Below are 55,757 nucleotides of genomic sequence, written 5' to 3'. Positions count from 1 at the left end.
TAATGAAAGACCTGCTCCTATTTAACGACAAGACCAAGCTTGCCTTCCTTCCAGCGGTAGTTAAGCGTCGAATCCCGCATTCTTCCGAACTTCTTTCGTCGCGGGCTATGGACAGCCTTCTCGAAGCAGCCCGTTCAAGCTTCGACTATGTCGTGCTCGATTTGCCGCCGATTGCGCCGGTAGTTGACGCTCGCGCTGTCGCACCGCTGGTCGATGATTTCATCCATGTTATTGAATGGGGTAAGACGTCGCGAAAGGTAGTTCGCTCGACCTTGCTCACAGATGCCGAAATTAGTGCTAAATGCGCTGGCGTTATTCTGAATAAGGTCGACAATGACAAGATGAAGCTTTATCGCGCTTATGGTTCGAGCGAATATTACCATTCGCGGTATATAAGCTATTATCGTGAAGATTGATTTCAGTTTCATCGGAAACCGTTTGGCGCCAGCGAATATTCTTTTCGCTGGCGTTTCTCTGCTAATGGCAGGAATAGCTGCCACAGAACTGTCTTCGACTGCGAAGTTCTCCGATCTCACTTATCTGAGCAGTACGCTAAGCGCCGGAGATGCACATAATAAAGAGATGTTGAGGCGGATGATTCCGCTCGCCAAGCAGATCGTGGACGACAAGATCTGTCGCTCGGATCTCGTCGAGGCAGGCCTCTACTTTATACTGCTGAACCTCGACATTCAGAACTCCTTTACTGATTTCGACGGTTGGGCAGCAGCGATGGGTGGCGCAGAAACTTATATTCGCCATGGACTGACGTGCAATCCGACGAACGGCTACCTGTGGGGCCGTCTGGCAATGGTGCGTCAGGCTTCAGGCGAAAACAGCGAAGAGCTTTCGCAACTTCTGACGCAATCGGCACTCTTCAATCCAACCGAGATCAACGCCCTTCGCGTCCGGTTTTTTGTCTGGCGGCGAGCCAATGCTCGCACCCTGGCGTTAGCGTCGGATGCCGTGAGCCGTGATGTGCGCGTGGTGCTAAGCTATGCCGATATTCCGGTAGTAAAGGAAGTGTTTGCCGGCGGAAGTGCAGATCTCAAGCCCTACGTCTCTTCGGCCATGACCCTCGTGTCAAGGGACCGGCTCGATCTATTTGCGAAGAGGAAGTTCGATCCGACTGCATTTTGATGCAGATCTCAGAACCCCTTCGATTGCGTCATTTCCGAAACGATCGTTCCGATGATGATGCGAATATCGAAAGCCACTGAGAAGTTGTTGACGTAGTGAAGATCGGCCGCGATGCGGGCCCTGGCTCTCGCCGGCCGGTCAGTAGGACCGCGAAGGCCGCGCATTTGTGCGAGGCCAGTCAATCCGGGCCGCATAATGTGCCGCTGGTGATAGTCCGGGACAAGCTCTTCATAGAGCATGCCGCCAGCCTGCATGCCGATCGCATGGCATCGCGGACCAACCAGAGACATGTCGCCTTTCAAAACGTTCCAAAGCTGCGGCAGCTCATCGAGATTCGTTCTGCGAATAAACGCTCCGACGCGCGTGATGCGGCTATCGTTCTTCACAGTCTGCAGGACGCCAGTCGGGTCGCAATTCTCGGCGCGCATCGAACGAAATTTATAAATCCGGATCTTCTTCTCGTCTTTTCCCCAACGAATCTGACTGAAAAGCGGTGAACCGGGACTCTCGCAGCGGATAATGACTGCGATCAAGACGAGAACTGGTAACAACACCAATAAAGCGACTGCCGAAACCAATATATCCATTAGACGCTTTATTCGGATCTGTAACGGCTTGTTGCTCGATGAACTGCCGAGCGCATCCGAATAATACATGCCTCTGACGTTTGGAAGATCTGCCAGCGGTGAAATATTACGCAATTCCCAAACTTCTTCCGTTCTCGACATATGACACATGACCTAAATACTTATGGGGTTCATTATGGCGAAGCATTACCGCCATTCGTTCTTCCTGTCATTCGTAATTTTAACAATTGGTTAACTGTGACGCTGTTCTTTTTTGGGTGTGTCGTCTTCACATCATTTTGTCCAATCAGCGTGCATTCAATGCAACTATTTCTTATATTGCCTCAGAGGTCGCAGCCCCTTGGAGGCAGGTAGCCATGAGACATTATTTGTTTGCCGCCGCACTGCTCTTGCTATTCTCAGAGCCATCAAATGCTCAATACCGAAACCTCGAAGTTGGGCCGAACGGTACCGGCGGCTTGATGGGCACCTACGGCGAGCAGAATTTCGATATCGATACGCAAAATGGGCAGGTACAGGGCCACATCGGAGGCACGCGTCCAAATTTGCGTCAGGAACGCCCTTCCAGAACGCGAGGCAATGTTGGAGCCACACAAAGGCGGTGCTACGTGGATGGAAATGGAGTTAGTTTTTGTCGCTAGACATGGCCTATCGCTTGGCACCGGCTAATCTTCGATCCGCCTCGCGTCCGATCCCTTTCATCCCGCCGGGCAAGGGCGAACCGTCATGGCGCGTGTGTTGATAGCCAATGGATGGAACCTCGCCAACCGCCTGACTCAAGAGCGGGTGACGGCTATTTGGATACCGCAGAACTCGCCAGAATCGAACTCGATTGGAAAAGCGGCTTCATCCGATCAGATGGTGATCGAAACAAGGGCCGGCGTGGTCGTTCGGCACGGCATGCAAAGGTGCCGTCCTCAGCGTCCAAATCTTATGGTTTTTGGAAACGGCAGCCCGTGGTGATCGCAAATTGTCTCTGGCCGCCAGTCGATTAAAATGAGGAACGTGCTCCGTCCTTGGTCACCATGTAGAATTTTTTTCCATCGGTCAGGACCTTGACACAGTCGGTTCCACCTGACGGGAAACGGACACATACCGAACCATCCGAGAACTTATAGCCGTTCCTACTTCCGGATTTATAGGAATAACCGTTGCTCAGTTCGGTCAGATCCGCATTCCGGCTGACATATTTTTCGATCTCCGCCTGACGTGCACGCCTGAGTTCCGACGCCCCTGCTTCTGCAGTCGCGGCGAATGTGGCGAGGGCGATCGCAAAAATTGCGGCGTGACATCCCAAAGCTTGCATCGACCAGTCTTTTCCTCGCACGGTTCCAACCGTTTCATTTCTAATGAAAGAGCGGCGAAACTCAAGTGGCGGCGCGCTTGTGGGTCATTCTTTGCGTGCCATGTAGGCGGGAAGCCGAAGGTTGGCGAGAAAGTCTATGCGATTTCGAGGTAGGGCGATAAACGCAGTCAGATGCACTCTCGGTGTTTCGGCGATACTTGCAGGTTTTAGCAAAAGCGTTCTCGCGCCTGTACCGCTGTCTACCTCACGCCGTCGGCAATCTGGCAATCGCGATCGGCTCACCATTCTCAGTCGTGCCGTCAAACGCCATCTCGTCCGCAAGCTGCCTGATCCGGTTGAAATCCTCAGATCCCTCGAAGAGGGCGCCGCCGAGCTTCAGCTTGAGGTCGAGGGGCGCCTCCTCGGTTTCGAAGGCCGCCTGCGAGACGCGCCTTTGGATGCGAGCGCCGATGTCTTGAGCATTTTCCGGGCTGGCGCCGGGGAGGAAAATGCCGAGTTCGTTTGAGGCGAGCCGGGCGACGAGGTCACCGCTCCTGACCGAGCTTTTGATGATATCGGCGAGTGACAGCATCACCGTATCGGCCCATTGCGGGCCATAGCGGCGACTGATCGCGTCAAGCGTCTCGACGACGACGGCGATCCTGATGCCGCCGGCATCGGTTGCGATCTTCCGGCGGCGGTCGGCGTAGTTTTGCATCGCAGCCGCAAAGGCGGTTGCGGTGAGCGCTTTCGTCACCGGGTCGTGCCGGGCCGTCTGGTCAATGTTGGCGCGAAGCGCCGCAAGTTCTGCATTTCGGAGTTGCAGAGCAAGGAACAGCGGCAATGCAACAACAAGCGAAACGACGATGATGCTGATAAATCCGGCTAAAAATGGTTTATCCGGGAGGAGAATGTTTAAGACAAGTAAAAGGCCAACGGATCCTGCCAGGCAGCAGGACGCGCCGATCGCAGCAAGCAGCAAGGCAGGTTTTATTGTGGCGGGGGCGTAACGATTGACAAAATTCATGGCGGTCAAATACTCGCTAGGGAAGAGCCCAAAGCTAGCCCACAGCACAACAAGTCCCGGTAAAAAAATCCCGTAAAATTGTTGCTTTAGACACGGAACCTCATCGGCTCTCTCCGCCGTGAGCTGCCGCGTGCAGTTGGTACGAAGGTAGCTTAATGCGACTTGTCTAGGCAACATATTGCGCATAACGCAAACCGCTTAGCCATTCTGATCGTGGACGAGAGCAAAATTCGGAGATCTTGACACCAATCGCGCTTATGCACGAGTCTCTTGACCCTTATTCGGACCGTAGGGAAGCGAGCATGGCCGAGGCATGGGCCAGCGTTGACTGCCGCGCGTTCACCTCCAACGATACCTCAAACAGATCGCGTTTCGTCATCGAAAGAAAAGCGTGCAGCACGGCATCGGAGTTGCTGGGCGAGCAAGACCAGCTGCCATACGCAACGGAACTGGGCGACACCGTTTGCCGAGTTTCGCGCAGGGCTGCGATTCACTGGCTGGACACGCAGTCGCAGCAGCGGGCGGAATAGGGCAAATGGCGCCAGCGGCCCTTGTCGCGACTGGCAGGTTCCATGGTGGAAAGGCGTCCGGAAAATAGCTGCGCTGGCCATAAAGTCCGTTTACCAACATGCAGTTCGCCCCACGGAAAGCTTTCTTAATTGTATTCAGCGGATTGCTGCAGCTCCCCCGTGCGTTCGCTTTGCAATGCTGCTAACGTGAAGGGATGATGACATCCCGTTTTATGCGACCGCTCGCCTGGCTGCTGCTTGCCGCCATCATTTTCGTCACCATTTCGCCGATCGGCCTCAGGCCGCATACGATGACCAGCGTCAACGCCGACCGCGCGCTTGCCTATGCCGTCACCGGCTTCGTTTTCGCGCTCGGCTATCCGAAACAGTGGAAGCTCGTCGCACTGCTGCTGATCTTCGGCGCACTCGCCATCGAGTTCCTGCAATACCTGTCGCCGACGCGTCATGCACGCCTGCACGACGCCGTCATCAAGGCAGCCTGCGCCATGATCGGCATCCTTGCGGGGCACGCCGTCTACCGGCGCACGCGCCAGAGAATAAAGACCGGCCTCGCTCCCGAGCCTCAATTTCATATGGATTGAACTTGAACTCATCCACGTCGTAAGCTGAATCAAAGGAAAGGGTTTCATGGCGGTATCTGGCAGCCCCACGAGATGAAAACCGACACTCTCCAGATATCCCCGAGCTGATAGCGGAGAGCTAAAAGGTCGCCGGCCTTGAGCGCTTCGGCTCCTTGGCGTCTCAGTTCTCTCCTTCTCCCTTTACGGCAACCGCTCCCGCGCCGATCAACCGTTCGACAAGGTGGGGGGCAGCTTCTACGAATTAGGTTCGAGCCGATCCCAGCACACGGCGAATGACTCTCCATATGATCATTCGGCTCGGCCTGAGAATAGTCCTCGTCGACGCTGATCCCGTGGCGAATCACGGATCACCTGCGATGCCGCATCGGACAAAGCCGCCAGGTTTCGATGCTTGCTCAGAAAAACAGAGAACGTGCCGGGGCGTTGCGATCCACTTGCCTCGGCTTGCGTCATGGTCCCTGGTCAGGCGAATCTGTGCCAGGCCAGACCTTCGCATGACAATTGTCGGATCGCCGGCGTACTTCGCGATGAATCCTAAACCGACGATGCCACAGACCTCGCCAGCCATCGCTGCATAGAGCTAGCCAAGCTTAGCGACGGCGGGCTCAGCCAAAGCCGCAAGACCGGCTAGACGCTTCGCCGATTTCTTGCCCGCTGTTATTGCAACTCGATTGCCATCATGGCTCTTCGACTCTGTAGCGGGTCCGGACGGCACCCCTGGTTTTACGCGTCGCGCTCTTTCCGTTCTCCGGCTGTTGCAAATACCGCGCTGGCATCGCTAACAATTTCCACATGGGAATATGCGGCCTGCCCCGCAGCCGCGGCATCCGCTCGCATGATCGCGGTCACGATCCGGCCGTGCTCCTCATAGGATTTCGCCAGACGTCCGGGCAGACGGAACTGCGCCCGCCGAAAAGGTGCGAGCCGGGCCCGCGTCTGGGTCACCATTTCGAAGACATGATCGTTATGCGCGCCGCGATAAAGCCGGGTGTGGAATTCGGTGTTGTGAGCCGAATATTCTTCTTGTGCGCCGGCATGCACCAGCCTCATCGATCCTCGATGCATCAACTCAAGCGCGCGCCGCTCATCGACCGTCATACGCTCGGCCGAAAGCCTGGCGCAGATCGCTTCGAGTTCCGCCATCGCCTCGAACATCGAATGTAGATAAGTCTCGGTGACCTTGGTAACGACGGCACTGCGGTTTGGCTCGCGCACGACCAATCCCATGGCACCCAGCTCGCGCAAAGCCTCTCGCACCGGCGTGCGCGAAACGTCGAAACGAAGGGCGAGCGAGACCTCGTCCAACTTCGCGCCCGGCAGGATTTCACCTGTGACGATCATGTCGGAAATCGCCCGGACCATCTGCTCGACAGTCGTTCCGGTGCGGATCACCTCTTTGCGTATAGCCTGCTTCACCATGCGAATCTACTTACTTGAACACTCTGCATACAGATGCCGTGCGGGACATCATAAGTCAAATTGCGCAGCGAACATATTGTTAAATATTCACTTTCTGGGCAGAAAGCCCGCATGTACCACGGCACGTGGCGCCAACGCGGAGTCACAATGAACAATAAATACGTCGTGATTATTTCTTATGCAAACATGCGATCAATCTGTATGCACTTTACATAGTGCAGTTCTTTGCATCAATAAGAACGTATAAAATTCAGTGACTTAGTTTCTGGCATGCACATTGCATGCACTTTTCTGTACTCGTTCGCAACCGGCCCAGCGCCGCAAGGAGCATCGCGATGACCAAACTCCTTTCCATGAACCGCCGCAATTTCCTCCAGGCTTCCGGTGCCGGTGTGCTCGCCGGTACCATGCCGGGCCTGATGAACTCCTCCGCCGCAGCCCAAACCGCTCTTACCGTCGGTTTCATCTATGTCGGCCCCAAGGACGACTACGGCTACAACCAAGCCCATGCGGAAGGCGCCGCCGTCATCAAGGCAGTGCCGGGCGTGACGCTGGTCGAAGAAGAGAATGTTCCGGAGACCGTCGACGTCCAGAAGACGATGGAATCCATGACTAACCTGGACGGCGCGACCCTGCTCTTCCCGACCTCCTTCGGCTACTTCGATCCCCACATGCTGGCCATGGCGGCTAAATATCCCGACATCCAGTTCCGCCACTGTGGCGGGCTGTGGCAGGAAGGCAAACACCCGGCCAACACCGGCTCCTATTTCGGCTATATCTTCCAGGGCCAGTATCTGAACGGCATCGCCGCCGGCCATGCGACAAAAAGCAAAAAGATCGGCTTCATCGCCGCAAAGCCGATCCCGCAGGTTCTGCAGAATATTAACGCCTTCCTGCTTGGGGCGCGCACAGTCGATCCGACCATCACCTGCCAGGTGATCTTCACCGGTGAATGGTCGCTCGCCGTCAAGGAAGCCGAAGCCACCAACGCGCTGGTCGACCAGGGCGCCGATGTCATCACCTGCCACGTCGACAGCCCGAAGGTCGTCGTGGAGACCGGCTCCGGCCGAGGCGCCTTCATCTGCGGTTATCACGCCAATCAAAGCCCGCTCGCCCCCGAAAAATATCTCACCGGCGCTGAATGGGCCTGGGGCAATGTCTACAGCGACTTCGTCAAAAAGGCGCAGGCCGGCGAAAAGCTCGGCAACTTCGTGCGCGGCGGCCTGAAGGACGGCTTCGTGAAGATGAGCGCGCTCGGCCCCGGCGTGTCCGAGGCAGGCCGCAAGGCCTTCGAAGCCACGCAGGCTGACATGATGAAGGGTGGCTTCTCGGTCTTCAAGGGACCGTTGAAGGACAACAAGGGCGATACCGTCGTGGCTGCCGACAAGAGCTACGCCGAAGACGCGATCGAGCTCGAAAGCATGAATTACCTGGTCGAGGGCGTCGTCGGGTCCACAGCGTAAACCGCGAAGGGAGAAGCGCCATGACCATCGAGGCCAATGATCCCGCAATATCCATCGCCTCCGAAAAACCGGCTTCGCTGCGCCCCGTCCTCGAATGGATCGCGCGGCGAGCCGAGCCGATCGTCATCGGCCTTGCGGCCATCCTGATCGGTCTTGCGCTCTTCTCCCTCTTCATCCTGGTGGTCGGCAAGTCGCCGGCCACCCTCTTCCAACTGATGTATACCGGCGGCTTCGGCAGCTGGTTTTCGGTGCAGAACAGCCTCAGCCGCGCCGCACCCCTTCTCCTGACGGCGCTCTGCGTCGCCCTGCCCGCCCGCCTCGGCCTCGTCATCATCGGCGGGGAAGGAGCGGTCGTGCTGGGCGGCGTTGCTGCCGCGGCCATGGCTCTGCCGCTCGCCGGCGCCGCGCCTGTTTTCCTCAGCCTCATTCTGATGGCGATCGCTGCCATGGTGGTTGGCGGTATCTGGATCGGCCTTGCCGGTTTCCTGCGCCACTACCGCGGCGTCAACGAGACTATCTCGTCGCTCTTGCTCTCCTATATCGCTATCGCCCTGATGAACCAGTTCGTCGAAGGGCTGCTGCGCGATCCTGCAAGCCTCAACAAGCCGTCGACCAAGCCGCTGCCGGCGGAATACATGCTCGGCAATATTCCCGGCATGGATGTGCACTGGGGTCTGGTCGTCGGCATCCTCGCCTGCATCGTCTCCTGGATCGTGATCGAGGCGACCAGCTACGGATTTGCGGCCCGCATCGCCGGCGGCAACGTGCGCGCCGCGCAGATCCAGGGCTTGGCGGTCGGCAAGCTGATCGTCGGATTTACCGCGCTTGCCGGCGGTTTCGCCGGTCTGGCGGGCATGATCGAAGTGGCGGCGGTACAGGGAAGTGCCAACGCCTCGCTGGCGGCCGGCTACGGCTATACCGGCATCCTCGTCGCCTTCCTCGCCCGCCACAACCCCCTGGCGATCATCCCCGTCGCCATCCTGCTCGGCGGCATTGATGCTTCGGGTGGCCTCATCCAGCGGCGCCTGGGTCTGCCGGATGCGACGGTTCTGGTGCTGCAGGGGACGCTCTTCATCGTCATTCTCTTCTGCGAGACCTTCTACGGACGGTTCAAGGCCTTCAATCCCGATCTTTGGAAGAGGAGCCGGTGATGGAGGAAACAGCGATCGGCATCTGGGGCGTTCCACTGGCGATCTTCGCCGGCGCCATCCGTGTCTCGACCCCGTTCATCTTCGTCAGCCTCGGCGAGACGATTACCGAACGCTCCGGGCGTATCAACCTGGGACTCGAAGGGACCCTCGTCTTCGGCGCCATGACGGCCTATGCGGTGGCGGTGATCACCGGTTCGCCGACCCTCGGCGTACTCGCCGCCATGGTCGCAGGCGCGATCTTCGGTCTGATCCATGGCTGGATCTGCAAGTTCCCCAAGGTCAACGACATCGCCATCGGCATCGCCATGATGCAGTTCGGGCTCGGGCTCGCCTTCTTCCTCGGCAAGTCCTTCATACAGCCGGTGGCGCCGAAACTGCCCTCGATTCCGCTCGGCGGCTGGGCAACCTCTCCGCAGATCCAGGCTGCACTCAACATCAATGTGCTGTTCTTCCTCGGCGCAGCGCTGGCACTCTTCCTCTTCTGGGGGTTCAAGAACACCCGCATCGGCCTGATCCTGCGCGTCGTCGGCGATAGCACAGACGCGGCCCGGGCCATGGGCATCCACCCGGACCGGGTTCGCTTGCTGGCGACGGCAGCGGGCGGCTCACTGGCGGCGATCGGCGGCGCCTATCTCTCGCTCTACTATCCCGGCTCGTGGAACGAAGGCATCTCGTCGGGCCAGGGCCTGATGGCGGTCGCACTGGTCATTTTTGCGCGCTGGAACCCGATTGGCTGCTTCCTGGCCGCGCTTCTTTTCGGCGGTGCCGGCGCGCTCGGCCCGGCGCTGCAATCGGTCGGCGTCACACAAGGCTACTACCTCTTCTACGCCGCGCCTTACGTGCTCACCCTCATCATCCTGATCGCCACGTCCTCGCCCACCCGCTCGCTCGCCGGTGCGCCGGGTGCGCTGTCGCTCACGAAATAACGGAGCGTTCCGATGAACGGACTTGGCGGTCTCAACAAATCCGAACACGGCGTCGGCATCGGCCTCGTGCAACTTCAGTTGCCGGTGACGGTCACCAAGGCCGATCTTGCGCGCCAGACACAAGTGATCGTCGATCTGGTCGCCAAGGCGCGGCGCAACCAGCCTGGCATGGATCTGGTCGTCTTTCCCGAATACGCCCTGCACGGCCTCTCCATGGACATCAATCCGGAGATTATGTGCACGCTCGACGGGCCGGAGGTCGCGGCTTTCAAGCAGGCCTGCAGGGACAACGCAATCTGGGGGTGCTTCTCGATCATGGAGCTCAATCCGGGTGGCATGCCCTACAATTCCGGCATCGTCATCGACGACGAGGGCGAGCTGAAGCTCTATTACCGCAAGATGCATCCCTGGGTACCGGTTGAGCCTTGGGAGCCCGGTAATTTCGGCATTCCCGTCATCGATGGCCCGAAAGGTGCCAAGCTCGCGCTCATCATCTGCCATGACGGCATGTTCCCGGAGATGGCGCGCGAATGCGCCTACAAGGGCGCCGAAATCATGATCCGCACGGCCGGCTATACGGCGCCCATCCGCGAAGCCTGGCGTTTTACCAACCAGGCCAACGCCTTCTGCAACCTGATGGTCACCGCGAATGTCTGCATGTGCGGCTCGGACGGCACGTTCGATTCCATGGGCGAAGGCATGATCTGCAATTTCGACGGCACGATCATCGCCCATGGAACCTCCAGCCGGCCCAACGAGATCATCACCGCCGAGGTGCGTCCTGACCTGGTGCGGGAGGCCCGGCTCGGCTGGGGCGTGGAGAACAACATCTACCAGTTCGGCCATCGCGGCTATGTCGCCGTCGCCGGCGGCGCGCAGGATGCGCCCTACACCTATATGCACGACCTCGTCGCCGGGAAATACCGCCTGCCGTGGGAAGACGAAATTAAGGTCAAGGACGGCACGTCCTGCGGATTTGACAAGCCGATGCGCCGGTACGGCGAACCCTTCAAACCTGCCGCCGAATAGGAGAGAGATTGATGGACGCGATGGCCGAAACCAAAGGGCATTTTATCGACGCCGATCCGTATCCGTGGCCCTATAACGGCGCTCTGAGGCCGGACAATACCGCCCTCATCATCATCGACATGCAGACGGACTTCTGCGGCAAGGGCGGCTATGTCGACCACATGGGCTACGACCTGTCGCTGGTGCAGGCGCCGATCGAACCCATCAAACACGTGCTTGCCGCCATGCGGGCCAAGGGCTACCACATCATCCACACCCGCGAGGGCCATCGTCCCGACCTCGCCGATCTGCCGGCCAACAAACGTTGGCGCTCACAGCGGATCGGCGCCGGCATCGGTGATCCCGGCCCCTGCGGCCGCATTCTGACGCGTGGCGAACCCGGCTGGGACATCATCCCCGAACTCTATCCGATCGAAGGCGAGACGATCATCGACAAGCCCGGCAAGGGCTCGTTCTGCGCCACCGACCTCGAACTCATCCTCAATCAGAAGCGCATCGAGAACATTATCCTCACCGGAATCACCACCGATGTCTGCGTCTCGACGACGATGCGCGAGGCGAACGATCGCGGCTACGAATGCCTGCTTCTGGAGGACTGCTGCGGTGCGACCGACTACGGAAACCACCTCGCCGCCATCAAGATGGTGAAGATGCAAGGTGGCGTCTTCGGCTCCGTCTCCAATTCCGAAACGTTTGTGAGCCAGCTGCCATGAGCACCGTTCGCGACACGCCCCTCCCCAAGGCCGGCAAAGCGGTCGGCATCGATACGCTCGGCATGACCATGCGCTTCGGCTCGTTCACCGCGCTCGACAACGTCTCGATCGCCGTTCCGGCCGGCTCATTTCACGCGCTTCTCGGCGAAAACGGCGCCGGCAAGTCGACGCTCGTCAAATGCATCATGGGCTTCTATCACGCGACATCCGGCTCGCTGTCGGTCGACGGCCACGAGGTGGTAATCGCCTCACCCAGGGATGCCGCGACCTATGGGCTTGGCATGGTCTACCAGCATTTCACACTGGTTCCCTCTCTGACCGGCGCTGAAAACCTGGTCATCAGCCGTACCGAAGTACCCACGGTGATCAACTGGGCCAGGGAACGCAAGGATCTGGCGGCCTTCATGGAGCGCATGCCGTTCAAAATTCCGCTCGACAGGCCGGTGAGCGAGCTTGCCGCCGGCGAAAAACAGAAGCTCGAAATCGTCAAGCAACTCTATCTCGGCCGCTCCTTCCTCGTGCTCGACGAGCCGACCTCCGTGCTGACCCCCGCCGAAGCCGATGAGATGCTCGGCATCGTGCGCGGCATGACCGAACGCGGCGAGCTCACGGTGCTGATGATTTCCCACAAATTCCACGAGGTGACGAAATTCGCCGACGCTTGCTCGATCCTGCGTCGCGGCAAGCTGGTCGGCACCGGCAAGGTAGGCGAGCTCTCCACCGCCGAGATGGCGGCGATGATGATCGGCGACGTCAAGCTCGCCGAGCTCGACAGCCGTCTGCCGGTGGCGGAAGCGGCAAGACCCGTGCTGACTGTAAGCCAGGTGAAAGCCCCGGACCGGTCCGGCCTGAAGACGATCGAGATTGACGAGCTTATGGTCCGCTCCGGCGAGATTGTCGGCATTGCAGGCATTTCCGGCAACGGCCAGAAGGAGCTGACAGAAATTCTCGCTGGCCAGCGCCCGACCGATACCGGCCAGGTCATGGTCAATGGCGAGGCTTACGGCGCCACCCGCGAGGAGACCCGCAAGAACAAGGTGCGTTTCATCCCCGAAGAGCCGTTGCAGAACGCGTGCGCGCCCAAAATGACCGTCAGCGAGAACCTTGCCTTCCGCACCTTCGACTTGAAGCCGGACGGCAAGGACGCGATCTGGCTGAACAGGAGCAGCATGAAGAAGCGTGCGTCGGCGCTGATCTCAGATTTCAAGGTCAAGACGGCCTCTTCCTCCTCGCCGATCGCAGCGCTTTCGGGCGGCAACGTGCAGCGTGCCGTGCTGGCCCGCGAACTGACTGGCGATGTCGATCTGCTGATCGTCTCGAATCCCTGTTTCGGCCTTGATTTCTCGGCCGTCGCCGAAATCCGCGCCCGCATCATGAAGGCTCGCAATGCCGGAGCCGCGATCCTTCTTCTTTCGGAGGATCTCGACGAGCTCCTCGAGATGTCGGACCGCATCATGGTGATCTCGGAGGGCAAGCTCGTCTACGAGACGCCGGCGCGTACGGCCGATATCGGCGTCATCGGCGCGCATATGGCAGGGCATCACTGATGGTCGCAATCAAGGCAGAACCCTTTCCCTTTGCCGTGAAGCCCGGCGCGCTGGCGCTGATCGTCATCGACATGCAGCGCGATTTCGCCGAGCCCGGCGGCTTCGGTGCAAGCCTCGGCAACGACGTTAGCCGCATCACCAGGATCGTGCCTGATGTCAAGCGCCTCATCCAGGGCTTCCGCGCTGCCGGCCTGCCGGTCATCCATACGATGGAGTGCCACCGGCCGGACCTCTCCGACCTGCCGCCGGCCAAACGCGACCGAGGCAGTCCTTCGCTTAAGATCGGTGACGAAGGCCCGATGGGCCGCATTCTGATCTCGGGCGAACCCGGCACGGCAATTCTTCCGGAAGTGGCACCCATCGACGGGGAAGTGGTGATTGAAAAGCCCGGCAAGGGCGCCTTCTATGCCACCGAGCTCGGCGACCTGCTGAAGGAAGGCGGCATCAAGCAGCTCGTGTTTGCTGGCGTCACGACGGAAGTCTGCGTCCAGACGACCATGCGCGAGGCAAACGACCGTGGCTATGAATGTCTGCTCGCCGAGGAGGCGACGGAGAGCTATTTTCCCGAATTCAAGGCCGCGGCAATGGCGATGATCCGCGCGCAGGGCGCGATCGTCGGTTGGACTGCCCATGTCGACGACATTCTGGAAAGCATCACCCATGCCTGAAACGACCCGCGAACTGCTCACATCGGGTGGGTGGAAGGATCTGGAATTCGTCCGCTTCCGCGATGAAGTCACCATTCACTGGATTAGACCTTTCCAAGGCGACCAGCCGGGCGTGGCTCTCCTGAAATACGAGGCAGGCGCCTCTGTACCGCGCCACCGGCATGAGGGGCTTGAAACCATCCTGGTGCTCGACGGGGTACAATCCGACGAGACCGGCGATTACGGCCGCGGCAGCTATATCGTCAACGCGCCGGACACCGAACACTCCGTCTGGAGCGAGACTGGCTGCGTCGTGCTGATCCAATGGGATCGGCCCGTAAGAATACTGGAAGAGGAAAGGGTATGAACGCGACGACACCGGCCTTCGATATCACCTCGCTGCACGCGTTCTACGGGGATGGCGGCAGTGTCGCCGACGTTGTCGAAGCGGTCTTTGCCCGCATCATCGAAGTTAGCGATCCCGGCATCTTCATTCACCTGGCCGAAAAGGATACCGTTTTGGCCGAGGCGGCGAAACTCGGAGCGTTCGATCCGGCAAAACCGCTTTTCGGCATTCCTTTCGCCGTGAAGGATAATATCGACGTTGCCGGCATGCCGACCACCGCCGCCTGCCCGGACTACGCCTACCTGCCGGAAAAGGACGCGACCGTCGTCCGCCTGCTGAAAGAGGCCGGCGCTCTGGTGATCGGCAAGACCAATCTCGACCAGTTCGCGACCGGCCTCGTCGGCGTCCGCTCGCCCTACCCGATCCCGCGGAACGCTATCGATCCCAAACTGGTGCCTGGCGGTTCATCCTCCGGTTCGGCAGTGGCGACCGCCCAAGGCATCGTCAGCTTTGCGCTCGGCACGGATACGGCCGGTTCGGGTCGTATCCCCGCCGGGCTCAACAATATCGTCGGCCTAAAACCAAGTGTCGGCGCGTTTTCCACGACCGGCGTCATTCCCGCCTGCCGGACGCTGGACTGCGTTTCGGTCTTCGCGCTCACGGTCGATGATGCCTGGAAGGTGTTTTCCGTCGCCGCAAAATATGACGAGAGGGATCCCTATTCGAAATCCGTTCCCGCACCCGGATTGGGCTCGGCCCCGCCGGTGGTCACGATAGGAGTGCCGTCTAGAGCCGATCTCGAGTTCTTCGGCGACACCGTGATGGAGGCTGCCTATTTCGATGCGCTATCCATGCTCGAAGAACTCGGCCACAATCTGGTCGAAGTGCCGTTCGGCAATTTCTATAAGGTCGCCAATCTGCTCTACGAAGGCGCTTGGGTGGCCGAACGCTACGCAGCGATCAAGCCCTTTTTCGACGATATGGAGCAGAGCCTTTATCCGGTGACGCGCCAGATTTACACTGCCGCCAAGTCGCTGTCGGCCGCCGACGCCTTTAACGGCTTTTATGCGCTGCAAGGCTTGAAGAAAGAGGTCGCGCCGCTCATCGCTTCCGTCGATCTGTTCTGCGTGCCGACCGCCCCAACCCATTATACTGTGGGCGATCTGGAGGCGGAGCCGCTCCGGGAGAACGCGCGCCTCGGCACCTATACGAACTTCGTCAACCTGCTCGACATGTGCGGCATCGCCGTGCCGACAGGCACACGCTCTGATGGCCTGCCGGCGAGCGTGACGCTGCTTGCCGCGTCAGGCCGGGACGGGCTGACAGCAACGCTTGCCCGCGATCTCCATCAGGCAAGCGGCCTGACGCTCGGTGCGACGGGCTGGTCGCAGCCCCTCACTCCTTCCATTTCGGCGCCCGCGGATGAGGACCTGATCGATATCGTCGTCGTCGGCGCACATCTTTCCGGCATGCCCTTGAACCATCAGCTGATTGATCTCGGCGGAAAATTCTCTCGCGCCGCACACACCTCTGGCGCCTACAGGCTATACGCGCTTCCCGGAACCGTGCCGCCCAAACCGGGCATGGTCGGCGTCGGCGAAGGAGAAGGCAGCGAAATCGAAGTGGAAGTCTGGAAGCTTTCACCTGCGGCTTTCGGGCGGTTCGTGGCGGCTATCCCTGCTCCCTTGAGCATCGGTACGGTCATGCTTTCGGACGGCACTTCGGCAAAGGGTTTTCTCGCCGAACCGCTCGCGCTTAAGGGAGCCTCGGACATAACGAACCATGGCGGCTGGCGAGCCTATCTCAGAAAGCTTTCGCCACCTCAGGGCATCAGCAACGCCGGTTAAGTAGCCGACCAAGCAAGAACATGCTGCTCCGCGTTGTTCCTGCCATACTCTCTGAGCAGATGTCCAAGGCGACCCAGCGAGCTGACGGGTCGACAGTCAGATAGCCTTGAAAAAAGTATTCCGGGAAGCAGGTCAAAGGCGTGTTGTTCTCTTCCACCTGAGCGACGACATTAATCGCATACTCGGTCGTGGCTTCGATCTGGTCTCGGAACTCAGGCATTTGGGCCGCAGCAATCCGTACGGTCGTCATGATGATTGGCTTCGACCAATGTACGGTTCAAAGGTGATGCGTGCACAGTCCGATTGTGGCGACGCACTCCGGAAAAGGAAGATACATGCCGCTCTTGGTTCTGACCGGCGCGTCCGGTGTAGGAAATGGGTTCGCTCGGAGGTAATCGCGAAAGCAAGGTGCCACTCCAGTTCCGAACTATCGGCATCGCAGGCGTCCAGATGATGAGACGTTGGCCGGCTGCGGCGCCGTTGCGCGATCTGAACGCGCACTCATGCGCGCCGCGCGGCGTGGACGGTTCTTGCCCACTGGATTGTGATCCTTCTTCGCTGTACAGCGAGGAAGGTATTTTTGTTGCCGAGCCCATCCCTTTTAGGTGCAATTTTATGACAAGAAAAGTTTATCTGGCCGGTCCGGAGGTCTTCCTCCCAAACGCCCGTGAAATCCTCGACCGGAAGGCAGCACTTGCCCGTGAGGCGGGACTTCTCCCCCTCTCGCCCGGCGACCTGGAAATCCCGCACACGAACTCGAGGCGCGAGCGGGCCGCGGCGATCAACGCGGTGGACGAGAAGATGATGCTCCAGGCCGACGCGATCATCGCCAATCTGACGCCCTTTCGTGGCATTGCCGCCGATACCGGGACAGCCTTCGAACTCGGTTTTATGTGCGCAAGCGGTAAGCCTGTATTCGCCTACACGAATGTGGCCCGCGATCACAGCGGACGAGTGAGCGATCTTTATGGCGGGGCGGTCGCGTATGATGCTGAAGGTCGACTGCGTGACCCGAACGGGATTGCGATCGAGGATTTCGGCCTGGCCGACAATCTCATGCTGCACGCCGGAATTGAGCGGCGCGGTGGCGTCCTCATCATCGGAGACGCGGCGCGGGATGCGCTCTATACGGACCTTGCCGCGTTCAAGATGTGTCTTGCCGTCGCCGTTGAGAAGCTGGGCTAAAATGTTCAGATGGCTCTGGCTTTCACTGCTGCGATAGACATTCCAGCCCGCTTCCTAATTTCCAAAGCCGTCGGCCCCTCTCTCGGATTAACTCCACGCCTGCATCAATCCGGTGAGGACGGTCGTGCGGGACGCGTCTCTCTGTGTGGCGATTCATGATGCGAACGTTGCTTATGAAGCGGCGCAAGTTTCACTGGCAGTAGTGAAGAAGCCGTCGCACCAACTCCTGATCCTTGGCGTAGGGCGCTGCATGATGCCCCACTCCCCTTATGGTAGAGACTTATGCCGGCAGGAATTCCCGGGATCAGCAAACCAGAACCTATTAATGGCGCGATAGGGTAATCACCCTGCCGCGCTCTGGTGCTGGCAACAATATCTTGACCTCTATGCGGAGCGTCATTGCTCATAGAGATCGGCGCTACGATGCCCTCTTGGCAAATCTGACCGCGCCTCTCTCAGCGATGCCCTGCTTAACGCCGCTCAACGTGGCGACGAGAAGTGCAAGCGCGTCAGGCGGACTTCTGACGACCTCCTTCTATGTAGAGTTGATTGAATGTTCAGGGAAGACTATGCTGCACTGCAGCGTCAATCCTTTTGGGGGATGTGCAGATGTTGTCGGTCCTGACGAATGTGCAGCTCGAACGCGCGGCAGCCTTGCCGGCTAAATTCACCGACAATCCATTCCGCGCTGTAACGCTCGACGCCATACAGCGACGCAATGCTGTCCTGGATGCCGTTTTCTACGACGTCAACGCCGTCACGCACGAAGAGACGCCAGATCTTGCCTTCTGGCTTGCGCGGGAGGGAGCCATCATTCTCGTGCCGCCGACCGGCGAGGGCCGGCTGCGCGTGTTTCTAACGCCTCAGGACTATCTGCAGAAGGCGGCGCCGGTCGCCGCGCTGGCCGTTGCCGGTGTTGGCAGTTCCGCGCTTGGCGCGGCCGCATTCGCGCGTAATATAGCTGACGGGCTCGGCCAACCCGTGGCGGCCGTGGTTTCCGGCTATGGCATCGCTGACATCCTGACGGAAGCGCTCGGCGGTTTCTTCTGGTTCGGTGCGCTCAACAGCATACGGCATGTGTTCGAGCCGCTCGATGCCTTCACCAAGATGTTCTCCCGTACCGAACTGCTCGAGAACGGAAACTTGTGGACGCGGACGAGCAAGGATACGGAAACCGTGGTCGCGCTGCTTGAGGACGAGCGCTTCTTGCCTCGCGTTTTGGCCGGGCATTCCAAGGGCAACCTGGTCCTGTCAGAGGCGCTCTACGCGATCACCGAGGAGCGGCCCGACCTTGCGGAGAAGGTTTCGGCGCGGTCCCGGATCATCACAATCAGCGCGAAAGTCGGCGTGCCCTCCACCTTTAGGGATGTCATCGACGTCATGGGGGAATGGGATTGGTTCGGGGCGCTGAATTCCCGTCCCGACATTCCGGCCGATCTCGTGGTGCCGCGCGCTTGGCACAGCACCAATCCGGCGTTCCCGATGGGAATGGGGATCGACGTTTCGCAAGCCATCCGGCAGGCAATGTCGACTCGCGAAACGTCGCCGAAATTTGCGCGCGGGGCACGTCTTTCCGCGATCCTCGACGCGCCGCAACGCACGATCGCGGCGATGCGCTCAGCATAGCCGCGATCGGAAAAGGCTGATCGCGCCCGTTCGCAGCCCGAAAGTCGAAGAGGTTAGACCCAAGACCTGCATGCCGCATGGAGGAACAGCTGTTTTCATAGGAGGCCCTGAGCATGCCTTTAGAAGCGCGGATAGCGGATATCGATCTGGCGGCGTAGACGGCCGGGCGAACATATTATCCGTCCCCGACCGCATGGGAGGATGAAGTTCTCTACTTTCTCATGCTCGATTCCTGATCGCCTTATGATCTCGCAGATCGACCATTTGCAGGTCTGAGGTTACTTCGATTTCGGCATATCGCCTTGCGCGGTAGGTTTATCCGCAAGCGCAGCAAAGTCATCAGCCGCTTGCACGCCGATTTCAAAACCTTGCTGATAATCCAGATTACCGCCCGAGCGGACAACGGCAGATTCTGGCAATCCTGCTTCCTGCAACGCCTCAATGACGCCACGTTGTCGGCAACGGCTCGGAAGAAATGATCGCTACGATTTGCCGCGCTGTTCTGCGCCCATTCTCCGCCGTGGTCACCGTGGTCCGGTCAGCACGAGATCCAGCCGCTGGCCAATGGCGAAAAGACCGTCAAGGTAGCAATGACAAGGGGTCGAACAGCCTGATTTTTAAGCCAATTTGGCGCTTGACACTTTTTTAGGCGCTCCCTATGTTTTTTGAACCAAATGGTAAAAAAAGGGGAGCAAATCAATGACCAAAGACATCTTGATTTCACGCCGTGCAGTGATCGCATCGGGCATTGCCCTCGGGGTCAGCGGGTTCGCGCCGCTGGCAAGAGCGGCCCCGATGAAGGTTGCCGGCATTCATGCCTCGCCGGTCGAGAACGCTTGGAATTCCTGTCTGCATAAAGCCTTGCAGGATGCAGCCAAGGAAGGCGTCATCGAGTATGTTTTCTCCGAAGGAGTTTCCGGCACCGACTATCCGCGCGCCATGCGCGAATATGCCGAACAGGGCAACAAGTTGATCATCGGCGAGGCCTATGCCGTCGAAAAAGAAGCGCGGCAGGTGGCCGCCGACTATCCGGACACGGCTTTTGTGCTGGGGTCGAGCGGCGCTGAGGCCGGCGGCAATTTCGGCGTCTTCGGAACCTGGAACCATGACGGCGCCTATCTTGCCGGCATGCTGGCCGGCAAGATGACCAAATCCAATATCGTCGGTTCGGTCGGCGCGATTCCGATCCCCGAAGTCAACATGCTGATCAATGCCTTCGCGGAAGGCGTCAAGGCCGTCAATCCCGATGCAAAGCATCTGGTTTCTTTCATCGGCACCTTCTTCGATCCGCCGAAGGCCCGCGAAGCCGGCCTTGCCCAGATCGACGCCGGCGCCGACATTCTGTTCGGCGAGCGCATCGGCACAGCGGACGCCGCGAAGGAACGCGGCATCAAATCGGTGGGCTCGCTGATCGACTACACGCCGCGCTATCCGGACACCGTGTTCGCCAATGCCATGTGGTACTTCCGCCCGATCCTCAATGCGGCAATCGCCGATGTCGCAGCCGGCAAGCCGGTCGGCAAGAACTACACCCTTTATGGCCTGATGAAGGAAGGCGGCAGCGATATCGTCTTCGTCAAGGGGGTGGCACCGGCCGACGCCGAAGCTGCGATGGAAGCCAAGCGGGCGGAAATAAAGGCTGGCACCTTCGAAGTACCGAAGATGATGGACGAGCCGAAGTAATTCGACCGATGCGCCGTGACGCGACCGACCTGGCACAGGCGATCAGGAATGGCAGCCTGACCTCTGTCGAAGCGATGCAGGCCTCGCTTGCCTCGGCGGGGGACCATAAAACCCTCGGCACTATTGCTCATCTCGACGAAACGGTGGGCATGGCGTCGGCCGAAGCCGTGGATCAAGAACGGCGCTCGGAGCCGGGCCGCTTTGCTGCCCGGCCGTTTGCCGGCGTGCCGACGCTGGCGAAGGATCTGGGCGGGCCTTTCGAAGGCTTGCCGGTAACGGCCGGGTCCCGTCTCTTCGAAAGAGCGGGCAGCGAGCCGGATTCGGATCTCGCCAGCCGCTTCCGCGAAGCGGGTTTCTGCCTGTTCGGGGTGACGACAAGCCCGGAATTCGGCCTTTCGCTGGCGAGCGAACCGGCGGCTGGGCCGATCTGCCGCAACCCGCTCGATCCGGCGCGCACGCCCGGCGGTTCCTCCGGCGGCGCAGCGGCGGCGGTCGCAGCCGGCATTGTAGCGATTGCCCACGCAACGGATGCCGGCGGTTCCATCCGCGTGCCTGCGGCGTGCTGCGGTCTTGTCGGCCTGAAGCCAAGCCGCGGCGCCATGCCCGCCGGCCCATCGTTCGGCAATCATCTCGGCGGCATCGCCAGCGAACTTGCCGTCTGTCGCTCGGTGCGGGATACAGCGCTGATTTTCGACACGCTGCATGGTAAGGCAAAGGGGCCGTTCCCTGATCCGGAGACCGTGGCGGATAGAGGTGGCCGGTTGCGGGTCGGCCTGCTGGCAGAGACCGGCTCAAAATATCCGACGGATGGTAAGCGGCTCGAAGCAATCAAGGATGCTGCGCGCACGCTGGAGGCGGATGGACATCAGATCGTCCCGCTCGGCTGGGCCGAATTCGAGCAAAGCGTCGATGCCAGCGGTCGCGCGCTCGGCGACATCATCGCAGTCAATCTCGCATCCTTCATCGATACGCTCGAGCTCGATATTTCACGCGCTGAACCTTTGACCCAGGCATTCATTGAACGCGGGCATGCGCTCACGGGACCGACACTCTGGGCTTCGCTGAATGGCGCCGTGCACACCAGCCGCGCGCTTTGGATTATCTTCGACAGGGTCGATTGCCTGTTGATGCCGATGCTTGCGAAGGCGCCCCTTGCGATCGGGTCATTTCCGTTCGATCATGGCGATACCGAGCTGCAGCTTCAGCGGATGGCTGCTTTTGCTCCACTTGCCTCTCTCGCTAATATTTCAGGATTTCCGGCCTTGACCCTGCCCTTTGGAACCGATGCGGACGGCTTGCCCCTGCCGGTCCAGATCATGGCTCCGATGGGCCACGAGCCGCTTTTGCTGTCGCTCGCCGCACGATTGGAGGCCGAGGAACGCTGGCAGCATCGCTTTCCGGTGGCAGGGCTTGCAGCATGACAATTCCGGTTCTCGAAATCGAAGGCGTCAGCAAGCGCTTCGGCACCAATCTGGCCAATGACGACATCTCGCTGACGCTTGCCAAGGGCGAAATCGTAGCCCTGCTTGGCGAAAACGGCGCGGGCAAGACCACGCTGATGAGCATCCTCTTCGGTCATTATATGCCGGATGCCGGCCGGATTCTGATCGACGGTGCCGAACTCCCGCAGGGCAAGCCCCGCGCCGCGATCCGCGCCGGCGTCGGCATGGTGCACCAGCATTTCTCGCTGGCGCCCAATCTGACCGTTCTCGAAAACGTCATGACCGGTACGGAAAAGCTCTGGTCATGGCGTTCGGGCACATCCGCCGCGCGGAAAAAGCTTCTCGCCATTTCTGACCGCTTTGGCCTCAAGGTCGATCCGGACGCGCGTCTTGGAGACCTGTCGGTCGGCGAGCAGCAGCGCGTCGAGATCCTCAAGGCGCTCTATAGCGACGCCCGCATCCTGATCCTAGACGAGCCAACAGCGGTACTGACCAATATCGAGGCCGAAAAGCTATTCACAACGCTGAAGGAAATGGCCCGCCAGGGCCTGTCGCTGATCTTCATCTCCCACAAGCTCGATGAGGTGATGGCTGCGGCCGACCGTATCGTCGTCTTGCGCAGCGGCAAGATGGTTGCCGAACGCAGGGCATCCGAAACCAGCAAGGCCGAACTCGCCGAGCTGATGGTCGGCCGCCGCGTAACGCGGCCGGTACGCGAGCCATCGACGCCCGGCATGGTTGCGCTGGAGGCCACCGATGTCACGGTGAAGATCGACGGCGTCGAGCGGCTGAAGTCCGTCAGCTTCCATCTGCGCGAAGGCGAAATCCTCGGCATCATCGGTGTCTCGGGCAATGGCCAGGCGGCGCTGGCGCATCTTCTCTCCGGCACGCTCTCGCGCTCATCCGGCGACCTTCTGCTTTTCGGGGAACCGATCGGCAATCTCGGCGTCGGCGATGTCGTCAATGCCGGCATTGGCCGCATTCCGGAAGACCGCAACGAGGAAGGCCTGATCGGCGAAATGGCGATCTGGGAAAATACCGTGCTGGAGCGCATTTCCTCGCCGGCGTTTTCGCAACGTGGACTTGTGAACCGCAGGGCAGGCATGGCCTTTGCCAGGGAGATCATCGACCAATTCGATGTCCGCGGCGGTAGCCCTTTAAGCCGCGCACGGCTGCTTTCGGGCGGCAATATGCAAAAGCTTATCCTCGGCCGCAATCTGCACCGGCGGCCGCGCATCCTGATCGCCGCCCAGCCGGCGCGCGGCCTCGATGAAGGTGCCGTGGCAGCCGTACATGCGCGCCTTCTAGAGGCTCGCCGGCAAGGGACCGCTGTGCTTTTGATCTCGGAGGATCTGGACGAAGTGATCGCGCTTGCCGATCGCATCCAGGCGATCGTGGGCGGCAGGCTTTCGCCACCCGTCGAAGCGGAAGTCGCGAACGCACGCGAACTCGGACTGATGATGGCCGGCGAATGGCAGCAATCCCCAGGGGCCGATCATGCGGTTTGAGCGTCGCGAGCATCGTCCACTTTATCTCCTCGTCCTGACGCCGCTGCTCGCCGTGGTCGCAGCGCTGGCACTCTCCGGCATTTTGATCGCGATTGCCGGTGCACCGGTATTCGAGGCCTATTGGCGCATCCTAACGGGCGCCTTCGGCTCGCGGCTTTCGGCAACCGAGACATTGACGCGGGCCACGCCGCTGATGCTAACCGGGCTTGCCGCCGCCGTCGCCTTCCGGGCAAGGCTGTGGAACATCGGCGCCGAGGGTCAGTTCTATCTCGGTGCCATCGCGGTTGCCGCAGCGAGTGCCAAGCTGTTTGGCAATCTCCCCGCTCCGGCTCTTATTCCCTTGCTGCTGCTTGTCGGTGCCGTCGCGGGCATGGTCCTGATCCTCATTCCGCTGTGGCTGCGCCTGCGCTTTTCGGTCGATGAGGTCGTGACCAGTCTGCTCATGAACTTCGTCGCCCTGCTCTTCGTCTCGATGCTGATCGACGGGGTGCTCAAGGATCCGCTCGCTTTCGGCTGGCCGCAGTCGCAATCGGTCAGCGATCACGCCATGCTGCCGAAGCTGGTTGCCCGCTCCCGCCTGCATATCGGCCTTGCGATCGCGATTGCGCTGGCGATCATCGTCCATTTCATCCAGTCGCGCACCGTGTTCGGCATGCAATCGCGCGCCACCGGGCTCAATCCGTCCGGCGCTGTTTTCGCCGGCGTTCAGCTTGGCACAACGCTGGTGAAGGTCGCCTGCCTGTCGGGTGGGCTTGCGGGCCTCGCGGGGGCAATCGAGGTCATGGGCGTCAAGGGTTATGTGACGACCGACCTGTCGCCCGGTTTCGGCTATTCCGGCATCGTTGTCGCGATGCTTGCCAACCTCAATCCACTCGGCGTCGCCTTCGCCGCCATTTTCACGGCTATGATGTTCGTGGGCGCGGATGGCATGAGCCGTGGTCTCGGCATCCCGACCTATATCGCCGATGTCACGGTGGCGCTGTCGCTGCTGACGATGCTGATCGCATTGTTCTTCACCCAATACAGGATCCGGCGATGATGCAACTGTTCGACATCATCGCTTCCGCCGGGCTCTGGGCGGCAATCCTGCGGATCGCCACGCCGCTGATTTTTGGCACGCTCGGCGCACTCCTCTGTGAACGGGCTGGCGTGCTCAATCTCGGCATCGAAGGCATCATGACCATCGGCGCGATGATCGGCTGGCTTTCCGTCTATCACGGCGCCGATCTCTGGACCGGCCTGCTGATCGCTGCGGTGGTCGGCGGGGTCTTCGGCCTGCTGCATGCGGGCCTGACGGTATCGCTGGGCCTCTCCCAGCATGTCTCCGGTCTTGGCGTCACGCTATTTGCCTCCAGCTTCAGCTATTATGTCTTCCGGCTGATCGTGCCGCTTGCCAATACCCCACCCACCGTCGTGCCGTTCCAGCCGATCGCCATTCCTGGCCTCTCGACGCTGCCCTTCATCGGGCCGGCCTTCTTCACGCAGACGGCGCCGACCTATCTCGCGATCGCCATTGCCCTGCTGATGGCCTACATCATCTTCCGCACACCCGTCGGGCTTGCGATCCGCATGACCGGCGAAAATCCGCATGCGGCGGAAGCACAGGGTGTCAATCCGATGAAGGTACGCTACGGCGCAGTGGTTGCTGGAAGCGCGCTGATGGGAATGGGCGGCGCCTTCCTGACATTGTCGGCGTTCAACAGCTTCTTCCCCACCATGGTGCAGGGACGCGGCTGGATCTGCATCGCGCTCGTTGTCTTCGCCTCCTGGCGGCCGGGCCGCGCGCTGTTCGGTGCCCTGCTCTTCGCCTTTTTCGATGCCTTCCAGCTTCGGCTGCAAACCGCGCTGAGCGGGCTCGTGCCCTATCAGCTTTTTCTGATGACCCCCTATATTCTTTCCATCGCCGCGCTTGCGGTCATGGCCCGCCGTGCCCGCGTCCCGCAGGCGCTGATGCAACCCTATCGCCGCGGCGAACGTTGAAACCGCTCGCATCCAATGAGGCTCCGATGTTCGATCTGATCGTCAGAAATGCAAATCTCGCCGATGGCCGAACCAGCATCGACATCGGCATCCAGGGCGGCAGGATCATCGCTGTCGAGCGCAATCTCCAGGCGCAAGCGGGGGAAGAAATCGACGCAACCGGCCGGCTCGTCAGTCCTCCTTTCGTCGATCCGCATTTCCACATGGACGCCACCCTGTCGCTCGGACTGCCGCGCATGAACGTATCCGGCACCCTGCTCGAGGGCATCGCGCTCTGGGGAGAGTTGCGCCCGATCGTGACGAAGGAGGAACTGGTCGATCGTGCGCTGCGCTATTGCGATCTGGCGGTGACGCAGGGGCTGCTCTTCATCCGCAGTCATGTCGATACTAGCGATCCCAGACTGGTGACCGTGGAGGCGATGATCGAGGTTCGCGAAAAGGTCGCGCCCTATATCGATCTGCAGCTGGTCGCCTTCCCCCAGGACGGTTATTACCGCTCGCCGGGCGCGATCGACGCGCTCAACCGTGCCCTCGATATGGGGGTCGATATCGTCGGCGGCATTCCCCACTTCGAACGGACGATGGGCGAAGGTACGGCGTCGGTCGAAGCGCTCTGCCGTATCGCCGCCGATCGCGGCCTGCCGGTCGACATGCATTGCGACGAAACCGACGATCCGCTCTCGCGCCATATCGAGACGCTGGCCGCGGAAACCATCCGCTTCGGCCTGCAGGGACGCGTCGCCGGCTCGCATTTGACCTCGATGCACTCGATGGACAACTACTACGTCTCCAAGCTGATCCCGCTGATGGCGGAGGCGCGGATCAACGTGATCCCCAACCCCTTGATTAACATCATGCTGCAAGGCCGGCACGACACCTATCCGAAGCGCCGCGGCATGACCCGCGTGCGCGAATTGATGGATGCCGGCCTCAATGTCTCCTTCGGGCACGATTGCGTCATGGATCCCTGGTACTCGATGGGATCGGGCGACATGCTGGAGGTCGGCCACATGGCGATCCACGTCGCGCAGATGGCCGGCATCGAGGACAAGAAGAAGATCTTCCATGCACTGACGGACAACTCGGCAAAGACGATGGGCCTTGAAGGCTATGGCCTGGAAATCGGCTGCAACGCAGACCTCGTCATCCTCCAGGCGCAGGATACGCTGGAAGCGCTGCGGCTGAAGCCGAACCGGCTCGCGGTCATCCGGCGCGGCAAGGTCATCGGCCGTTCGGCACCACGCATCGGCGAGCTTTTCCTCGATGGGCGCCCTGCAAAGGTCGATGGCGGCCTGGATTACGCACCTCGCCATTGAAATGCGGGCCGGCACAATCAGACGCCGCGCTTGTTGCTCCAGAGCAAGACGTGCAGTTGCGGCCGAACACGGTCCTCGAGCCACCGTCCCCCCGTTACCTTGTCGCCCAGCCAGAGCATTCGGTCCATGATGGCGTCGATATCGAGCCTTGCATCGTCGTCATCGGGTGGCGGCGGGTGTGATTACCAGACTGGAGATCCGGAAGAGCCGCAGCGCGAGAATAGGCGTAGTCGCGGTGGTCCAAAACAACGCCTACCTCTTTCCGAACAGCGCAGGTGGCAGGATCTCCCGTTCGAACGTTACCCAGCGCCTCAACCTTGCGGTCGAGGTTGCAGCTCGGACAGTCCCGGGTCTGAAGAACAAGGCGATATCACCGCACACTTTCCGACACACGACTGCGATGCATCTCTTGCAGTCCGGTGTCGTCCTGACCGTGATTGCCCTATGGCTCGGCCATGAGGATCCGCGCACAACGCACATATACGTGTAAGCCGATCTTGCAATGAAGGAGGCGGCGCTCAACCGACTTCATCCGGTCGCTACCGCAAGCGCGCGGCACCGGCCACCAGATAAATTCTTGGCATTTCTGCAGTCGTTATAGGTCAAGACGATAGAAGGGTCGTTCCCGGGCCGTTGGGAACGACCGATCGTCTTTATCTTCAGCGGTGTACCATGCTTCACGCCGTAAGGTGCTGATCGAAGAAGCTGCCAAGCTTCTCGAATGGGATCAGATCGACCCTGTCGTATAGATCGACATGGCCCGCGCCGGCGATCCAGACGAGTTCCTTCGGTTCCGATGCTCTTTCATATGCGTTCTGGCTGAACTCCTTCGAATGCGCTTGGTCGCCCGAGACGAACAGCATTGGCCGAGGCGAGATCGTCTCGATGTCGTTGAACGGGTAGAAGTTCATAAACTTGACACTGCTCGCGAGCGTCGGCTTCGTCGTGGTCTGCCCGGTCGCGCCCTCAGGCGTAAACTCGCCGCGCGACGTGCGGTAGAAGTCGTAGAACTCGCGCTGGACGGGATCGGTGTCAGCAGTCAGCTCGAGAACAGTGCCGCCGACATACTGGATGTCGCCGCCGTCGAATTCCAACCAGCGTTGCTCGGCTGCCGCCGCGATGAACTGCTTGCGCTGCTCGACGGTCTCCGATTTGTTGAGAGCATCGCGGAAGGCCGCGCCCATATCGTACATGCTGACGGTGGCGATCGCCTTGATCCGGGGATCGATCTTGGCGGCGCTGATGATGAAGCTTCCGCTGCCGCAGACGCCGATGCCTCCGATCCCCTGGCGATCAACGTAGTCCTGGCTACCCAGGAAATCGACGCCCGCGCTGAAGGCTTCCGCGTAGATGTCCGGAGAAACGAGATTGCGGGACTGGCCTTCGCTTGAACCCCAGAACGGCAAGTCGATCGACATGGCGACGAAGCCCTGTTCTGCCATTTTGGTGGCGTAGAGGTTGGCGCTCTGCTCCTTCACCGCGCCCATGGGGTGGCCTGCGATGATCGCCGGGTGCTTGACGGCGCGGTCGAGATCGTTCGGGAGGTAGAGGTTGCCCGCGACGTTCATTTGATACTGGGTTTTGTAGCTGACCTTCTGAAGGGTCACCTTGTCGCTGGTGTAGAAGTTGTTTGCGCCCGACATGTCCAGTGCCTTTGCGAATTGGGTGTCGAAGAATGATGCTGCGCCGAGGGCCGCGACGCCGACGCCCGTCAGCTTCAGCATCTGACGGCGGTCGATGGCCCGATCGAACGCGGGGATGTTGGGTTTACGCTGTTCAGTCATCCGTGGTCTCCGTTAATGGACGCGTAGGGTACGGGGGATCGCTCCTCGCGGGCGTCCAGTCTCCGCGCGGTCGAAACTTCGGTGGTTGTCAGGTCTTCAGATGCGTTCGATGCGCACGGGGTATTCGGCGGACGCGGAGGGGTTCGAATCCGCCTTCGAAACGGCCGAGCCGGATCAGGCCGTCCCATTTGTAGTCGTCGTAGAAGAGCGCCAGATTGCCCCAGGGCTTGAAATAGCAGAGGTCGCCCGGCCGCTCGTTGCCGAATGGCCCGCTTCCGTCCTCGGTCAGCTTGCGGGGCAGGCGTACGATCTTCTCGTTGCTGCCGTAATCCTCGATCTCGAGGCTCAGTGGGAGCATGGAGGCAAGATCCCGCGCCGACGGATTGTCGTAGAGCGTTGCGGTCAGGACACGGTCGTTGAAGGTCAGCCTGATCCTGACATCGGTTGGCTTCTGGCTGTTGGGATCGCGTCCCTGCTGGGCTCGACCCATTCCTGGCAAAATCATGGAGGCACTCATCCCTGTGAGGAGCGTTCGGCGGTGGATTGTCATAGACGTCATCGCGGTTTCCTCCATGTTGACCGCCAGGCGAGGGCGGCGAGCAGCGACGATCCAGCCAGAGCGGCGGCCGCAAATAGGAAGGTAGTCTGCCAGCCCGCCTCGTCGAACAGGACACCGCCGAACGACGCACCGAAGGTAATGGCGAGCTGGATCGTCGCCACCTGAAGTCCGCCCCCCGCCTCGGCGTCGTCAGGCATCGTCCTGCTCAGCCATGTCCCCCAGCCGACGGGAGCCGCCGTGCCGAACAGCCCCCATCCGACGAGGAGGATCGCGGTCGCAGCGGTCGAAGTGCCAAACGCGATCAGTCCGAGCGCGATCACCGCCATCACGACGGGGATAATGCCAAGGATGCTGAACAGGCGCGTCCGCAACAGGCCGGTGATCAGGTAGGTTCCCGCGACGCCCGCTAGGCCCATCAGCAGGAGCAGAAGTGAGAGGGTCGAAACCGAGACCGACGTGACCGTTTCCAGGAACGGGCGGAGATAGGTGAACAGCGCGAATTGCCCGGCAAACAGCAGCATGATGGACGTCATGCCGAGCGCGACCTGTCTGCGGACGAGCAATTTGAGGACGTGTGGCGACTGTTCGCTCTTTAGTGGCGGTAGGGAGGGCAGACTGACCCACTGCCAGACAAGCGACAGTAATGCGAGCGGGACGACCGCGAAGAACGCGCCGCGCCAGCCGATATAGCTGCCGAGCATGCTTCCGAGCGGCGCGGAGATTGTGGCAGCGATGGCGTTCCCGGCGTTCAACATCGCCAGCCCTTTGGGGACGGATTCGTCCGGAACAACGCGCATGACGATGGCTGTGGACATCGACCAGAAGCCGCCGACTGCAACGCCCAACAGGGCGCGTCCGACCATCAGCGCAAGATAGTTTGGCGCGAAGGTGACGATGGCGCCGGACACCACGAGCATCAGGGAGAAGGACGTCAGGACGAGACGTCGATCGATACCGCGAGTGAGGTTCGACACGAAGAGGCTGGTCAGCACGGCGAAAATCCCGGAGATCGAAATCGCCTGACCCGTACGCCCCTCGGTCACGCCGAGGTCGGTTGCGATCGGCGACAGGAGGCTGACAGGCATGAACTCCGATGCGATCAGCGCCGCCACGCAGAGTGCCATCGCGATGACCGCGCCCCATGCGGCCGGAACGGCTTGTGAACGGGGGAGGATATCGGACTGGGTGAGAGCTTGCTGTGTCATGCTCCAAAGATAAGCCGAACCGACTTCGATGATTAGCTATTGCAATTCGTTTGAACTTATCGATTCATGACATCAATCTATGAGGACGCGGATGATGAAACGGGAAGACCTGAACGACATGCTGTGGTTTCTGGCCGTCGCCGAGGAACGCAGCTTCACGAAGGCGGCGGCGAAGCTCGGCACGTCGCAATCGACGATCAGCCATACGATCAAGAAGCTAGAGGCGCGCATGGGCCTGCGGCTCTTGACCCGCACCACCCGCAGTGTCTCGCCTACGGAAGCGGGAGAGCGGCTGATCCGTTCGCTTGCACCTCGGATCGAAGAACTCGAGTCCGAGATCGACGAACTGATGGAGATCAGGGACAAGCCCGCGGGGACGGTCAGGATCACCCTGTCGGACCATGCGCTGGAGAGCGTGGTCTGGCCGAAAGTGCGAGCGGTCCTGAAGGACTATCCGGACATCAGTCTAGAGCTGAACACCGACAACGCTTTCCGTAACATCGTTGAGGACCGGTTCGACGCAGGCGTTCGACTTGGCGAGAACGTCGACAAGGACATGATCGCCGTTCGGATCGGCCCCGACTGGCGTCTCGTTGCAGTGGCGTCTCCGGACTATCTTGCCAGCCGGCCAGCGCCGCAGACGCCACAGGACCTCGTCGGCCATGACTGCATCAATCATCGCCAGTCGCGATCAGGCGGTCTTTATGTCTGGGAATTCGCCAAGGGAACGAGGGAGCTCCGGGTGCGTGTCGACGGACAGCTCACCTTCAGCACCAGCTACGCGATGATCGACGCCGCGGTGAACGGATATGGGATCGCCTATGTACCGGAAGACATCGTCGCGAGGGAGATCGCATCCGGCCATTTAGTGCAGGTCCTCGATGACTGGTCCCCGGCCTTCCCAGGATATTACCTGTATTATCCGAGCCGAAAGCAGAACTCGCCTGCCTTCAAGGTCGTGGTCGAAGGCTTGCGGCAGACGTAGACTTCGATTTATCAACGGCTCCCGTCCCCAGCACACTGCCTGTGGGTGCCGGCTGTCACGTGAAGCAATTCTTGCGAGGGCCTCGCCGTTTCGATCTATCCGATCCATCCTCAGTGCTATCCAATTGCACTGCGACCGGGGTGATTAGGCACACCCGAAATACCTCTCTGATGCCTGCAGACCAAAGGGTTCAGCGCGAGATGATCATGATCTACCACGGGTCATATTCATGGACGATCTCAAGATCGTCGTCGGCGTCGATCTCGTCGGCGGGCAGGACGCCGTACTCACCGTCGACCTCGAAGACGGTGACCGGGACCATCAGGTCGCGGGAAAGCTGGAAGGCGTGGGACTGTGCGAGGGAGAGATCGTGCGACATGTGAGAGGCTCCATTCGGGAGCGGGCCAATTCCCTCGATGGCTCCTCAAAAGGCACGGATACGGGCGCGATCACCGCGAACGCGATGGCCGAGAGCGGCCGCAGCTTGCTAGCGGACCCTTTATGGGTTGATCGTGGGCGATCCGGAACCGGGCCAGGACGCCATCACAGACAAGCGGGATTGGCTTGCTTCCGCTGGGACAAAGAATTTGTCCACGGCTTGGGCGTTGCGCCAGTTGTTTGCTTTCCACTCCAGCAGCACCGATCGCTTCCGTTTTCAGCGGAAAGAGGGCCTGTACCAGGCTGTCCGATCAATCGGGCTCAAAGAGGTTTGCTCTCTGAAGCGCGTAACTCTCGTAAGGCCCGGAATAGCCGATCTCGTGAAAACGATGTGGGGAATCAGTTCGCGGACGAAGACGACCTTCGGCCATATCTCCCGCCTCGAGGCGGATCTGTTCGCTCGCCATGTCTTGCCTCGATTGGATCACGACCCGCTTTGATGGGAACGCTATTCACGCGGTTTTCCCTTGAGTGAGGAAGCGGATGATCGCCAGACCAGCAATCAGCCCGGCTAGCGAGCCCGCGACATAGGCTGGTTTTGGCAGTACCTTGGCGACGGGCTATCCTGTTGGCGGGTGGTCACGGCGCCCTCATAACCTTTCTTGGAGTTGCTGGGCGGCAAAAGTTCAGACCGGCGACAAACCGCTGGACACCAAATGGGGAACTCTCGGCCTTGCTGAAAGCCTATGCACGGATATTGGAAGGTTTCTCGTCGTCGCCCGATACGGAACCAATCTCAAGTCGACAGAAAATACGATTGTCGGCCTAGATAACTGAGCGAAATCAGACAGAGATGCATTCCCTGCGTCGGTGTCCCCTTCGTACCTCCTATTCTGGTGATCGAATCGGAAAGCTTCACCAGCGCGCAACGCGTCCGCCAAGGACCGTGCCGAGCGCTGCAAGGCCGGCGATAGCGATAGAATACCAGGTAGCGACGAACAGCGGTGAATCGTCGGTGCAATGGGCTGCGTAGAAGGTTGCGGCGATGCCGCCGGCAAGCAGGCCAGCGACGGCGCCGGCAAGGCGGGGGCGCGTCGGCGCGCCGTGACGGAGCGCCGCCAGAAAAACGGCCAGCGGGCCGAGACCGATCAGCGGGATGAAGGTCAGGCAGACATAGACGTTACTGCCCCACCAGACCGTAACCAACTGATCAGAAGGCACGACGAACAATTCGGCCACCACCGCAGTGCCGAGAAGGATCGGCACAAGAAAGAGCCAACAAGCGGCGCGTCTGACATCGGAACCGGGACGCGACAACACCCGCAGGAGCACAAAAGCGACGACGGCGAGCGCAAGTGTGACGATGAATTTGAACAGGAACCGCAGCGTGTGGGCGGCCACCGCGAAGTCGGAGCGCGGACCGATAAGGACGAAGAAGACGCCCGCTGCGATGATCGTCGCGGCGACGATCGCCACCCACCATGCATAGCCAAGCGGCATCGCCTGCTTTGGCGCATCTGCCTTCAGGGCGTTGATGAGGTCGTTGGTCTGCATTTCAGCTCCGTCCAAACTTCTTTGCGATCGATCGCAAACCTCGGTGCAGGGCAACTCGCACCGCCGTCTCCGTCATGCCGAACTTGTCGGCGGTCTCGCCGATCGAACGCCCCTCGATCGAAATCGCGGCTACGACAGAACGCTGGCCCGGCGCCAGCCCATCCAGCACGCGACCGATCTCACGGTCGCTCACCGCCTCGGCCTCCGGCTGAGCGACCGTCTCGGCGATGTCGCCGATCTCGATCTCCACATGGCGGCCACGCTTTCGAAAAGCGTCGATCAGCTTAAAGCGCGCGATCGCATAAACCCAAGGCAAGACAGGCGCGTCGCTGATCCATGTATGACGCTTCATATGAATAGCCAGAAGCGTTTCCTGCACGATGTCCTCGGGATCGACGCCGCCCAGCACGATCTTCCGACGCGCGAAGCCACGCACGATGGCGGCGGTGCGTCCCAGAAACGCAGCATAGGCCCTTTCATCCCCTGCGATCGCGGCGCGCAGCAGCATGGCAAGTTCATTTTCCGCGTCCCCGTTCAACCCTTGTCTCTCCAATACGCGCGCACAGGCTGCTTTGTTACGCGCCGCCCGAAATAATGTCCAACGAAGCCACACCTTCGATCACGAATTCGTGTTTGTTGCCATGCGTAACAGAAGGCCTCGCCGGACCGAAGGGAGGATTACGCGGCCGATGACCGGCACGCGGAAGGTCCAAGAGGAGATCAACCATGAACCGTTCCACGCTCACCCTTACCCTCGCCGGCTCGCTCGCCACCGCTATTGCATCGGTTGCCTTCGCCGCACCGTTGCCGGCTGAGAAAATGGTCGGCAACGAGAAATGCTATGGCATCGCGCTCAAGGGTCAGAACGACTGCGCAGCCGGCGCCGGCACGACCTGCGCGGGTACCTCAACGATGGACTACCAGGGCAACGCCTGGAAGGCCGTGCCGGCCGGTACCTGCACCAGCATGAATGTCGATGGCCACATGGGCAAGCTGGAGCCGATCAAGGGCTGACCGCCAAGCGGGGGCCCGGAATCTGGGCCTCCGTGTTGTCTGACAAAACCGGGGAGAACCGCGATGTCCGCTTCAAAAATTCCAACTTCCGTCTTGCCCGCGCGCGCCGGTCTCGGCCTCAAGCCCAAGCACTATGAGACTATTCTGGCCAATCGGCCGGATGTCGGCTTCTTTGAGGTGCATGCCGAGAACTACATGGGCGCCGGTGGGCCGCCGCATCATTATCTGGAAGCCATCACGGAACTCTATCCACTTTCGCTGCATGGCGTTGGCTTGTCGATCGGCGCGGCGCGCGGGCTCGACAAGACGCATCTAAAGCGGTTGCGCGGCTTGATCGAACGCTATCGACCGCAGAGTTTCTCCGAACATCTGGCCTGGTCGACCCACGACACGGGCTTTCTCAACGACTTGCTGCCGCTTCCTTATACACAAGAAACCCTGGCGCGCGTCATCGACCATGTCGACGAAACGCAGCAGGCACTCGGGCGACAACTGCTACTCGAAAACCCGTCGACCTATGTGCTGTTCGCGGACAGTACGATCGACGAAATCGATTTCCTCGCGACGATTGCGGAGCGCACCGGCTGCGGTCTGCTGCTCGACGTCAACAACGTGATGGTGTCGGCGGTGAACCATCGGCTCGACGCCACTAGCTATATCGACCGCTTCCCGGTCGAGCGTGTTGGCGAGATTCATCTCGCCGGATACGACGAGACCATCGACGACGCCGGCGACAGACTGTTGATCGATGCGCATGGTACGGCGGTCAGGAGCGATGTGGTGGCGCTCTACGAACACACGCTTGCGCGCAGCGGACCGCTGCCGACGCTGATTGAATGGGACAACGACGTTCCGGATTTCGACACCCTGCAGGCGGAGGCGGCACGCGCGGATGCGATGCTCGCCGCCGAAGCGCTACGCCCTAAAAAGCGTCGGATGAAGGCGGCATGACCATGGATTTTGTCACCAGCCAGACCGCCTTTGCCGACGCTTTGCTGCATGCCGATCGGCCGGTGCCGGACGGCATCGCCACCGCGCGCGGCGGGGTCGACGCTGCGCGGTTCGCCGTCTACCGCAACAATGTCTTCGTCGGGCTGACAAAGGCACTCGCCCAGCACTTTCCGGTAACCGAGCGGCTCGTTGGCACGGAATTCTTCATGGCCATGGCGCGGGCCTATGCCCAGGATCACAAACCCGCCTCACCGCTGATCATCGAATATGGCGGCGACTTCCCGGATTTCATTGCGAGCTTCCAGCCAGCGAGAGAGCTTGCCTATCTGCCCGATGTCGCCCGGGTCGAGGCGGCCTGGATGCGCGCCTATCACGCGGCGGATTCCGCGCCGCTCGACCTCGCGGTACTCGCAGCCGCGGCGCCCGAGATGCTTGCGGACTTGCGGCTCGTCCCGCACCCTTCAGCGGGCTTGATCCGTTCGGACTATCCAGTTGGCTCCATCTGGAGCGCGCATCAGCAGGACATGGTTGCGCCGCTCGTCGACTGGCGACCGCAGGCCGTCCTGGTCGTACGGCCACAGATGACCGTCAATGTCCATGTCGTTCCGCCGCAGGACGCGGTCTTTGCGGCCTGCTTGTTCAACGCCGCCACTCTTGGCGCGGCGGCAGAGGCTGCATTTACCGCTGGCCCCGCATTCGATTTCGGAACGGCGCTGATTGGTCTTGCCAGCCTCGGCGCATTCAGCGCCCTCCAACAGCACGAAGGAAATGTCGCATGAAGACCGAAGCTGCCTCATCCAACGGCTCTGGCGCTGCCTTGGCCGCCCTCATCAGACGTACCGAAGGCCTGCTCGCCTCCGTTCCTCAATCGCTGCCGCTGCTGGCACTGCGCTTCGCGCTGGCGATTCCCTTCTTCAAGTCGGGACTGACAAAATGGGACGGATTCCTGACGCTTTCGCAAGGTGCGAGGTATCTCTTCGAACAGGAGTTTAAACTCCATATTTTCGGCAACGAGATTGCCTATCCGTTTCCACTGGCGATGGCGACCGCAGCGGGGATCGGAGAACTGATCCTGCCGGTTTTGTTGGTCCTTGGCTTGGCGACACGCTTCGCCGCCCTCGGCTTGCTGCTGATGACGGCGATCATCCAGCTCACCATTCCAGATGGCTGGGCGAATTTCCACCTGCCCTGGGCGGCGATGGCGCTGGCATTGATCGTGTTTGGCGGGGGCAGGCTCGCGATTGATCCGCTTGTCATGCCCCGCCGCAAATGACCTGCGCTTGCAACGTGTATGCTGATATACAAAAACGTATCACGCAGCTGAATTATTATTATGTATCGCTGCGGACCTGTAACGACCATGGTCGCGTGGCGGTGTGGGAACTGACGGCGGCCAGCTGAAGACTCATCTTCTCCTTCCTCCTCCGGTTCTTCTTCCTCTTCCCCATCCGGTGGAAATTCGCGATTCTCCATGGCGTCGCGCATATCACCATAGGCGTTATCGTCGAAGTGGCCCCTCAGGCTGGCGGCGCATACATCGCGCGACGCTTGAACTCGCGTGATTGAGAACCAGGTCCAATCGCGAACGAAACCTATCCTGGAGAATAGGTTTCGTCCTCGAAAATTCTTGATATCCTCGCTACATCTAGCAACGCGCGAATGACCAGAAGCACAGCGGAATTGCTCACGACATGGGGATGTCATGCGTAAGAAGACTGACAGGGTTGGCCACTATAGGCGGGCGCTCAACGAGCTGGCAATTGTTGCAAGGATCGCACGCAAGCAGCGCCAATCGACGAGCGCGCAACCATGAGCTTGCCTTGTTCCACCGATCCTCTCGAGAGCTCGCCGGCTGAGACCGAAACGAAGGCTGCCGCCGATCAGAACCCTGCTAACGAGATGTCACGTGTTCTCAGAACTGCGCCAATTCATCTTGCGGCGGACCCCTCCGGCGGTGCAATCGCCCACTGGAATCACGGCCCCTTACATGATGTCGTCGAGCCCATGACCGACCACGTCATCATGGCTTACAACGGCGCGATACAGCGCATGGAACGGCGGTCAGGAAGATCGATCGTGAGCGGAACGTTTCGTCGCGGGGTTGTGATCATCATCCCGGCTGGATCAAGCTCCCGATGGGATATTCCAAAACCGGTTGATGTCGTTCAGCTCTATCTTCCCCACACGACACTGACGCGCATTGCCGACGAAACCGATACTTTCACGCCGACCGATCTCTTGGAGCGAACGGCGCATCCGGACCTCATTACATCCCGATTGCTCCTGAGCGCAGCCGATGTCCTGGAAGGCAATACGGCACTGGATACACTGTTCAGGCAGCAGTTGACCGATCTTCTGGCCACGCGCCTGCTGGCTGCACATACCGGCAAGGCACCGAGCTATCAGCCGGCGCTCGGCGGCCTCGCGCCGAGCGTGCTGCGCCGGGCCATCGAACGATTGCGGTCGGACGCAGACGCGGACGTCTCCCTCGCGGCCCTCGCTGCCGATTCCGGGCTATCACGTTTTCATTTCTGTCGCGCTTTCAAGGAAAGCACGGGGCTTTCGCCTCACAACTGGCTCCGTCAATATCGGCTCGAGCAGGCCATAAACATGCTACGTGATCCTCAAAATTCGATCGCGTTGGTCGCAGCCTCGCTCGGTTATGCCTCGCAAACAGCATTTGCAGCTGCATTCCGAAAATTGACCGGTGAAACACCGACCGATTGGCGGCGGCGCCACGGCTGACCGCAATCTCCTTTCGCCTCGCCTCAGATTCCGGACTGTCGCGTTCTTTCGCTGCGACGTCATCGGCGCGAACAAACGACGACCATGCCGCGCGATCCCACTGGCATGGCGTTGGTCGCAGCCTCACTTGACTGCGCCTCGCAAACAGCCTTGGCCGCCACATTTCGAAAGCTGACCGGTAAAAACGCCGGGCGATGCGCGGCGGCGCATCCGCTAACCGCAATTGCTCTGCAATGGCGCCAATCCCTCTGGCGCAGCCGCAGACCTGTTTCGCTAAACCACCATTGCGCCCATACCAATGGATCCTGCGGAGACAAAGGATGGTCTGGGCACCGATTACGGGTCAATCAACGAAGCGACCCGTAGCGGCTTGCATACGCGATTTTAGCAACTGTCCGTCCGATTCGATGACGGGCGCCGAAACAGATATTCTACAAAGGATCAGCACAATGACCTCCATTACAACCAGCGACGGTGTTCAACTTTTTTACAAGGACTGGGGACCGAAGTCCGCTCAGCCGATCGTCTTTCACCACGGCTGGCCGCTCAGCTCCGACGATTGGGATAATCAAATGCTCTTCTTCCTTGGCAAGGGCTTTCGCGTGATCGCTCATGATCGCCGCGGTCATGGCCGATCGAGCCAGGTGAGCGACGGTCATGACATGGATCACTACGCCTCCGACGTTGCCGCAATGATCGACTACCTCGATCTTCACAACGCGATCCATGTCGGCCACTCTACCGGCGGCGGCGAAGCCGCGCGGTATGTCGCGCGCCACGGCAAGGGCCGCGTTGCCAAACTGATCCTAATTGCGGCCGTGCCGCCATTGATGTTGAAGACCGCCGCCAATCCCGGCGGTTTGCCAATCGAGGCATTCGACGGATTGCGCAGCCAGCTGGCCGCCAACCGTTCGCAGTTCTATCGCGATTTTCCAAGCGGCCCCTTCTACGGCTACAACCGCCCGGGTTCCGAGCCTTCGCAGGCGGTCATCTCGAACTGGTGGCGTCAGGGCATGATGGGCGGCGCGAAAGCGCATTACGACGGCATCAAGGCATTCTCGGAGACGGATTTCACCGAGGACCTGAAGAGCATCACCGTGCCGACGCTGGTGTTGCATGGCGATGACGACCAGATCGTTCCCATCGGTGCCGCCGCTCCGTTGTCGGCGAAGCTCCTGCAGGCCGGCACGCTTAAAGTCTACGAGAACCTGCCGCATGGGCTGTGCACGACCCATCCAGATGTGGTCAATGCCGACATGCTGGCCTTCATCACCGCCTAAGCGACGTCGCTTCACCAATCCGTGCGCCATCGTTACCGACCATCTAGCCGCCCATCAGGAGCGGCAACGGTGACGCGCGGCCTTTTGAAACTACAAACCACGGAGTGAATAACATGAGACTTGTAATTGTAGGCGCCGGTTTCGCCGGCATGTACGCCGCACTGTCCGCAGCCCGCCTGCGCGATATCGAAGGCGTTTCGCCCGAAGAGCTCGAAATCGCGCTGGTGTCCCCGGAACCGACGCTCGTCATCCGCCCCCGGCTTTACGAGCCGAAACCCGAGACCCTGACGGCGCCTCTGCAGGATGTATTTCACGCCGTCGATGTCGCCTACGTGCAGGGCAGCGTGGAAGCGATCGACACGAAGGCCTGCACCGTAGAAGTCGTCAATGCCAGGGGCGAACGAAAGTCCCTTCAATATCATCGCCTTGTGCTCGCCACCGGCAGCCGGCTGTTCCGCCCGAATATTCCCGGCCTCGCCGAATACGCCTTCAGCGTCGATAACGTCGATGACGCCATTGCCCTTGATCGCCACCTGCACGAGCTTGCGAAGATGCCGGCCTCGGCCGCGCGCGACACCATCGTTGTTGCCGGCGCCGGCTTCACGGGTATCGAGGCGGCGACCGAGATGCCTTCGCGGCTGCGGACCCTGTTCGACAAAACCGCCAATCCGCGTGTCATTATCGTCGACCGCAGCAGCGCGGTAGCCCCCGACATGGGCGAAGGTCCGCGCCCGATCATCGAGGAAGCACTGCGCAAGCTCGGCGTGGAAACGCGGCTCAATGCCGGCGTTTCATCGCTGGATAAATCCGGAGTTGCGCTGAGTACCGGCGAACATATCGAAACCATGACCGTGATCTGGGCGGCAGGCATGCGGGCCAATCCGCTGACCACCAAAATTCCCGGCGAGCGTGACAAGTTCGACCGGCTGCTGGTCGATGGCTGCCTGCGTGTGCCGTCCGTACCCGGCGTCTTCGCCACCGGGGATGCCGCGCGCGCCGCGTGCGACGGCTGCGGCAACTACGCACTGATGTCGTGCCAGCACGCCACACGCATGGGCGCCTTCGCGGGCAACAACGCCGCCGCTGAACTGTTGGGCGTGCCGGTGCGGCAATATCATCAGGAAGCTTATGTCACCTGCCTCGACCTCGGCGATGCCGGAGCCCTCTTTACCCGAGGCTGGGACCGTAAGGTGGAGATGGTCGGCGAGAAAGCGAAGGCGACCAAACAGGAGATCAACACCGTCTGGATCTATCCGCCGCAGCCCGAGCGCGCCGCTGCGCTGGCTTCCGCCGATCCGGAGCGTGTGACGGACCTCTGATCGCATCATGACACGAGCTGCGCTCTGTGCAAGAGCGCAGCTCGTTATATTCCGGGCTGCTCCTAAGGCGCCCCATCAATTCATCGATCGTTTTCTCCTGTCGGTCACGACATGGAGCTTGGCGCCTAGGCCTACCTTGGAACGGTCTCAGACCTTCGGCATCAAGGCCCCTTTTTGCCTGCGTGCACCACTGGCATGCTAATGAGCGCGAATGACTGTGGCATGCACGCACGACCATTCGAAATCGCCATCGTGGCTGAGGCTGTCGAAGAGATCCTGCAGCACTCCCAGCTCCACCCAGTCAACAGTGGCGCCGCTTGACAGTGCGGTAATCGCCAAACCGCTCCGGCAGGTCGCGCCAGCGCCCACCGGAACGGACCATCCAGAAGATCGCATCAATAAGGCGTCTGTTATCGGCTCGCGGGCCGCGCTTGCCGCGGCAGCCACCGGGCATCAAGGGCGCAAGCCAGTTCCATTGGGCTTCATCAATGGGATCGCGCTCTTCATACATGGCTGATCTCTCCTCAAAATCTATCTTGAATCCGATTTGCACCCATTCGGGGTCAATCTCCCATCATCAGCTCGCGGCTTTACGAATAACACAACGCTGTTGAACGATTTTCAAAAAACTCTAAGACTGAATTGCCACCCAACCCGATATGGCACATGCGACGACAACGTCCTCGTATCCACCCAGCTTGCCTCAATTCGTATCTGGCTACGATCGGACGGTGACTAGACCGGCCGGGACTCGGCAGGATACTGGTTGCCGAACGGTGCCGGCACAAAAGCGAGGCTTTCGGCCGGCATGGCCAGCAAAAGCCCGCTTGCTCTGCATTGGTCATGAAGCAGGTCGACGATCTCGTTCTTGGCGGGCGTTCGAATGGCGACGCTGTCGACGCGGAACTGCAGCTCGACTTCGATTGCGATCGCGTCGATGGCCGTCAGAGCAACGACCGGCGGCGGATTCTTGACGATTCGGACGCTGGCTTTAAGCACAGACCGCATGACTTCCTCGACAATGCGTGGTCTTTGCGTTGCAGCGATGCGCACACGCAACGCGATCAGGTGGGTTTCGTCAGGGCGGCTGAGGTTTGTCACGCCCTGCTTTGCCAGGATGCTGTTCGGTAGCACGACGACATTGTGCGTAACGGTCAGCAGGTTGGTGGAGCGCCAGGTGGTTTCGATGACGCGACCCTCGGTTCCGTCGTTCAACTGGACCCAGTCGCCTATTGCATAGGCCCTGCCGAGCGTCAGCGCGATGCCGGAAAAGACATCGCCAAGCGTATTCTGTAACGCGAGGCCGAAGATCACGGCGATGACGCCTGATGTTGCAACCAAGGTTCCGACCGGCATGCCGAAGACGAAACCGATGACGGAAAGCGCCACGCCGAGATAGATAACGGCAATGGCCATATCCTGGATGAGATGTGCTTCCCGTGGCTTGCGGTTCAGTCTGACGTAGATCTGGATGAAGCCGATGATCGTCCAGGCGAGATGGGTCCACCACAAAATTCTGGCCGATTTGGAAAGCAGCGCGGCAAAACCTTGCGTGTAGATACCGTCGGGCCTATGCGGAGCGATGCCCCCCAGATAGAGCACGAGGCTCATGTTGGTGAAGAACAGGATCTGGACGATCAGGCGGCCCCTCGGACGGTTGCCGCCCTGGATGTGCCACACGACGATGCCGGCAATTCCCAGAAGGTTGATCAGAACAAGCGGCACGAAATTGTCATTACCAAACATGGCAGCAATCACCGATTTTGGTTGCGTCAAAGAGCGGCCGGGCACCACCACTGCGGGCCCGGCCCGATCGGCTATTTCTTGATCGGGAATGTCAGTTCTTGCTCGGCGCTATCGACGACGAAGACTGCAAGCAGCCTTGCCGGTTTGGTCTTGCTCGCGTTTTCGCTGACACCGTGGCGATCGCCCGGCAATTCCGAAAAGCTGTCACCGGCCTTATAGACGGTGACGGGGCCATCGTTGACCTGACTGCGGATCGCGCCTTCGAGGACGGTCGCGTAAATGAAGGCGGACGCTGGATGGGTATGGCCCTCCGAGAAACCGCCCGGAGCATATTCGACGAGAACGCCCTTCATGCTCTTGCCGGGAACGTTCGGCAGTTCATGGTCATAGACCAGCGTAACCTTCGCGCCCTCGCCGCCACCCGGCGTATCATGTGCAAGAGCCGAACCTGATAGGAGAGCCGTCAACGCAACGGCAACATGCAATGACTTGATCATGTCTATCTTCCTTTCGTGAGTAAGGCACCGGGCCGCCCATACGACGGCCCATATGCAAGTCGTTATTTTCTGGGCGTTGTCGCAAACCAATCGTCGAAACCGATGCGGCCGATGCGAGGATGATTGTCGGAGACGAGTGAACCGTCTTCCAGTTTGGTCCCGAAATAGCGGGCATCCGGATCTGCGATAACGGTGCGGGAATCTCCGATCGCCTTGAGGTAGCGCGCGGCGAAATCGCAAAGACGTGCGCGCTCGGGGCCGCAGATTTCGATGATGCCGTTAGCCGGCGCCGCAAGCGCCGCGTCCGTTACGAAATCGGCGACGTCGTCGGACGCGATCGGCTGCAGGAAACCCGTCGACAAGCGGGCGGTGTCGCCGACCGTGCCCTCTTGGGCGATGCCGCCGAGAAATTCCATGAACTGTGTGGAACGCACGATCGTATAGGGAATGCCGGCTGCCCGGATGATCTTTTCCTGGGCGACCTTGGCTCGAAGATAGCCGCTATCCGGCAACCGATCCGTGCCGACGATCGAAAGCGCGACGTGGTGTTTCACGCCGGCCTCGATTTCCGCTGCCATCAGGTTCTTGCCCGCCGTCTGAAAGAATTCGAGCACGGCCTTATCCTCGAAGGATGGCGAGTTCGCGAGGTCGATCACCACCTCGGTATTCTTCAGTGCTTCCGCCAAGCCCTCTCCGGTGAGGGAATTGACGCCGGTTTTCGGGGCAGCGGCAATGACCTCATGCCCCTTCTTGCGCAGGCGCTCTGCAGTCTTGGAACCGATCAGGCCGGTTCCGCCGATAATCACGATTTTCATAAGATGCTCCATTTGCTGCGCGCCCATGCGGTGCGCGTGGTTCAATAGGTGGTAGGTGAAGGCCTGGTTGAAGCTCGGGCTTGAAGGCCGAGCTGGACACAGCCTTCAAGGATGCTGCTCTGGTTCGGAGCCTTAATTCAACATGCGGTCAGTAGTCCCAGAAGACCGGTACCCAACGAAAAGCGTTGCCGTCGACCGCGACATGACCAACAGAAGGAAACGGCATATGAGTTGCCACCAGCAGTTCGCCGGTCGCTGCCAGCTCCTGCAAAAGCCGGACCCGAACGCGGGCAGCTTCCTCGGGGTCATGTTCGAAACCGTTGTGCCAGTCGGGGTGGTCGAACCCGACTGCGAACACGGCGTCGCCGGCAAACATCAGCCGGTCGTTGCCCGAGGCCACGCGGACCACGCTGTGCCCGGGGGTGTGGCCGCCGGTACGAGAGACGACCACGCCGGGCGCCACCTCATGCTCATCCTCGAACAACCGCAGCTGGCTCTGGTACTCTTTGCTGAACCGCTTGGCGGCTGCCCGAAGCGCGTCCGGGAAGCCCGCCGGCATCGAGACGTGAGAGAAATCGGGCGACTCCCAAAATTTGACCTCGGCAGCGGCCACATGGATCCGCAGGTCCGGATTCAGCCGTTCCTTCACCCCGTCGACGAGCAGCCCGCCAACGTGGTCCATGTGCATGTGGGTCAGCACCACGTCGGTCACGGATCCAAGATCAATGCCGGCGGCCGCCAGTCGCTTCATCAACTGCCCGGCCCGCGGCAGGTTCAAGTCCGGGTCCAACCCCAGCCCAGCGTCGATGAGTATGGTCTGCCCGCCGCTACGCACCACGACGACGTTCAGCGCCCAGTCGAAGGCGTCCGGCGGCAGGAACATGTCGCCTAGCCAGGCGGCCCGGGCGGCCGGATCGGCGTTGTGGCCCAACATCGCGGTCGGCAGCGGTAGCACCCCATCGCTGACCACCAGCACGTCAATCTCGCCGATCCGCACCGCGTAGCGCGACGGAACCAGCTCTTCGGACCCCGGTCTACCGGTATGTGCGGTGTTGTCCAGTTTCATGCTTGCCTCCTGAGTGTTGTTGATCATCTGGTTCATCTTGAAAACTCCTTTGTTCTATCTTGGTGCTAGATCCTGGGTGGCTTACGCTTCCTGGACGGAAAGCACCGTCAATGCTGGTGAAGTCTCTAGAGATCGGCGACACACTCATTGCTGGCGTGTCCTCTGATGATCTATCGAAAGTGATTTGCCGCTGCGCCAGAACGATTGCTGCCGCTGTAGAGCAATTGCTGCTGATGCATCGCATGCCGCGATCGCTCGGAGTTTCGCTGGTCGGTTGAATGCGGGAAAATCGGCCGGCAATGATCCTCAAGGACATCCCGGCCCTCGGGATCGTCCTTTACGCGGTTCTAGACCGCTTCGACCTTAGGGTCGCCAGGGTTCGCTCCATCAACTGCCGGGCCAGCGCCCAGCCGGTGGTGCTCCTTCAGCCCAATTTCCGCAGCCGCGGTCAGACTTGAGCGATCGCGAGTAGCCGGGATTCGCCATCACGATGCCGGCGGCGGTAGATTTTCCGCCTGCCGCCGCACTATTCCTCGAGCGACCAGGAGGCATTCGTTGTCGAGCGGTGGTTTGCAGCGGAATACACAGGATGGGTTGTGCAAAAGTGTGAGTTGACCGTTTTCGATGGCGAGGCGACACTTGCAGCCTGCAGCAAGGCAGGAGGAAAAACGATGGATGAGCCAGACCGCTGGCGCCACATGGCCAGCGCGCCGAAAGACGGCAGTCGGATCCTTGTCACGATCCACCCGTCCGAACAGGGGCCGGCAGAAGTTGACCTCGCGTATTGGTCGAATGGCGATCAGTTCGGTGTAGAAGGCTGGCGCGCTTCCGATTCCTCGCCCGGCCGCATCATCGAATACGCTGAGCCGGAATTGAAGTGCTGGATGCCGATGCCCTCGGCCAATCTCAATCGCACCTCGATGCCCTCGCCCTGGGAGGGCGACGATGCCCTGCAGCTCGACGGGTCAGGGATTTAAGAACTCGATACCGGGAGCGACACTATCGACTAGGCCTCGAGCGTACTTGGCCCCGGAGTATTGGCACGCGCAATATAGAAGAGGAAAGTCATCGATCGAGCGGCGGGTGGCATCGGAAACGACGCAGATAATCGTAATTCCCGCGCGCTTACCATAGCCTCTCAACTCCAGAAGAAGATTGGGGTTTGTGGCAACATCGATACAATCCAAAACATCGAAGTCGCTCTCTCGGACACGATCTACTTCAGACGCAGGAAGCCCAACCATACAGCAAAAGTGCCCTAACGCTCTTGAGCCAAACCGAACCAGCGACCCCTTCGCTTTGGGGACTAAAGCATTATAGCTGCTCCTTTCTCGCGCTTACGGCAAGCAGCAACGGAAGCCCTGCAGACGATTGCAAAAGATCTAAGCTTCGCGCGAGAAAAATCGCGCGTCTTTGTGTCGTGGTCGAGGAAGAAGCCAACGAAAACCCGGAGGTAGCGGCCGATTCCGCTTGAATTCCAGATTCGGTTTTTGGACCGTCGCCATGTCCGTGCCCTGCTCCGCGTCCAGGCGGCGAGTTTATGTCACAGTCTGATATCTTGAGTGAGGCTACCAAGCTTGATGAAGCAGATTGATCTATGGATGCCGCCGTCATAGATTTCAGCTAGAGCTATAAGGCGCCGCGTCTGATCTGCCTCCACGGGCGCTCAGGCAACCTTCGCGTAGATCCTCACCAACTATGTCTGTTCCAAGCGATGTCGCTGAACTCATCGCAAATCTCCAGTTTCCAACACAGATCCAGATTCGTTGAGCTTTGTGGATACCAAGTAGTCATGCGCGATGCCGGTTAGGCAGCCGGACCAGGTCCGGCTGCCATCAACGACTATTTCGCAGCGCGGATTTTCGACAGTTCCGCTTGAACGTCATTCCATAAAGGCTGTCCGACGTTTTCGACTACTTTCGCAGTGATTGGAGCAGCAATCTCGCGCAGCTTGGCGATTTCTTCGTTCGGCATGGTCGAAACCTCCATACCCGCCGCTTTGAGCTCTTCAAGCGCCTTCACCGATCCGGCTCTCGTGTCTTCGCGTTCAAAGGTACGGGACGCGACTGCCGCTTCCTGAAGGATTTTCTTTTCGTCGTCCGACAGCTTGTCCCACCAGGATTTGCTCATGAGCACGACCCAAGGACTGTAGACGTGATTGGAGATCGTCAGATGTTTCTGCACTTCGTAGAATTTTGAAGACAAGATTGTCGTGACCGGGTTTTCCTGGCCGTCGACGGCTCCGGTTTCAAGCGCTGTGAAAAGCTCGGAAAATGGCATTGGCACGGCATTCGCGCCGGCGGCGTTGAAGGTATCGAGGAACACGGGATTCTGCATGACGCGGAGCTTTATCCCCTTCAGATCCTCTGCCTTCTCAATCTTATGGCGGCTGTTGGTCAGATTCCGGAAGCCGTTTTCCCAATAGACGAGGCCGACCAGACCCTGGGCCTGCAGACTGTCGAGGAGTTTCTGTCCAACCGGACCATCCAGGACAGGATCCGCTTCTTTCTCGTTGGCGAAGAGAAACGGTATATCCCAGACAGCGAATTCCTTGACGGTGCCGACGAGCGTCGCCGTTGAACCGACCATCATCTCCTGTGCCCCGCCGATAAGGGCGCCCTGCATCTGAACGTCCGAACCGAGTGCGGCGGCGCCAAAGCCCCGCACCTTGAGCTTGCCGTTGCTCAACGTGGCGACCTGCTCGGCAAAGTGCCGGACGGCACGTCCCTGATTGCTGTCTTCATTGAGCCCGTAGCCGAAGCGGATGATGCGACTTTGAACGTCCTGAGCTGCAGCGCTCGCGGCGCCGAGAGCAAGTGCCAATGTTGTGATTAGAATATGCTTCATGTTCATTCCTCCTCTTATGCGGCCGTGAACCGGATGAACGCGGCGCCGCAGGTTGCGTTTTGAGAATTATGGCTGCTCTTTACGGCCGGTGGATCCGGCCGCTTCCATGGCCGTCAGTTTATCCAGCCGGCAGGAATGGTTATGAGTTCGGGGAATATGACGAATAGTCCCAGAAGCGCCGTGTAAGCGATGATGTAAGGCCAGACGCCGCGGATGATGCCTTCCATGCGGATCCGCGCGACACCGCAGACGACATTGAGCACCGTGCCGACGGGCGGGGTCAGCAAGCCCACGGCGCCGACAAGAACGAACATCACGCCGAAATAGACCGGATCGATCCCTGCCCGAACCACGAGCGGCGCCATGACGGGGCCCAAGATGAGGATCGTCGGCGTCAGATCCATCGCGGTGCCGACCAGCGTGAGAAGAACGATGATGGCGGCCATCAGCAACCGGGGATGATCGAGCATCGGCTCCAGGAGACCGATCACGAGGTTGGGCAAATCCGCCAGCGTGATCATGTAGGAGGTAAAGAGGGCAGCTGCGACCAGGAACATCACCACGGCTGTCGTCTTGGCGGCCGAGATGAAGAGTTTGGGCAAATCGGTGATCTTGAGCTCGCGATAGACAAAGAGGCCGACCAGAAGCCCGTAGACTGCCGCAACGACTGCCGCTTCCGTCGGCGTGAACAGGCCGGCGCGCATGCCGCCGATAATGATGACGGGCATAAGCAACGCCCAGAATGCTTCGACGGTTGCCTTTCCACGAACAGACCAGGGCTGGCGCGGTTGCGGCGCGACATTCTCGCGCCGCGAGACCCACATCCATGTGACGACCAGCACTACCGCCATCATCAGACCGGGTGCTATGCCGGCCATGAACAGCTTGGTGATGGAGATGTTGGTTGCGACGCCATAGATGATGAAGGCCATGCTCGGCGGAATAATGGGAGCAATGATCCCGGCCGAAGCGATCAGCCCGGAGGACCGCTCGACGTTGTAGCCGTTCGAACGCATCATCGGGATCAATAATGCGGCGACTGCGGCGGTGTCGGCAATCGCCGATCCGGAAACGCTTGCGAGCAAAACAGCCGCGCCGATGGCAACATAGCCGAGACCGCCCCTGATATGGCCGAGCAGGGTCACCGCGAGACCAACGATCCGCCGCGAGATACCGCCGGCGTTCATCAATTCGCCTGCAAGCAGAAAGAACGGCACAGCCATCAATGGAAAGTTGTCGGCACCGGCCAGCATGTTCTGGGCCACAAGCTGTGCATCAAAAAAGTCAAGCTGCACCATCAGCGCAACGCCGGTCAGGATCAGCGCAAAGGCGATCGGCATGCCAAGAGCCATAAGACCGAGCAACACGCCGAGGAATACTACGATTGTCATTGGATGCCCTCCCCCTCGTCCCGCTCAGCGACGTTCGCTGCGAGAAATTTCGCGCACTGCTTCTGCGGCTTCTTCCTGACCCGTGCTCTCGCGAACCTGGACCATTTCTCCCTCGGTGAGACGTCCTGTCAGAACCCTAACCAGATCGATTGCAAAGAGCGCTGCCATCGCGATCGAAGAGATCAAGCCCGCCGCCGCGAAAGCTGCCAATGGAAGGCCGGTTACGGGCGCGTGACTGTTCATGCCGATTACGGTCTGTTGCCAGCTGCCTGCCGCAAAAAGCCACAGCGCGTATAGGGTCAGTACATTCGTGATGATAAGGCAGAGACGCTTCCCGGCTTTCGGCAGGAGCAACACCAGCATGTCGACGCCCACATGAGCGCGCTCACGAACCGCGACAGCCGCTCCGAGAAAGATCAGCCAGACAAACGCAAGCCTTGATATCTCTTCCGATGCTGCAAAGCCGCTATTCAACACATAGCGCCCGACGGCATTGCCAAATACGAGCACAACCATCACCGCGAGGGTTCCGGCCATAACCCATTCCGTGGCCTTTTGAATTCGGTCTGCGATCGTCGTCATAGCTTCCTCCCGACTCTCAAAATCGCGCCTCTTAGTCTTGCGAAGGGCTGAACCCCAGGCACCGGCAAACATCCTCCACGAGGCTCGTTGGCTCACCATCGATGTCGATCGCGATTCCGGCTTCATCGGTTTCGGGTGCTTCCAGATCCGAAAGCTGACTGTCCAGCAACCGAGGCGGCATAAAATGAGACTGCCTCGCCTCAAGACGCCGCCGAATTAATGCTGGCGCGCCAGTGAGATAAACGACCGACAGGGATCCGAGCTTCTCGCGGAGAAAGTCGCGGTAGCGACGCTTCAGTGCGGAACAAGCAATCAATGCGGGACCGTCGCTCTTTGAGGACTTGCTCAATGCGGCGGCTGCAACCGCGTCGAGCCACGGCCAACGCTGTTCGTCGGTGAGCGGTTTGCCGCTAGCCATAGCCAGCTTATTTTCGGTCGAGTGGTAATCATCGGCCTCGACAAAGGCGCCACCCACACGATCAGCGATTTTCCGTGCGATCGTTGACTTGCCGACGCCGCAAACCCCCATCACGAGTACAAATTCGGGCTGCGCGACGCGAACGGCTACAGCAACCATTTGCCGCCTCCTCCCAGAGCGTTTCGATAGGCGGGCTTTCTAAATGATTGCGCAATCATTTGTCAATAGACTGATTTTGAGTTATCTCCGGGAAAGGAGGAACAAGGATGCGAAAGAAAAGCACAAAGAGGAAGATAACTCTCGTCGAGATCGCCAAGGTGGCGGATGTTAGCGCAATCACTGTGTCGCGCGCATTGCGAAATCCCGAGAGTGTTTCGCAAAAGCTCCGCGAGCGAATCCAGCAGGTTGTCGATGAGTTGGGATATGTTCCCGATCCCGCTGCGAGTGCGCTTGCGTCCGCGCGAACCGATGTAATCGGCGTCCTTATTCCCTCGGTGACCAATAATGTTTTCGCCGACGTACTGCGCGGCATCTATTCGGAAGCGGAGAACGCCTCCTATCGAGTCCAGACCGGTAACACGCGGTACTCTTTGCTCGAGGAAGAGAGGCTTTTACGGGTCTTCCTCAGTCAACGGCCCGTCGGTCTGATTGTTACCGGCATAGATCAATCGTCAGCGGCGCGCGCCCAATTGCTCAAGGCGGACTGCCCAGTGGTTCAGATCATGGAGATTGGAGACAAGCCTGTCGACATGATGGTGGGTTTTTCTCATTTCGATGGCGCATTCACCGCCGCCCGGCATCTTGTCGATTGCGGTTATCGACGAATAGCTTTCCTGGGTGCCCGGATGGATCCGCGCACCCAGAGGCGGCTTGAGGGTTTTTCTCAATGCTTGGACAGGGCGGGGCTGTTCGATCCGCGCCTTATCGTCACCACCCCGAAGGCATCGACCGTGACGCTGGGCTGTGAGCTGTTATCCGAGCTTCTCGCGCGGGCGCCAGATGCCGATGCGGTATTTTGCAATAATGACGACCTGGCTTTGGGTGTTCTTTTTGAATGCCAGCGACGTCAAATCAGCGTTCCCGCTGACATGGGTATCTGCGGTTTCAACGACCTGGAGATGATGGCAGTTGCCAATCCGTCGATTACAAGCATCAAGACCTTCCGGGAAGACATGGGCCGCAAGGCGATGGAAATGCTTTTATCGAATATCGGCGGCCGGGCGGTTGAGCCGCCGGTCATCGATCTCGGCTACGAGCTGATTAAGCGCCAAAGCACACAAAGGGCAGGCTAAAGGCGTGAGCGCCTGTTCCAGGTTTGGTTCAAACTAAGATTAGTTCGTCTTGGTTTCGTTACCATCCAGTCGGTCTTTTGAACGCATTCTGTGACCTTGCTATGATCATGCGCATCAGGCTGACGCGGCGCACCGAGCCACCGTCGCCGAAATGGAAGCGCCAGCGGATGTTGGCGCGGTCGCCCATCACAAAAGTGTCTTCCACCTCGAAGCGGTAAACGCGGTCGACCGCCATCGCCTGCCAGAACGCCAGGTTGACATCGTACCCTTCGTAGCGGGTGCCGTCCGGCGCGGGCTGGATCGACTCCATGACGCAATCCGGTGCGACCAAGTCCGCGAAGATCGCAGGATTGTGTTCCTCAAACGCCCGCTTGAACCGGCGGATGACTTCGGCCGTGTCTCTCGCTTGCATAACATTCTCTAATACAGAAAGGTCTGTATGGACTTGCCCTATACAGACCTGTCTGTCATAGTCAAACAATGAGGCAAAAGAAATCTGAACGCCAGTCTGAAGCCGGTTCCGCGCGTCGTCGTTTGCTCGACACCGCGACACGGCTTTTCTACGAAGGCGGCATCCATGCTGTCGGCATCGACCGCATCATCGCTGAAGCCGACGTGGCCAAAGCGACCTTCTACAATCACTTTCCCTCGAAGGATGACCTCGTCGTCGCCTATCTCGAAGAGATAGACCGGCTCGGGCGAGCGGCAGTAGCGGCGCTGCCAAAGCAATCTCCTCGGAAAATGATCTCGGCTATCATGGGGCGCATCAGCGAGGCCGTGGTCGCGGGAGGTTGGCGAGGGTGTCCGTTCCTCAACGCCGCGGCCGAATACCCCGACTCGGCCAGCCCCGTGCGGCAGGCGATCAATGCGCGCCGCGTTTGGTATCACGACAGTCTCCGTAACGTTCTTGCGGAGGACGGCGATCCAGTTCCTTCCGTCACTGCTTCCCTCCTCGTCGCGCTTTCGGACGGCCTGCTGGAAAGTGCCTATCTGGATGATGCCGAAAGCGTCCCCGCCCTTGTCCGCGAGGCGGTGGCCAGACTGCTGGACCGCCGATGAGCACCGGTCTGCGCCAATTCCTGGATCTCCAGCAGCAGCGCGATTGGATGGAGGGCAAGACGATCCCGCACGACACCAATGAGCGCTCGGAGTCTCTGGAACTACGGTTCAAGTACGTCGCGCGGTTTGAGAAGCTGCTGCGCCAGCCGCAGGCACAGGAGGTTTTGGACATTCTCCGGCGCTACGGTCGCGACTGCATCCCGATCCCTCGCAGGACCGAACGGCACTACTGGTCGGTTTCCTGTCTGCCATCGACTCCGGGCAAGGCGCTCGTTCGCGTCAATGCGAGCTGGATGGAGCTTTTCTCTCTCTATGCGGACGGCGACGGCATCCGCGCGCTTTTCGTGGTGCATCTTTCCGATTTCACCACCGACCATTCAATCGATCACGAGCAAGTAGACGATGCTTTTCTTGAGCGCTGTGTCGTGACGCCGGACGACGTCAGCTATTTCTTCCCGCGAGGCGACGACAATTTCGGCATCAGGGTCCGCGGCTTCTCCTCGATCGGCAAATTCCTCGCGGCGCCTCAAGCATTACTGGCCATCCGGGCGTTCAACCTGACGCACATGAACCGGGGTCGGAACGCCTATCAGGCAAGCCACTGCTACAGCTTGGCGGATCACATGCTGAGTGATGGGAACGCTGAATAACGGCCCAGGACATCGGCGCCGGCTGCGGCTCGGTGGAAAGGCAAGCCCAGCGGGGAGCGAACAGGTGGCCGCACGGGCCGGAACTACACATACGAGATGACGTTTCTGTCTTGAGGTAGCCAGAGGAAAGCAACATGACCAATCCACAGCTCACGCGCATACCAATCGCCAAGACTGGAATGCTCATCCGCAAGCCGGTCGAGCATGTATTCGAAGCAATCGTGAACCCGGACGTCACGGCGAAGTTCTGGTCCAGCAAGGGCAGCGGAAGACTGGAGACCGGTAAGACCGTCAAGTTGGGAGAGCCACGATGTCTCCATCGAGGTCACGCCAAAGTTCGTGGAGCCAAACAAGCGCGTAGTGATTGAATGGCCTGGCTATAGCGGCCCGACGACTGTGGAATGGACGTTCCAAGCTATTCCGGAGGGTACGACGTTCGTACGCGGGCAGGAGTCCGGATGGACGGGGGATGCCGATAAGCTCATGCGCTACGTAGCCGATTCCACGCAAGGCTTTACGCTTTTGCTTGCCGGGCTAAAGGCGTGGCTCGAGCACCGTATCCAGTTTAACTTGACGCTCGATCGTTATCCGAAGGGGATAGAGGACCAACAGTTTGAGTAAGGCCGAGCGGTTGTGAGGGAATATGGACCAGCAGCGGCCGACGTGGGAATTGAAGACCAGCAGTGTGCTGGGAGCGAGCACCAATACAGAACCTCAGAGTTTACCTCCGCGAGCGGCTGCCGCCACGAAGGCCGATGTGAAGAGCAGGTGGATAACCAGAAATAGCTTGGCGATGTCCCGCGCTTCACCGCTGACGACGCCCCAAATGTCGATTGCCGCGACGGCGCCGAAGCCGACGATGTTCGCGAGAATGACGACACGGAGCGTGGAGGGCTCGGCATTTCTCGACAGCCAGTTAAGCACGGCGATACCGAGGAACGGTCCGCCGAGAAGCCGCAGCAGCGCAAGCAGTTCGGGTGCAGCATCCGTCGGCACGGCATCCCGGCCGAACTGTATCGGAAAGAACATCAGCGCCAAGCCGACAAGGGCCATGTAAAGCGCAGATAGGGTAAGCGTCAGTTTCGTCATGGCGTCTCCCCGGCCGGACATCAGGCTCGAGCGTGGTGGATTTGGCAGGCCTCGGATACGATTGGTAGGATTTTCGTGCCTGCGGTCGCAATATCAGAGTGATCCAGCGGAAACGTAGTTATCAGTTTCATCTACGGTGGGGCGCCAAATCTGCCATTTTTGCTACAATAACGCCGAAAATTGCCGCCGGAGCTAAGAACCCGCGAAGAGCGGGAAACAGCCAAGAGGCGAAAAAGCGTGGTAACGGCGGTGATCGGCGGTGAAAAGACCCATCCCGATGTCGACAAGTGGGTGGGTCGGCGGAAAGGCTCGTCGGCGCCAACTCCTGCACGTCCGGGGATCCTGGGGGCTTCCCACTACAATGAAGCCTTTCGCCATGGTAGACCTAGAATGCTGCGAACATGTAGAACCGCTGATGGTGGACGATCAACTGAACTCGTTCGGTTGACAATAGCGCAGTCCGGGGAGGAGGTCGCCATGGCATCGATCGACGAGAAGAACCTCGAAGAGAAGCTGACGGCGCTAGAGTCGGCCCGGACCTGGAGTGCGCGGCTCGTATCCAAGCTCGAGAGCAACATCCGTTCGGCAAGCGACGCCGAGCTCTTCCGCATCAATCCGATCAAATTCGCCGCCGACAAGAGCCTCAACGAGGAGGAGACGATTGTTCTCTTCCTGCACGCCACCGCCCTAGGTCTCTTCGATATGACCTGGATTCTGATCTGTCCGGTCTGCTCCTGTGTCATCGATAGCTTCCGGGCTCTCAAGAATCTCCGCAGTCACTGCCGCTGCACCCACTGCCATCTGGATTTCGTGGCGGCTCTCGACGACATGATCGCGATAACCTTCACCGTGAACCCGGCCATTCGCCGCATCTCCTATCACGATCCGCAGACGCTGACGGTGGAGGATTATCTTTTCCGCTACAGGTCGACGAATGAGGGCTTGATCCCGGACGGAACGCCTTTCGTCCACCTGAGGGAGATGCTGAGCCGCGGATTAGCCTATATCGAGCCGGGCGAGACGACCGCTTTTGAGATAATCGCAGAGGCTGGCATATTACATGGCAGCAGCTCCGACAGCGACGCAGGTATCACATTCATTGTCGATCCCGCGCTTCCGACTGGCGAACAGCGCATTGCAATCCGTCTTGACCTCGAGTCCAGCACGCCGGACGCGGGCACCATCGCGGCCGGCAAGGTGATTTTCGAGATGTCCAATGTCGCGGACAAACGCATCGAGTTCGGGATCCTTCAACTGCCGCCCGGCGTCGACAGGCCGCCGCCGCTCCACTTCGCGCCGTTCCTCTCAGGGAAGCGGCTGCTCACGACCCAGACGTTCCGCGACCTCTTTCGCTCCGAGGTGATCCGCAGCCACGAAGGGCTCGGCGTCACGGACATCGCTCTCCTTTTCACCGACCTGAAGGGCTCGACTGCACTTTATGACCGGATCGGAGACCTGAATGCCTTTGCACTTGTGCAGCAGCATTTTGAGCGGCTGCAGGACGTGACGGTCCGCCACAACGGCGCGATCATCAAGACGATCGGCGATGCGGTGAT

58 protein-coding genes and 4 pseudogenes (2 of these 62 running past the window's edge) are annotated in these 55,757 nt (G+C 60.0%); 39 read left to right on the top strand and 23 right to left on the bottom strand.

Features of this window, described 5'->3' with window-relative positions:
* Together ISN39_RS22350 and ISN39_RS22345 are read left to right on the top strand one after the other, a co-directional pair.
* Positions 1-416: the 3' end of a polysaccharide biosynthesis tyrosine autokinase gene (locus ISN39_RS22350; RefSeq protein WP_194730485.1), read on the top strand. Its footprint begins 1,912 nt before the window's first position; 416 of the gene's 2,328 nt are visible here — the last part of the coding sequence; its start codon lies off the left edge, out of view; the stop codon is at positions 414-416.
* A complete protein-coding gene (locus tag ISN39_RS22345; protein WP_194730484.1) occupies positions 406-1,137 on the top strand; it encodes a hypothetical protein in 732 nt (243 codons plus the stop codon). The genes ISN39_RS22350 and ISN39_RS22345 overlap by 11 nt, the downstream gene beginning before the upstream one ends.
* Before the next feature lie 8 nt (positions 1,138-1,145).
* Here the strand turns inward: ISN39_RS22345 and ISN39_RS22340 are convergent, their stop codons facing one another.
* The 3 genes from ISN39_RS22340 to ISN39_RS22330 all read right to left on the bottom strand — a co-directional run bounded on the left by ISN39_RS22340 (position 1,146) and on the right by ISN39_RS22330 (position 4,036).
* A complete protein-coding gene (locus tag ISN39_RS22340) occupies positions 1,146-1,793 on the bottom strand; it encodes a sugar transferase (protein WP_246763495.1) in 648 nt (215 codons plus the stop codon).
* Positions 1,794-2,715: 922 nt separating this feature from the next.
* Complete coding sequence (locus ISN39_RS22335; protein ID WP_194730483.1) at positions 2,716-3,030, bottom strand: hypothetical protein; 315 nt, start codon at positions 3,028-3,030, stop codon at positions 2,716-2,718.
* A 244-nt stretch (positions 3,031-3,274) separates the two neighbouring features.
* The gene (locus ISN39_RS22330) at positions 3,275-4,036 is read right to left on the bottom strand and encodes a diguanylate cyclase (RefSeq protein WP_194730482.1); all 762 of its coding nucleotides are present in this window, start codon (positions 4,034-4,036) and stop codon (positions 3,275-3,277) included.
* 302 nt (positions 4,037-4,338) lie between these two features.
* Between ISN39_RS22330 and ISN39_RS22325 the strand changes: the two genes are divergently transcribed.
* Positions 4,339-4,566, top strand: coding sequence for a hypothetical protein (locus tag ISN39_RS22325; protein ID WP_194730481.1), 228 nt, complete (start codon positions 4,339-4,341; stop codon positions 4,564-4,566).
* Between the two features lie 194 nt (positions 4,567-4,760).
* On the top strand, positions 4,761-5,147 hold the full coding sequence (locus ISN39_RS22320) for a VanZ family protein (protein ID WP_246763385.1): 387 nt from the start codon (positions 4,761-4,763) through the stop codon (positions 5,145-5,147).
* A 723-nt stretch (positions 5,148-5,870) separates the two neighbouring features.
* Here the strand turns inward: ISN39_RS22320 and ISN39_RS22315 are convergent.
* Positions 5,871-6,563: a GntR family transcriptional regulator gene (locus tag ISN39_RS22315; protein ID WP_194731876.1), complete on the bottom strand. Its 693-nt coding sequence runs from the start codon at positions 6,561-6,563 to the stop codon at positions 5,871-5,873.
* Between the two features lie 338 nt (positions 6,564-6,901).
* Between ISN39_RS22315 and ISN39_RS22310 the strand changes: the two genes are divergently transcribed.
* From ISN39_RS22310 to ISN39_RS22255, 12 genes and pseudogenes are all read left to right on the top strand, one after another.
* Positions 6,902-8,029 carry a BMP family ABC transporter substrate-binding protein gene (locus ISN39_RS22310; protein WP_194730480.1) on the top strand — a complete coding sequence of 376 codons (1,128 nt, stop codon included), beginning with the start codon at positions 6,902-6,904 and terminating at the stop codon, positions 8,027-8,029.
* Positions 8,030-8,049: 20 nt separating this feature from the next.
* Positions 8,050-9,180: an ABC transporter permease gene (locus ISN39_RS22305; protein WP_194730479.1), complete on the top strand. Its 1,131-nt coding sequence runs from the start codon at positions 8,050-8,052 to the stop codon at positions 9,178-9,180.
* A complete protein-coding gene (locus ISN39_RS22300) occupies positions 9,180-10,106 on the top strand; it encodes an ABC transporter permease (RefSeq protein WP_194730478.1) in 927 nt (308 codons plus the stop codon). The genes ISN39_RS22305 and ISN39_RS22300 overlap by 1 nt, the downstream gene beginning before the upstream one ends.
* Positions 10,107-10,118: 12 nt before the next feature.
* Positions 10,119-11,135, top strand: a complete 1,017-nt coding sequence (locus ISN39_RS22295) for a formamidase (protein WP_194730477.1) — start codon at positions 10,119-10,121, stop codon at positions 11,133-11,135.
* An 11-nt stretch (positions 11,136-11,146) separates the two neighbouring features.
* On the top strand, positions 11,147-11,848 hold the full coding sequence (locus ISN39_RS22290; protein WP_194730476.1) for an isochorismatase family cysteine hydrolase: 702 nt from the start codon (positions 11,147-11,149) through the stop codon (positions 11,846-11,848).
* Positions 11,845-13,395 (top strand): ABC transporter ATP-binding protein, encoded by a 1,551-nt coding sequence (locus tag ISN39_RS22285; protein WP_194730475.1) that lies wholly within the window; start codon positions 11,845-11,847, stop codon positions 13,393-13,395. The genes ISN39_RS22290 and ISN39_RS22285 overlap by 4 nt, the downstream gene beginning before the upstream one ends.
* Positions 13,395-14,063, top strand: coding sequence for an isochorismatase family cysteine hydrolase (locus ISN39_RS22280; RefSeq protein ID WP_194730474.1), 669 nt, complete (start codon positions 13,395-13,397; stop codon positions 14,061-14,063). Before ISN39_RS22285 ends, ISN39_RS22280 begins: the two co-directional genes overlap by 1 nt.
* The gene (locus ISN39_RS22275; protein ID WP_194730473.1) at positions 14,056-14,409 is read left to right on the top strand and encodes a cupin domain-containing protein; all 354 of its coding nucleotides are present in this window, start codon (positions 14,056-14,058) and stop codon (positions 14,407-14,409) included. The genes ISN39_RS22280 and ISN39_RS22275 overlap by 8 nt, the downstream gene beginning before the upstream one ends.
* Positions 14,406-16,235 (top strand): allophanate hydrolase, encoded by a 1,830-nt coding sequence (gene atzF, locus ISN39_RS22270; RefSeq protein WP_194730472.1) that lies wholly within the window; start codon positions 14,406-14,408, stop codon positions 16,233-16,235. Before ISN39_RS22275 ends, atzF begins: the two co-directional genes overlap by 4 nt.
* 615 nt (positions 16,236-16,850) lie before the next feature.
* On the top strand, positions 16,851-17,420 hold the full coding sequence (locus ISN39_RS22265; protein ID WP_194731875.1) for a nucleoside 2-deoxyribosyltransferase: 570 nt from the start codon (positions 16,851-16,853) through the stop codon (positions 17,418-17,420).
* A gap of 9 nt (positions 17,421-17,429) precedes the next feature.
* Positions 17,430-17,610: pseudogene (locus ISN39_RS22260) on the top strand (transposase); the annotation flags it as partial.
* A 419-nt stretch (positions 17,611-18,029) separates the two neighbouring features.
* The gene (locus tag ISN39_RS22255; protein ID WP_246763383.1) at positions 18,030-19,046 is read left to right on the top strand and encodes a hypothetical protein; all 1,017 of its coding nucleotides are present in this window, start codon (positions 18,030-18,032) and stop codon (positions 19,044-19,046) included.
* Positions 19,047-19,351: 305 nt separating this feature from the next.
* Here the strand turns inward: ISN39_RS22255 and ISN39_RS22250 are convergent.
* A pseudogene (locus ISN39_RS22250) lies at positions 19,352-19,495 on the bottom strand (LacI family transcriptional regulator); the annotation flags it as partial.
* A 250-nt stretch (positions 19,496-19,745) separates the two neighbouring features.
* On the opposite strand from ISN39_RS22250, the gene ISN39_RS22245 reads away from it, so the two are divergent.
* From ISN39_RS22245 to ISN39_RS22220, 6 genes are read left to right on the top strand one after another with little or no spacing between them, the layout of a single operon-like run.
* Positions 19,746-20,729: a BMP family protein gene (locus tag ISN39_RS22245; RefSeq protein ID WP_194730470.1), complete on the top strand. Its 984-nt coding sequence runs from the start codon at positions 19,746-19,748 to the stop codon at positions 20,727-20,729.
* Positions 20,730-20,737: 8 nt separating this feature from the next.
* Positions 20,738-22,150, top strand: coding sequence for an amidase (locus tag ISN39_RS22240; protein ID WP_194730469.1), 1,413 nt, complete (start codon positions 20,738-20,740; stop codon positions 22,148-22,150).
* Entirely contained in the window at positions 22,147-23,679 is a 1,533-nt protein-coding gene (locus ISN39_RS22235) for an ABC transporter ATP-binding protein (protein ID WP_194730468.1), read from the top strand. The genes ISN39_RS22240 and ISN39_RS22235 overlap by 4 nt, the downstream gene beginning before the upstream one ends.
* Positions 23,669-24,718 (top strand): ABC transporter permease, encoded by a 1,050-nt coding sequence (locus tag ISN39_RS22230; protein ID WP_194730467.1) that lies wholly within the window; start codon positions 23,669-23,671, stop codon positions 24,716-24,718. The genes ISN39_RS22235 and ISN39_RS22230 overlap by 11 nt, the downstream gene beginning before the upstream one ends.
* On the top strand, positions 24,715-25,659 hold the full coding sequence (locus ISN39_RS22225) for an ABC transporter permease (RefSeq protein ID WP_183931084.1): 945 nt from the start codon (positions 24,715-24,717) through the stop codon (positions 25,657-25,659). Before ISN39_RS22230 ends, ISN39_RS22225 begins: the two co-directional genes overlap by 4 nt.
* Positions 25,660-25,685: 26 nt before the next feature.
* A complete protein-coding gene (locus ISN39_RS22220; RefSeq protein WP_194730466.1) occupies positions 25,686-26,975 on the top strand; it encodes an amidohydrolase family protein in 1,290 nt (429 codons plus the stop codon).
* Between the two features lie 17 nt (positions 26,976-26,992).
* On the opposite strand, the pseudogene ISN39_RS36590 reads toward ISN39_RS22220, so the two are convergent.
* A pseudogene (locus ISN39_RS36590) lies at positions 26,993-27,234 on the bottom strand (7-carboxy-7-deazaguanine synthase QueE); the annotation flags it as partial.
* Here ISN39_RS36590 and ISN39_RS36585 point away from each other — a divergent pair.
* On the top strand, positions 27,154-27,465 hold the full coding sequence (locus ISN39_RS36585; RefSeq protein ID WP_348651998.1) for a tyrosine-type recombinase/integrase: 312 nt from the start codon (positions 27,154-27,156) through the stop codon (positions 27,463-27,465). The pseudogene ISN39_RS36590 and the gene ISN39_RS36585 overlap by 81 nt on opposite strands.
* Before the next feature lie 187 nt (positions 27,466-27,652).
* Here ISN39_RS36585 and ISN39_RS22210 read toward each other — a convergent pair whose 3' ends face one another.
* The 3 genes and pseudogenes from ISN39_RS22210 to ISN39_RS22200 form a co-directional block, all read right to left on the bottom strand.
* Positions 27,653-28,699: an alpha/beta hydrolase gene (locus tag ISN39_RS22210; RefSeq protein ID WP_194731874.1), complete on the bottom strand. Its 1,047-nt coding sequence runs from the start codon at positions 28,697-28,699 to the stop codon at positions 27,653-27,655.
* 156 nt (positions 28,700-28,855) lie between these two features.
* A pseudogene (locus ISN39_RS22205) lies at positions 28,856-29,333 on the bottom strand (cyclophilin-like fold protein).
* Positions 29,315-30,523 carry an MFS transporter gene (locus tag ISN39_RS22200; protein WP_194730464.1) on the bottom strand — a complete coding sequence of 403 codons (1,209 nt, stop codon included), beginning with the start codon at positions 30,521-30,523 and terminating at the stop codon, positions 29,315-29,317. Before ISN39_RS22200 ends, ISN39_RS22205 begins: the two are co-directional and overlap by 19 nt.
* 94 nt (positions 30,524-30,617) lie before the next feature.
* On the opposite strand from ISN39_RS22200, the gene ISN39_RS22195 reads away from it, so the two are divergent.
* The gene (locus tag ISN39_RS22195) at positions 30,618-31,508 is read left to right on the top strand and encodes a LysR family transcriptional regulator (RefSeq protein WP_194731872.1); all 891 of its coding nucleotides are present in this window, start codon (positions 30,618-30,620) and stop codon (positions 31,506-31,508) included.
* Positions 31,509-31,719: 211 nt separating this feature from the next.
* Here ISN39_RS22195 and ISN39_RS22190 read toward each other — a convergent pair whose 3' ends face one another.
* The 3 genes from ISN39_RS22190 to ISN39_RS22180 all read right to left on the bottom strand — a co-directional run bounded on the left by ISN39_RS22190 (position 31,720) and on the right by ISN39_RS22180 (position 33,978).
* Positions 31,720-31,887, bottom strand: coding sequence for a hypothetical protein (locus tag ISN39_RS22190; protein WP_194730463.1), 168 nt, complete (start codon positions 31,885-31,887; stop codon positions 31,720-31,722).
* A gap of 914 nt (positions 31,888-32,801) precedes the next feature.
* Positions 32,802-33,440, bottom strand: a complete 639-nt coding sequence (locus ISN39_RS22185) for an NrsF family protein (protein ID WP_194730462.1) — start codon at positions 33,438-33,440, stop codon at positions 32,802-32,804.
* A gap of 1 nt (position 33,441) precedes the next feature.
* Complete coding sequence (locus ISN39_RS22180) at positions 33,442-33,978, bottom strand: sigma-70 family RNA polymerase sigma factor (protein WP_194730461.1); 537 nt, start codon at positions 33,976-33,978, stop codon at positions 33,442-33,444.
* Between the two features lie 188 nt (positions 33,979-34,166).
* On the opposite strand from ISN39_RS22180, the gene ISN39_RS22175 reads away from it, so the two are divergent.
* From ISN39_RS22175 to ISN39_RS22145, 7 genes are all read left to right on the top strand, one after another.
* Positions 34,167-34,454, top strand: coding sequence for a DUF2282 domain-containing protein (locus tag ISN39_RS22175; RefSeq protein WP_074072754.1), 288 nt, complete (start codon positions 34,167-34,169; stop codon positions 34,452-34,454).
* Between the two features lie 63 nt (positions 34,455-34,517).
* Complete coding sequence (locus ISN39_RS22170) at positions 34,518-35,405, top strand: DUF692 domain-containing protein (RefSeq protein WP_194730460.1); 888 nt, start codon at positions 34,518-34,520, stop codon at positions 35,403-35,405.
* Positions 35,402-36,184: a DNA-binding domain-containing protein gene (locus tag ISN39_RS22165; protein WP_194730459.1), complete on the top strand. Its 783-nt coding sequence runs from the start codon at positions 35,402-35,404 to the stop codon at positions 36,182-36,184. Before ISN39_RS22170 ends, ISN39_RS22165 begins: the two co-directional genes overlap by 4 nt.
* Positions 36,181-36,678 carry a DoxX family protein gene (locus tag ISN39_RS22160; RefSeq protein WP_194730458.1) on the top strand — a complete coding sequence of 166 codons (498 nt, stop codon included), beginning with the start codon at positions 36,181-36,183 and terminating at the stop codon, positions 36,676-36,678. Before ISN39_RS22165 ends, ISN39_RS22160 begins: the two co-directional genes overlap by 4 nt.
* A 536-nt stretch (positions 36,679-37,214) precedes the next feature.
* Positions 37,215-38,150, top strand: a complete 936-nt coding sequence (locus ISN39_RS22155; protein ID WP_194730457.1) for an AraC family transcriptional regulator — start codon at positions 37,215-37,217, stop codon at positions 38,148-38,150.
* Positions 38,151-38,599: 449 nt separating this feature from the next.
* The gene (locus tag ISN39_RS22150; RefSeq protein WP_194730456.1) at positions 38,600-39,430 is read left to right on the top strand and encodes an alpha/beta hydrolase; all 831 of its coding nucleotides are present in this window, start codon (positions 38,600-38,602) and stop codon (positions 39,428-39,430) included.
* 113 nt (positions 39,431-39,543) lie between these two features.
* A complete protein-coding gene (locus ISN39_RS22145) occupies positions 39,544-40,749 on the top strand; it encodes an NAD(P)/FAD-dependent oxidoreductase (RefSeq protein ID WP_194730455.1) in 1,206 nt (401 codons plus the stop codon).
* Positions 40,750-41,050: 301 nt separating this feature from the next.
* On the opposite strand, the gene ISN39_RS22140 is transcribed toward ISN39_RS22145, so the two are convergent.
* The 5 genes from ISN39_RS22140 to ISN39_RS22120 form a co-directional block, all read right to left on the bottom strand.
* On the bottom strand, positions 41,051-41,260 hold the full coding sequence (locus ISN39_RS22140; RefSeq protein WP_194730454.1) for a transposase: 210 nt from the start codon (positions 41,258-41,260) through the stop codon (positions 41,051-41,053).
* A gap of 224 nt (positions 41,261-41,484) precedes the next feature.
* Positions 41,485-42,495, bottom strand: coding sequence for a mechanosensitive ion channel family protein (locus tag ISN39_RS22135; RefSeq protein ID WP_194730453.1), 1,011 nt, complete (start codon positions 42,493-42,495; stop codon positions 41,485-41,487).
* A 71-nt stretch (positions 42,496-42,566) separates the two neighbouring features.
* Positions 42,567-42,992, bottom strand: coding sequence for a cupin domain-containing protein (locus tag ISN39_RS22130; RefSeq protein ID WP_194730452.1), 426 nt, complete (start codon positions 42,990-42,992; stop codon positions 42,567-42,569).
* A gap of 62 nt (positions 42,993-43,054) precedes the next feature.
* On the bottom strand, positions 43,055-43,807 hold the full coding sequence (locus ISN39_RS22125; RefSeq protein ID WP_194730451.1) for an SDR family oxidoreductase: 753 nt from the start codon (positions 43,805-43,807) through the stop codon (positions 43,055-43,057).
* Between the two features lie 148 nt (positions 43,808-43,955).
* Positions 43,956-44,909, bottom strand: a complete 954-nt coding sequence (locus ISN39_RS22120; protein ID WP_194730450.1) for an MBL fold metallo-hydrolase — start codon at positions 44,907-44,909, stop codon at positions 43,956-43,958.
* Between the two features lie 74 nt (positions 44,910-44,983).
* Here ISN39_RS22120 and ISN39_RS22115 point away from each other — a divergent pair, with 74 nt between their 5' ends.
* The gene (locus ISN39_RS22115) at positions 44,984-45,151 is read left to right on the top strand and encodes a hypothetical protein (RefSeq protein WP_194730449.1); all 168 of its coding nucleotides are present in this window, start codon (positions 44,984-44,986) and stop codon (positions 45,149-45,151) included.
* A gap of 393 nt (positions 45,152-45,544) precedes the next feature.
* Entirely contained in the window at positions 45,545-45,850 is a 306-nt protein-coding gene (locus ISN39_RS22110; RefSeq protein ID WP_194730448.1) for a hypothetical protein, read from the top strand.
* Between the two features lie 865 nt (positions 45,851-46,715).
* On the opposite strand, the gene ISN39_RS22105 is transcribed toward ISN39_RS22110, so the two are convergent.
* The 4 genes from ISN39_RS22105 to ISN39_RS22090 form a co-directional block, all read right to left on the bottom strand.
* Entirely contained in the window at positions 46,716-47,720 is a 1,005-nt protein-coding gene (locus tag ISN39_RS22105; protein ID WP_194730447.1) for a TRAP transporter substrate-binding protein, read from the bottom strand.
* A gap of 113 nt (positions 47,721-47,833) precedes the next feature.
* Positions 47,834-49,111, bottom strand: a complete 1,278-nt coding sequence (locus ISN39_RS22100; protein ID WP_194730446.1) for a TRAP transporter large permease subunit — start codon at positions 49,109-49,111, stop codon at positions 47,834-47,836.
* Positions 49,112-49,135: 24 nt separating this feature from the next.
* Complete coding sequence (locus ISN39_RS22095) at positions 49,136-49,693, bottom strand: TRAP transporter small permease (protein ID WP_194730445.1); 558 nt, start codon at positions 49,691-49,693, stop codon at positions 49,136-49,138.
* A 31-nt stretch (positions 49,694-49,724) separates the two neighbouring features.
* Positions 49,725-50,270 carry a gluconokinase gene (locus ISN39_RS22090; protein ID WP_194730444.1) on the bottom strand — a complete coding sequence of 182 codons (546 nt, stop codon included), beginning with the start codon at positions 50,268-50,270 and terminating at the stop codon, positions 49,725-49,727.
* 107 nt (positions 50,271-50,377) lie between these two features.
* On the opposite strand from ISN39_RS22090, the gene ISN39_RS22085 reads away from it, so the two are divergent.
* A complete protein-coding gene (locus ISN39_RS22085; protein ID WP_194730443.1) occupies positions 50,378-51,403 on the top strand; it encodes a LacI family DNA-binding transcriptional regulator in 1,026 nt (341 codons plus the stop codon).
* A gap of 58 nt (positions 51,404-51,461) precedes the next feature.
* Here ISN39_RS22085 and ISN39_RS22080 read toward each other — a convergent pair whose 3' ends face one another.
* A complete protein-coding gene (locus tag ISN39_RS22080) occupies positions 51,462-51,815 on the bottom strand; it encodes a nuclear transport factor 2 family protein (protein WP_194730442.1) in 354 nt (117 codons plus the stop codon).
* A gap of 68 nt (positions 51,816-51,883) precedes the next feature.
* On the opposite strand from ISN39_RS22080, the gene ISN39_RS22075 reads away from it, so the two are divergent.
* From ISN39_RS22075 to ISN39_RS37960, 4 genes are all read left to right on the top strand, one after another.
* Entirely contained in the window at positions 51,884-52,462 is a 579-nt protein-coding gene (locus tag ISN39_RS22075; protein ID WP_194730441.1) for a TetR/AcrR family transcriptional regulator, read from the top strand.
* Entirely contained in the window at positions 52,459-53,112 is a 654-nt protein-coding gene (locus ISN39_RS22070) for a hypothetical protein (RefSeq protein WP_194730440.1), read from the top strand. The genes ISN39_RS22075 and ISN39_RS22070 overlap by 4 nt, the downstream gene beginning before the upstream one ends.
* 134 nt (positions 53,113-53,246) lie before the next feature.
* Complete coding sequence (locus tag ISN39_RS37965; protein ID WP_348651981.1) at positions 53,247-53,480, top strand: hypothetical protein; 234 nt, start codon at positions 53,247-53,249, stop codon at positions 53,478-53,480.
* Positions 53,452-53,733 (top strand): hypothetical protein, encoded by a 282-nt coding sequence (locus ISN39_RS37960; protein WP_348651980.1) that lies wholly within the window; start codon positions 53,452-53,454, stop codon positions 53,731-53,733. Before ISN39_RS37965 ends, ISN39_RS37960 begins: the two co-directional genes overlap by 29 nt.
* A gap of 93 nt (positions 53,734-53,826) precedes the next feature.
* Here ISN39_RS37960 and ISN39_RS22060 read toward each other — a convergent pair whose 3' ends face one another.
* Positions 53,827-54,201 (bottom strand): hypothetical protein, encoded by a 375-nt coding sequence (locus ISN39_RS22060; RefSeq protein WP_246763382.1) that lies wholly within the window; start codon positions 54,199-54,201, stop codon positions 53,827-53,829.
* Between the two features lie 477 nt (positions 54,202-54,678).
* On the opposite strand from ISN39_RS22060, the gene ISN39_RS22055 reads away from it, so the two are divergent.
* On the top strand, positions 54,679-55,757 hold the 5' portion of the coding sequence (locus tag ISN39_RS22055) for an adenylate/guanylate cyclase domain-containing protein (protein WP_246763381.1). Its footprint extends 358 nt past the window's final position; the window shows 1,079 of its 1,437 coding nt (coding positions 1-1,079); its start codon is at positions 54,679-54,681; the stop codon falls past the right edge of the window.

It is taken from the genome of Rhizobium sp. 007 (assembly GCF_015353075.1).
In the GTDB taxonomy this organism is placed as follows: Bacteria; Pseudomonadota; Alphaproteobacteria; order Rhizobiales; family Rhizobiaceae; genus Rhizobium.
This window is presented reverse-complemented; position numbering and strand designations above follow the sequence as displayed.

Bases quoted from the DNA above. Each gene is read 5' to 3' on its own strand.
- ISN39_RS22340 (WP_246763495.1), bottom strand. From the start codon at position 1,793: ATGTATTATTCGGATGCGCTCGGCAGTTCATCGAGCAACAAGCCGTTA.
- ISN39_RS22335 (WP_194730483.1), bottom strand. From the start codon at position 3,030: ATGCAAGCTTTGGGATGTCACGCCGCAATTTTTGCGATCGCCCTCGCC.
- ISN39_RS22330 (WP_194730482.1), bottom strand. From the start codon at position 4,036: ATGAATTTTGTCAATCGTTACGCCCCCGCCACAATAAAACCTGCCTTG.
- ISN39_RS22325 (WP_194730481.1), top strand. From the start codon at position 4,339: ATGGCCGAGGCATGGGCCAGCGTTGACTGCCGCGCGTTCACCTCCAAC.
- ISN39_RS22320 (WP_246763385.1), top strand. From the start codon at position 4,761: ATGATGACATCCCGTTTTATGCGACCGCTCGCCTGGCTGCTGCTTGCC.
- ISN39_RS22310 (WP_194730480.1), top strand. From the start codon at position 6,902: ATGACCAAACTCCTTTCCATGAACCGCCGCAATTTCCTCCAGGCTTCC.
- ISN39_RS22305 (WP_194730479.1), top strand. From the start codon at position 8,050: ATGACCATCGAGGCCAATGATCCCGCAATATCCATCGCCTCCGAAAAA.
- ISN39_RS22300 (WP_194730478.1), top strand. From the start codon at position 9,180: ATGGAGGAAACAGCGATCGGCATCTGGGGCGTTCCACTGGCGATCTTC.
- ISN39_RS22295 (WP_194730477.1), top strand. From the start codon at position 10,119: ATGAACGGACTTGGCGGTCTCAACAAATCCGAACACGGCGTCGGCATC.
- ISN39_RS22290 (WP_194730476.1), top strand. From the start codon at position 11,147: ATGGACGCGATGGCCGAAACCAAAGGGCATTTTATCGACGCCGATCCG.
- ISN39_RS22285 (WP_194730475.1), top strand. From the start codon at position 11,845: ATGAGCACCGTTCGCGACACGCCCCTCCCCAAGGCCGGCAAAGCGGTC.
- ISN39_RS22280 (WP_194730474.1), top strand. From the start codon at position 13,395: ATGGTCGCAATCAAGGCAGAACCCTTTCCCTTTGCCGTGAAGCCCGGC.
- ISN39_RS22275 (WP_194730473.1), top strand. From the start codon at position 14,056: ATGCCTGAAACGACCCGCGAACTGCTCACATCGGGTGGGTGGAAGGAT.
- atzF (WP_194730472.1), top strand. From the start codon at position 14,406: ATGAACGCGACGACACCGGCCTTCGATATCACCTCGCTGCACGCGTTC.
- ISN39_RS22265 (WP_194731875.1), top strand. From the start codon at position 16,851: ATGACAAGAAAAGTTTATCTGGCCGGTCCGGAGGTCTTCCTCCCAAAC.
- ISN39_RS22255 (WP_246763383.1), top strand. From the start codon at position 18,030: ATGTTGTCGGTCCTGACGAATGTGCAGCTCGAACGCGCGGCAGCCTTG.
- ISN39_RS22245 (WP_194730470.1), top strand. From the start codon at position 19,746: ATGACCAAAGACATCTTGATTTCACGCCGTGCAGTGATCGCATCGGGC.
- ISN39_RS22240 (WP_194730469.1), top strand. From the start codon at position 20,738: ATGCGCCGTGACGCGACCGACCTGGCACAGGCGATCAGGAATGGCAGC.
- ISN39_RS22235 (WP_194730468.1), top strand. From the start codon at position 22,147: ATGACAATTCCGGTTCTCGAAATCGAAGGCGTCAGCAAGCGCTTCGGC.
- ISN39_RS22230 (WP_194730467.1), top strand. From the start codon at position 23,669: ATGCGGTTTGAGCGTCGCGAGCATCGTCCACTTTATCTCCTCGTCCTG.
- ISN39_RS22225 (WP_183931084.1), top strand. From the start codon at position 24,715: ATGATGCAACTGTTCGACATCATCGCTTCCGCCGGGCTCTGGGCGGCA.
- ISN39_RS22220 (WP_194730466.1), top strand. From the start codon at position 25,686: ATGTTCGATCTGATCGTCAGAAATGCAAATCTCGCCGATGGCCGAACC.
- ISN39_RS22210 (WP_194731874.1), bottom strand. From the start codon at position 28,699: ATGCTGAAGCTGACGGGCGTCGGCGTCGCGGCCCTCGGCGCAGCATCA.
- ISN39_RS22200 (WP_194730464.1), bottom strand. From the start codon at position 30,523: ATGACACAGCAAGCTCTCACCCAGTCCGATATCCTCCCCCGTTCACAA.
- ISN39_RS22195 (WP_194731872.1), top strand. From the start codon at position 30,618: ATGAAACGGGAAGACCTGAACGACATGCTGTGGTTTCTGGCCGTCGCC.
- ISN39_RS22190 (WP_194730463.1), bottom strand. From the start codon at position 31,887: ATGTCGCACGATCTCTCCCTCGCACAGTCCCACGCCTTCCAGCTTTCC.
- ISN39_RS22185 (WP_194730462.1), bottom strand. From the start codon at position 33,440: ATGCAGACCAACGACCTCATCAACGCCCTGAAGGCAGATGCGCCAAAG.
- ISN39_RS22175 (WP_074072754.1), top strand. From the start codon at position 34,167: ATGAACCGTTCCACGCTCACCCTTACCCTCGCCGGCTCGCTCGCCACC.
- ISN39_RS22170 (WP_194730460.1), top strand. From the start codon at position 34,518: ATGTCCGCTTCAAAAATTCCAACTTCCGTCTTGCCCGCGCGCGCCGGT.
- ISN39_RS22165 (WP_194730459.1), top strand. From the start codon at position 35,402: ATGACCATGGATTTTGTCACCAGCCAGACCGCCTTTGCCGACGCTTTG.
- ISN39_RS22160 (WP_194730458.1), top strand. From the start codon at position 36,181: ATGAAGACCGAAGCTGCCTCATCCAACGGCTCTGGCGCTGCCTTGGCC.
- ISN39_RS22155 (WP_194730457.1), top strand. From the start codon at position 37,215: ATGAGCTTGCCTTGTTCCACCGATCCTCTCGAGAGCTCGCCGGCTGAG.
- ISN39_RS22150 (WP_194730456.1), top strand. From the start codon at position 38,600: ATGACCTCCATTACAACCAGCGACGGTGTTCAACTTTTTTACAAGGAC.
- ISN39_RS22145 (WP_194730455.1), top strand. From the start codon at position 39,544: ATGAGACTTGTAATTGTAGGCGCCGGTTTCGCCGGCATGTACGCCGCA.
- ISN39_RS22140 (WP_194730454.1), bottom strand. From the start codon at position 41,260: ATGTATGAAGAGCGCGATCCCATTGATGAAGCCCAATGGAACTGGCTT.
- ISN39_RS22135 (WP_194730453.1), bottom strand. From the start codon at position 42,495: ATGTTTGGTAATGACAATTTCGTGCCGCTTGTTCTGATCAACCTTCTG.
- ISN39_RS22130 (WP_194730452.1), bottom strand. From the start codon at position 42,992: ATGATCAAGTCATTGCATGTTGCCGTTGCGTTGACGGCTCTCCTATCA.
- ISN39_RS22125 (WP_194730451.1), bottom strand. From the start codon at position 43,807: ATGAAAATCGTGATTATCGGCGGAACCGGCCTGATCGGTTCCAAGACT.
- ISN39_RS22120 (WP_194730450.1), bottom strand. From the start codon at position 44,909: ATGAACCAGATGATCAACAACACTCAGGAGGCAAGCATGAAACTGGAC.
- ISN39_RS22115 (WP_194730449.1), top strand. From the start codon at position 44,984: ATGCTGGTGAAGTCTCTAGAGATCGGCGACACACTCATTGCTGGCGTG.
- ISN39_RS22110 (WP_194730448.1), top strand. From the start codon at position 45,545: ATGGATGAGCCAGACCGCTGGCGCCACATGGCCAGCGCGCCGAAAGAC.
- ISN39_RS22105 (WP_194730447.1), bottom strand. From the start codon at position 47,720: ATGAAGCATATTCTAATCACAACATTGGCACTTGCTCTCGGCGCCGCG.
- ISN39_RS22100 (WP_194730446.1), bottom strand. From the start codon at position 49,111: ATGACAATCGTAGTATTCCTCGGCGTGTTGCTCGGTCTTATGGCTCTT.
- ISN39_RS22095 (WP_194730445.1), bottom strand. From the start codon at position 49,693: ATGACGACGATCGCAGACCGAATTCAAAAGGCCACGGAATGGGTTATG.
- ISN39_RS22090 (WP_194730444.1), bottom strand. From the start codon at position 50,270: ATGGTTGCTGTAGCCGTTCGCGTCGCGCAGCCCGAATTTGTACTCGTG.
- ISN39_RS22085 (WP_194730443.1), top strand. From the start codon at position 50,378: ATGCGAAAGAAAAGCACAAAGAGGAAGATAACTCTCGTCGAGATCGCC.
- ISN39_RS22080 (WP_194730442.1), bottom strand. From the start codon at position 51,815: ATGCAAGCGAGAGACACGGCCGAAGTCATCCGCCGGTTCAAGCGGGCG.
- ISN39_RS22075 (WP_194730441.1), top strand. From the start codon at position 51,884: ATGAGGCAAAAGAAATCTGAACGCCAGTCTGAAGCCGGTTCCGCGCGT.
- ISN39_RS22070 (WP_194730440.1), top strand. From the start codon at position 52,459: ATGAGCACCGGTCTGCGCCAATTCCTGGATCTCCAGCAGCAGCGCGAT.
- ISN39_RS37965 (WP_348651981.1), top strand. From the start codon at position 53,247: ATGACCAATCCACAGCTCACGCGCATACCAATCGCCAAGACTGGAATG.
- ISN39_RS22060 (WP_246763382.1), bottom strand. From the start codon at position 54,201: ATGACGAAACTGACGCTTACCCTATCTGCGCTTTACATGGCCCTTGTC.